Genomic DNA, 57,671 nt, shown 5'->3' with positions numbered 1-57,671 from the left:
CAGAGAGCCGGTCGTGCTGGAAGCCGGCGATACAACTAGATCTGACATCCCCTCGGAGCGAGCTATTAAACGCGTTTTCGCCATTAGATAGCTCCGGGCATAATCGAAGTGCTCGTTATTAATGAATAAATGATTTATGACACGGTATTGAATGGGAATTTTCTCGTATGGGTGCATAAATGCTTACATTTATTCACGAGGTAGCAATTATTTGCTATAAAAAAGGGTGGTACCATGGAAAGTCTTTTTCATCCCTACGTAAGGTAGTTCTTTGCGTGTGGAGAAAAAGGCTTTTTATTATTTTTGACGATGTTAGCAAGAGTCCCTTTTCAAGGAGACATCCAGCTAGTGACACTTCAATGATGCGCATCGCTAATGTGAAATTGAATGATAAGAAGGAGGCAGATTTGATGAGTGCGAATGTTTCTATCAATGAAAAAGAAGAATTAGCAACAACAGCAAAAGTTGAACAAACCTATCAAGCGAAAGATGGTGCGGACGTATTAGTGCAAGCATTGCATGAACAAGGCGTTGAAATTGTTTTTGGTTACCCAGGTGGAGCGGTACTACCAATCTATGATGCAATGTATAAAAATCCGGTTCGCCATATTTTAACTAGACATGAACAAGGTGCAATCCATGCAGCGGAAGGATATGCACGTGTTTCCAATAAACCTGGTGTTGTAATTGCAACGAGTGGTCCGGGGGCAACAAACCTAGTAACTGGTATTGCTGATGCGATGATTGATTCCATCCCATTAGTTATTTTCACAGGCCAAGTAGCAACGTCCGTAATTGGTACAGATGCTTTCCAAGAAGCAGACATTATGGGAATTACAACACCAATCACAAAGCACAACTATCAGGTGCAGGATGTCAATGATATCCCACGTATTGTAAAAGAAGCTTTCCATATTGCAAGCACTGGTCGAAAGGGCCCTGTTGTTGTGGATTTCCCGAAAAACGTTTCCCAAATGTTATTTGATGTGGAGAATCCACCTCAAGCACCTGAAGAAATATATTTACCGGGTTATCAGCCAACATACAAACCCAACTATTTACAAATTCAAAAGGCTATTCAAGCAATTTCATTGGCTAAAAATCCACTAATTTTAGCTGGAGCTGGTGTACTCTTTGCAGATGCACGTGAGGAACTAACAGCATTGGCTGAGAAATATCGTATCCCAGTAACGAACACTTTATTAGGGCTTGGTTCAATTCATGGAGAACATGAATTATTCATCGGAATGGCTGGAATGCATGGAACTGTAACAGCGAATACAGCTATTACAAAATCAGATTTATTGTTGAATATCGGTGCGCGTTTTGATGACCGTTTAACTGGTGATTTAGCAACATTTGCTCCGAATGCAACGATCGTACACATTGATATTGATCCGGCAGAAATTGGAAAAAATGTTCCAACCGATATTCCAATTGTTGCAGATGCCAAAGAAGCATTAAAAGCATTATTGAAAAAAGACTTCAAGGGTCCGGATACAACAGAATGGCTAACATTCTTAAATAATCATGCAAACGAATATCCATTATGGTATAGCAAGAAACCGGGCGATAAAGAAGTTTTACCGCAGGAAGCATTAGAGCTTGTGCATAAAATTACAGAAGGTGACGCGATTGTCACTACAGATGTTGGGCAGCATCAAATGTGGGCTGCACAGTATTATCGCTTAAACAATGATCATGGATGGGTAACGTCTGGTGGACTTGGTACGATGGGCTTCGGTTTCCCAGCTGCAATTGGCGCCCAGTTTGCGAAGCCAGACAAAAAAGTTGTATCCATTGTAGGGGATGCAGGATTCCAAATGACTGCACAAGAACTTTCTCTGCTACAAGAATTCAACTTACCAGTAAAAGTGGTGATTTTAAATAATAGCTGTCTTGGAATGGTACGCCAATGGCAAGAGACGTTCTATGAGGAGCGTTATTCATCATCGCTAATGCCGATTCAACCAGATTTTGTTAAATTAGCTGATGCATATGGCATTAAAGGCTATCGAATTGACACAATCGACGAGGCGGAAAGTATTTTCCGTGAAGCACTACTTTCTGATGAGCCAGTGTTAATTGATTGTCGTGTGAAACAGTTGGAATGTGTTTATCCAATGGTAGCACCAGGCAAAGGCTTACATGAAATGATTGGGGTGAAAAAGAAGTGAAACGAGTAATTACAGTAACAGTGATTAACCAGAGCGGTGTGTTAAACCGTGTAACAGGTTTACTTATGAAGCGTCAATTCAATATTGAATCCATCACAGTTGGTCATACTGAACAGCCAAACTTCTCGAAAATGACTTTTGTTGTACACGTAGAGGATGAGTGTAAAATTGAACAGCTAGTGAAGCAATTATCAAAGCAAATTGATGTGCTGAAGGTCAATGACATTACAGATAAATCAATCGTATTACGCGAGTTAGCACTTGTGAAAGTAATTTCACCACCAAACTTACGACTGGAAATGAATTCAATTGTCGAACCATTCCGTCCACTAATTATTGATACAGCGAAAAACGTTGTCACATATCAAGTAGTAGGACATCCAGATAAGATTGATGCCTTTATTGAACTAATTCGACCTTATGGTATTAAAGAATTAACGCGTACAGGAGCTACTGCATCAGTACGTGAAACACAAAAAATCTCAAATACGCAGCTCTCTATTTTAAAATAGTTGGCATATAAAATGGATCGCTTTAGATGTATAGCACTTTTTGGTACCGTGCATCTAGAGTTGAAAAAAATAAACCCAAATCTAGGAGGAAACAAACTATGGCTACAATGTACTATGATCAAAACATCAACGAGGAAGTATTAAAAGGGAAAAAAATCGCAATCATCGGGTATGGCTCACAAGGTCATGCACATGCATTAAACCTTAAAGAATCAGGATTCGATGTAGTAGTAGGAGTTCGTCCAGGCGGATCTTTTGATGCAGCAAAAGCGGATGGATTAGATGTAAAAACTGTTGCTGAAGCAGCACAAGAAGCAGATGTGATCCAAATTTTACTTCCTGATGAGCGTCAAAAAGCTGTATATGAGGCTGAAATCGCCCCTCATCTTGAAGCAGGTAAAGCACTTATGTTTGCACATGGCTTCAACATTCACTTCGGTCAAATTACACCACCTGCAGATGTTGACGTATTCTTAGTTGCACCGAAAGGTCCAGGACACTTAGTGCGTCGTCAGTTCCAAGAAGGTGCTGGTGTACCAGGCTTATTCGCAATTCACCAAGATGCAACTGGTCAAGCAAAAGATATAGCTCTTGCATACGGTAAAGGAATCGGTGCTGCGCGTGGTGGTTTACTTGAAACAACGTTCAAAGAAGAAACGGAAACTGATCTATTCGGTGAGCAAGCAGTACTTTGTGGTGGTGCTACACAATTAGTAAAAGCAGGTTTCGAAACATTAGTAGAAGCTGGTTACCAACCAGAGTTAGCATACTTTGAAACACTTCACGAATTAAAATTAATCGTTGATCTAATGTTTGAAGGTGGTATGGCAACAATGCGTTACTCAGTATCAGATACAGCTGAGTGGGGTGACTATGTTGCGGGACCACGTATCATCGATGACTCTGTAAAAGCTCGAATGAAAGATGTATTAACAGATATCCAAGATGGTACATTCGCTCGCCGTTGGATTCAAGAAAACGAAAACGGTCGTCCAGAATATACAAAATTCAAAGAAGCGGGTGCAAATCATCAAATCGAAGAAGTTGGTGCAAAATTACGTGCTATGATGCCATTCATCAACGAAGGTAAGGAAAAAGTTGTGAGAGAAGTAGCTACAAGTGTGAAAAATTGATCTTTTCGATACAACACTTCGCGACGGCGAACAATCTGCTGGTATGAACCTAAACACAGCAGAGAAAATTGAGATCGCCAAGCAACTGGGGCGCCAGATGTATTAGACGCATCAGTAAAAGCGTATTTAAATGCTATTAACCGTCATTTAATTCAAGCAAGCCTTCGTGCACAGCCTGAGAGTTAATTGATTAGTAGGCAACTGGTAAATGTCACAGATTTAGATGGAAGTGAATGGTATTAGCGTACTTCACATTCCAGACGCAATTAGGCCGTTGTGTATTTTAAGCATTCCAATTACGCAAAGACGTAGTTGATGACTCTCATCTATAAATATAGGTGAGAGTCTTTACTAAAATAGCGGATTCAACGCTATACAAAGAAAGGTGTTTTGACGATGGAGAAAAAAATTACAGTACTTCCTGGTGACGGAATAGGACCAGAGGTTGTTGCTTCTGCTGTTCGTGTATTACAAGTAATTGGTAAGCGATTCAACCATACATTCCATTTAGGTTATGCAACAATCGGGGGCGCTGCCATCGACCAACACAATAATCCACTGCCAGATGAAACAATCGAGATGTGTGAAAATAGTGACGCTATTTTACTTGGAGCTGTTGGTGGGCCGAAATGGGATCATAACCCACCTGAATTACGTCCAGAAAAAGGATTATTACGTATTCGTAAGCACTTTGACTTATTCGCAAATCTACGTCCAGTAAAGGCGTTCCCGAGTTTACTAGATGCTTCACCATTAAAACGTGAAGTAGCCGAAAACGTCGATTTAATGATTGTACGTGAACTAACAGGCGGCGTGTACTTCGGGGAACCACGTATGCGTACTGAGAATGGCGCGATTGATACAACGGTTTACTCAACTGCAGAAGTTGAGCGTATCGTTGAAAATGCCTTTGAATTAGCACGTTTACGTGGAGGCAAATTATGCTCTGTTGATAAAGCAAATGTACTTGAAACAAGTCGTTTATGGCGCGAAGTTGTAGAAGCGAAGAAAAGAGATTATCCAGATGTACAGGTGGAGCACAATTTAGTAGACTCTGTTGCGATGAAATTAATTACAAACCCTAGCCACTATGATGTGGTAGTTACTGAAAATATGTTTGGGGATATTTTAAGTGATGAAGCATCGGTCATTACAGGTTCTTTAGGTGTATTACCATCTGCATCTATTCGTGGTGATAGTTTTGGTCTATATGAACCAGTACATGGCTCCGCACCAGAAATTGCTGGCCAAGGTGTAGCGAATCCAGCAGCAACCATTCTTTCAGTTGCCATGATGCTACAATATTCATTTGGCTTAAAAGAAGAGGCAGCAGAAATTGAACGTGCTGTCAGTGCAGTATTTGATGATGGCTATTTCACTGCAGATCTTGCGCGTGATGGGGATCGTATACTATCTACAAACGAATGGACAGATAAAGTAATGAATGAGATTGATACTAGCTTTGTTTCGGAAAGCATTATGACAACATACATTTAGGAAATAGGTGAAGATGATGGGTAAAAATATAATTGAAAAGATTTGGGATAAGCATATTGTTTATCAGGAAGAGGGCAAACCGGACCTGTTATATATTGATCTCCATTTAATTCATGAAGTAACTTCTCCGCAAGCTTTTGAAGGTCTAAGGTTAAACGGACGTCAAGTACGTCGCCCAGATTTAAGCTTTGCAACAATGGATCATAACGTACCTACAAAAAATCTACCAACGATTCATGATCCAATTGCACGTAACCAAATTGAAACGTTAGCAAAAAACGCTGAAGAATTTGGCGTTGAGCTTGCAGGGATGGGGCACCCTGACCAAGGAATCGTTCACGTAATTGGACCAGAGCTAGGTTTAACTCAACCTGGTAAAACGATTGTCTGTGGTGACTCCCATACTTCTACACACGGTGCTTTTGGAGCGATTGCCTTCGGTATTGGTACTTCCGAGGTAGAACATGTATTGTCAACGCAAACGTTATGGCAAAACAAGCCGAAAACAATGGAAATTCGTGTAGAAGGTGAGCTTTCTGTAGGGGTAGCTGCAAAAGATATTATTTTAGCGATTATTTCTAAATTCGGTATCGGTGTCGGCACAGGACATATTGTGGAATTCACTGGAGAGGCTATCCACAAGCTTTCTATGGAAGAACGGATGACAATTTGTAACATGTCGATTGAGGCAGGTGCAAAGGCAGGACTAATTTCCCCTGACCAAACGACTGTTGACTATATCCGTGGACGTAAACATGCACCACAAGGAGAAAAGTTTGGGGAAGCAGCAGATTATTGGTTAAGTTTAGCATCCGATGAAGACGCAACATATGATACAGTTCGAATCATTCAAGCAGAAGAAATTGAACCAATCATCACTTGGGGAACGAATCCGTCAATGGGTTCAGGTGTTTCAAGTAATGTTCCAACACAGGCAGATTATGAAGATGAGTCAGATAAAGCCGCTCTTCGTAAAGCACTTGCCTACATGGGCTTAGAGGAAGGTCAACCATTAACTTCCATCGATATCCAACACGTATTTATCGGATCTTGCACAAACTCACGCATCAGTGATTTACGTGCAGCAGCGAATATCATCAAAGGACGTAAGGTGCATGAGAATGTAACAGCTATCGTTGTACCAGGTTCACATTCGACGAAAAAACAAGCAGAAGCAGAAGGATTAGATAAAATCTTTTCAGATGCAGGCTTTGAATGGCGTGAGACAGGTTGCTCCATGTGTCTGGCGATGAATGATGATGTAGTACCAGCTGGTGAACGCTGTGCATCAACATCAAACCGTAACTTTGAAGGCCGCCAAGGAGCTGGTTCTCGTACACACTTAGTATCACCGCCAATGGCAGCAGCGGCAGCAATTGCTGGTCACTTTGTGGATGTTCGTGAATTCGTAAAGGAAACTGTGTAATGGATGTTGATTTACACGGAAAGGATGATTGAAAATGGAACCAATTAATATCGTAAATAGTGTGATAACACCACTTGATCGTAAAAATGTCGATACAGACCAAATTATTTCGAAAGAGTTTTTAAAGCGTATTGAGCGTACAGGTTTTGGTCAGTATTTATTTTACCATTGGCGTTTTGATGCAGATGGTAATGAAATCAAGGACTTTGTGTTAAATAAACCTGAATTTAAAGACTCCAAAATTTTAGTAGCACAAGATAACTTCGGCTGTGGTTCTTCTCGTGAACATGCACCGTGGGCAATCTTAGATTACGGCTACAATGTAGTGATTGCACCATCATTTGCAGATATTTTCCATAATAACTGTTTCAAAAATGGGATATTACCAATTAAGCTAACAGAAGCAGAGTGTGATGAAATATTAGCTAAGGGCTTAGAAAAACCGTACATGGTGGAAGTCAATCTTGAGGCACAAACAGTAACGTGTGAAGATGGGGTAGTGTATCATTTTAGCATCGACCCTTACTATAAAGAAACACTGTTAAATGGTTGGGATGAAATTGCCCTAACCTTTAAATACGAAGAACAAATAGCTGCTTACGAAGCAAAACGTATTGCCTATTAATCGTTGATGCGATTTCCTTTAGACTGAAGACATACTCGATGATGTCTTCAGTCTTTTTATCGTTTTTTTTATTCCCGACAGAAGACTCCTACTTCAAGGGATGTGAAGTGGGATATCGTTCAAAGCACACCCGAACACTGAATGATCAAAGCTCATAAATGCGGAGCCTTCTAATTATTAGGATGGATAAAAATGGTCAATCAACACACCTGCTAACATCGTGTTGGTGTTGCTGTCGCTTCGCTTTCGCACAGAAAAAACATGTTGCTGTCGCTTCGCTTTCGCACAGAAAAAAACGTGTTGCTGCCGCTTCGCTTTCGCACAGAAAAAAACGTGTTGCTGCCGCTACGTTAACACTGCGCTTTCGCACAAAAAACATCTGTTGCCCCAATGCCACCGGACGCAATTATGTCGAGGTATAATTGATAAGTTAATGTTTTGTAAAAATACACAACAAATTAATGCAATATTTTGATAATATATTTATGAGGAAATAAATGGATTGTTTATTAGGGGGCAGTGAAACGATTCGGATGATGATGAGGCTAGTTATTTTGAAAGGGGGAACTATCATGAATATCATTCGAAAATACAGTCTGTTAATTGGGGGCTTAGGTTTTTCCAATTTAGGGAACTGGATTTACCTCGTTGCGCTTAATTTATTTGTATGGCATTTAACACAATCACCTACAGCGATGGCCGGGATCTTTATCGTCGGTCCTATCGCTAGAGTTTTAACCAACTTGGTCGCAGGCTCTTTCATTGATCGTATGAATAAACGCAAGTTGATGATTACAACTGATATGATACGAGGTGTTATCGTTTTTTGTATGCCGTTTATGGAATCTATTTGGCTCATCTATGCGCTGTTGTTTTTAGCAAATATGGCGAGTAGTTACTTTGGACCTAGTAGTACATATTATATTACAAAATTTATTCCCTCAGAAGATAGACAACGATTCAACGCAATACTTGGCACGTTCAATTCAGGTTCGTTTTTAGTAGGTCCAGCACTAGCGGGTCTTCTCATCATGCTTTTTAATACAACAGTTACAATTTGGTTCAATAGCTTTACATTTTTTGTATGTGCGATAATTATTTACTTATTACCTGATGTAGATGATGTGAAGGAAACTTCGAGGCAACGTATTACTTGGCAAATATAAAAAAGTGATTATGTAACTGTAGTGGCTTTCATCCGACAAAATCCATTATTTATTACGATTTATTTATTGTTCCAAAGTGCGTTAATGATTGCATTTGCGCTTGATTCTCAAGAAGCGACATTTATAAAACAAGATTTAGCTTTATCCGATAGCATATATGGAGCTTTTGTGAGTATTGCAGGAGCAGGAGCAATTTTAGGTGGATTGGTTGCTGCTAGCTTTGCGAAAAAATGGTCTACCCGTTCATATATGGCTTTTGGCTTGTTCTTGACAATGCTGTTTTATACAGCCTTTTATGCTTCGACATCAAGTATATTGGCATGTGTAAGTTTTATTTTTCTAGGCTTTTTTATGGCATTTAGTAATACAGGTTATGAAACATTTTATCAGCAAAATGTACCACCAGAAATGATGGGGAGATTCGGTAGTATTTCAAATATATTTCAAAATATTTTACAAATTACCTTTACGTTTCTATTAGGTCTGTTTGCAGAATTATTTACGCTTCAAATGACTGCAATTATTTTAGGTATTATAAGTATTATATTTTCGGTTTCATTATGGTTTGTGCTATATTCCAAAAAAATCCACATAGGTTTAAAGGAGGAAACACTATGATTAGTTATTCGCTTCGTTGTATTTTTTGTAAGGAAACATTTGAAGTGGTAGAAGGATCAAAGAAATATAGACTGTATAAACAAAATATGCAAGGGAAATTTTCCTGTGAAGATTGTGATCGAAGAATTGAATTAGAGGCAAGGAAAGGTTTATTGGGAAAACTATAAATTATGTATTGAAATAATTAACTTCACTTTTATTGTAGACTTTTTTAAAGACAGCTTTAGGTAATACCCATTAAAAAAGCTGGAGAATATCAGATGAGAAGCTAAATACTTCATGCAAAATAATCAAATGTAAATGATCCTGTCTTTCTACTGTTTTCTCGGTTAGAATGGAAAAATAAAAAGAAAGTAGGTCAACAGATGATTACAGTTATAGGTAGCTTAAATATGGATTTAGTTGTACAAATGGAAGCTTTTCCAAAGCAGGGTGAAACAATCCTTGGTAAAGATTTCCAAACAATGCCAGGAGGAAAAGGGGCTAATCAGGCAGTTGCTGCTGCACGTCTAGGAAGTGAAATCGCAATGATAGGGTGTGTGGGCTCTGATAGTTTTGGTGAAACTTTGCGCACTGTTTTACAGCAAGAGCACATTGAAACAGAAGCGATTGCAAGCACGTCAGTACCTACTGGGATAGCTAATATTCTAATCTACAATAATGATAACCGCATCATTGTCGTACCTGGCGCTAATTATGAATTAAAGCCTGACCATATAGAGGCAGTGAAAGAAATCATTCAAAAAAGTCAGATGGTCATTATGCAGCTAGAAATCCCAATGGAAACGACGGCGTATGCAATAAAATTATGTAAAGAAGCGAATGTACCTGTTTTATTAAACCCAGCACCAGCGGCTAATTTTAATATGCAGTGGATGGAAGATATCACTTATATCACACCAAATGAAACAGAGTGTAAGCAATTGTTTGGCGATCATTTTGATCAACTATTGGAAAAATATCCTAATAAGATGATTATTACGTTAGGTAGTGATGGAGCACGCTATTTTGATGGCGAATATCCAATACATGTTCCAGGTTTTATGACAAATGCAGTAGATACGACTGGCGCAGGAGATACGTTTAACGGTGCACTCGCTTATGCATTAGTAGAAGGACAGTCTTTGGATCAGGCCGTGTACTTCGCAAATCTTGCTGCTTCTTTATCTGTAGAGAAATGTGGTGCCCAAAGCGGGATGCCAACACTTGAAGCCGTTTACGCACGTATGGCTGGAGAAGAATAAAGAACAATGACAGCGAATTAATAGTATAAAAGTCACTTTAATAAAACAGAACAGGAGAGTAGGTGCTGAAAGACTAACTCTCCTATTTAATTTATAATAGTTATATATATAATATTTCTTTTAGTCTTAGTGGGGATTAATATTTGAGATTATAGGTTTTATAATATAAGTATGAACTCCTATTTGTGACAACTGAAAGTAAGTAAATTATCCTTTTTTATTATTAATTCTAAGTACTATGTATTAGAGAAGGGATAGTTTCATTTATAATGAATATATATACATACGAAAAGAGGTTATGAGGATGACGAACATTGACAATGTGCCAATTGAAAATACAACCTCAGCGAATAATATTTTGCCACAGTTTGTGGATCATTTACGCCAATTACATGGCATTATTGTACAAAATACATATGTGAAAGATACAGCTAAACACTTAAATCGTATCATTCAAGATGCTAACAACGAAACGATGATTCTTATTGTTGGGAAAGAGCGTGTTGGAAAAACAACACTAGTGAATGGACTGCTAGGACGTCAAGTTTTGTCAGTTAATGATCAGCATTCTACAGGTGTAAATACATTCTTGCGTTACGGTGAAAATGAAGAAATAAAGGCGTATTTTTTAGATGGCGTTGTAGCCATATTCGATATGAGTAAGCTAGAATTATTGACTACTGGCGATACTTTTGCATCTGAAATACTACGCGAGCATTTAGATTACCTAGAAGTATATTTGAAAAATGATTTATTAAAATCAGTTACAATCATAGATTCTGTTTCATTGGAGGCAGGGGGAGGAGAAATGGCCTATTTCCCAGAAGCGTTGATGAACCGCGTTGACGAAATCTTTTGGGTATTACGCTCAGGTTCAATGGCTATTTATCCAGAAATATTATTGATGGAAACCTTAAAAAACAAAGGTGTTGAGCCTCTTTGTGTCATCAATGGTATTGATTCAAATGAAAATACGGAGATGTTTATCAATTCAGAGAGAGAACGATTTGGCCATTTAATAAGTAACTTTGTTGCTATCTCTGCAACAGAAGCACTTGAAGCTAAACAGACTAACAGTGATGAACTTTGGCAAAAAAGCCAGTACGAGCATTTAATTACAGAAATTCAACGAGTTGCAGAAAATAGTGATAAGAAAACGTATGCCATTATAATTCGCTTCTTACAATGGCTTGAACGATTCCGCTTCGAATTAACTGTTATTCCACAAAGAGATCCATTCCAATCTGCTGTTGAGAACATTGAAAAGTACGCAGGCGATACACAATATGAATTTTCACGCTATCAACGTGATTTAACGATTGTGACTGAATATGAGCAAGAATACGAACAGGTTGCCAATGTATTTAAAAATGTTCAAACATTATACCAGCTTTTACAAACCATTTCACAAAATGATTATTTACAAGATGAACTTGTGGAAAGCTTTACAGAAAAGGCTATTTATTATCAACTAAAGGTACGGGAATATCGCAATATGCAGAGCGAATATATGCGTGAATATGATCGATTGGACGCACAACATAAAAAAATTCATGGAAAAGGTCTGATCAAGGCTATTTTTGGTCAGCATACACAAAATGACTTTTTCAAGGAACGTGTCGACAAGTTAAATGAGCAGCAAGAACTATGTATTGCACATTTTGAAAAAGTGCACGAAACGGAGACATTGATTCTTCAGTCCATTCAATCCATACAAAGTCATCTAATGGATTTATCGGGAAAACGTTTGGCACGTATTGAGCAAAAAGTGCAAGAGCTTAACCAACAACGTTCAAGAGAAAAGCACCAATTACAATTATACGCGAACAAATTAAATGAATTTTCTTGTTTGATTGAGGCACAGGGCTATATGAAAGAAAAGATTCAACCATTTTTAATGGACGAGCAAATGCCTCTTAGAGCAAAGGATATTGAAATGCTAAAAGAAACAATAAACAGTATAGTGAGCATTGACTTAACAAATAGTGGTTTACTTGCACGTAGTCAAATGAACAAAAAAATGGAAAGTACTGCAATTCCTTTTGAAGCTCAGCAAAAATATCCGTTACATACGTTAGCTTTAGTAGAAGCAGATGTAAAATCGAACGATATACCAGAAATTCCGAAAAAATTAGATATTCAATATGAAGAATAGACTGTAAAAGAAAATGTCCTAAAAGTAATTTAAACTTTTAGGGCATTTTTTTATGATGAGGGATGAAACAAAATATGGTATTTTTTCGTATAAATAGAAGGAGGGATTAAAATGATTCAAATTAACGGACGTTTTACGGAAGTGAAAATTTATTCTAATACAGCATTACAATCGGCTATCGATCAAATTAAAGAATTGGCAAATCAAGCTTTTATGGAAGGAACAAAAGTACGGATTATGCCAGATTATCATGCAGGGAAGGGCTGTGTTATTGGCACAACGATTCAGCTTCAGAATCGTGTAGTGCCTAACCTTGTAGGCATTGATGTAGGTTGCGGTGTATTTGTAGCTGAGTTAAATGAGACGGGTATAGATTTTTCTAAACTTGATGCTACAATTCGAGCACATATACCAAGCGGACAGGATATCCATCAGGAAGTATCGCCTGCCCGCCATTTTGTAGAATTCGAAGGAAAACAGTTTGTGGCGAGTGGCTTAAAGGATGACTATACGAATTTATCACTAGGTACACTTGGGGGAGGCAATCATTTTATAGAGCTTGCAAAAGATGAAGCAGGCACACATTATTTACTTATCCATACTGGCTCGCGTTATGTCGGAGCTAAGGTAGCAAATTGGCATCAAAAAAGAGCCTGTGAAACATTGCAGCGAGAAGATTTAAAAGAAAAAATAGGCGAACTGAAAAATCAGGGGCGGGAAAAAGAAATTCAAGCGATGATTCAAGCTTATAAAGAGCAAAATCCTATTGTACCAAAAGATTTGGCCTATTTAGAGGGTGAGTATTTCGATGATTATATTCACGATATGAAAATAGCTCAGCAATATGCTCGGATGAATCGCTGGACAATTGCCGAAACAATCGCGCAGCATATGAACTGGCATTTTAACGAAACGTTTGATACGATCCATAACTATATTGATACGGAAACAATGACGTTAAGAAAAGGTGCCGTTCGAGCAAATAAAGGAGAGAAGCTTGTTATTCCTATGAATATGCGAGATGGCTCACTTATTTGTATAGGGAAAGGGAATGCAGAATGGAATTATTCGGCACCACATGGAGCGGGGCGTATGTATTCTCGACGTGCTGCAAAGGAAGCGCTAAACATGGAAGATTTTAAAGAAACGATGCGAGGTATCTGGACAACATCTGTAAACGAAGAAACGTTGGATGAAGCGCCAATGGCTTATAAGCCGATGTCAGAAATTACATCTGTTCTCGAGGAAACGGCTGATATATTAAAAGTGATTACACCCGTTTATAATTTTAAAGCTAGCGAAGCAGCTAAGCCATATGAGCGACGAAAGTAAACTGTGAATGAATAAAAAACTTGTTGATGAAGCATATCCATGTTTTTTGGGATATGTTTTCTTTTTGAGAAGAACATCGCATATTTAGTTGGACCATAGACCTGATGAATACGTAATCGAACAAACAGAAACAAATGACATAAAGGGAGTTGCCAATCCAGACTACATTTATTTCACACATTATGAAAATTTTTTACTCAAACGGTTGATATTCCATTGAAATAGTCAAAAAAAGAATCTGCTCATACGGCAGATTCTTTATTAATTAATTTTAAATTTTATGCTTCAGCATCAGGTGTAAATTTACGACTTGCTAATTCAGCATCAAGCATAAAGATTGCGTTGGAATCACTTTGAATGCGTTCAATTTTACGAATTAACGTATCGAATGTTGATTCTTCTTCTACTTGCTCGTCTATGAACCATTTTAAGAAAGCCATTGTCGCATGCTCACGTTCATCTAAAGCGATATCGGATAAATTGTAAATGCGGCGAGTCACTTCTTTTTCGTGTGAAAGAGCAGATTTAAAAGCATGTAGAATCGAATCAAAATTATTTTCAGGGCTATCATAGCCGTGGATTGTTGCGCGGTAGCCCATATCACTTAGAAAATTATAAAATTTCATAGCATGGAAGCGCTCTTCTTCGGCCTGTACTAAAAAGAAGTTGGCAAAGCCATCATAATCTTGATCTGTACAGTATGCCGCCATTGCCATATAGGCGTGCGCTGAGTAAAATTCAAAATTCATTTGTTCGTTTAGTGCTGTGTGTAGTTTTTCAGATAACATAAAAGTTTTCCTCCCTTAGTAGTAAATACCTGTTGATGTCTTATAGTATACAACGAAGGTAGGGTGTTATACAAATGATATTTATTCTCAATTAAAAAATCCCGCAGTAAGATTCCTACCTCAAAATTAAGGAGTATGATGGGAAGTTAACTGCCTGTAAAAGCCCGATTGGTGAGGGACAACAGGATGTTGGTCACACAAGCATTTTCATAGGAAATGAAGGTTTTAGCTTGTGTCCTTTTATCCAATGGGGGATGAAGCGAACCCCAACCCCACTGAAGAAAGCTTTAATTTTATTCAAATTCCTCTTTTAATCGCCAAATTACTTCTAATAGATTAGTAAATAAATTAATAAAATCTAAGTAAAGATTTAAGGCCATACCAACGACTTCATCATCTGAAACGTGATTATGTCGGATTCGGTTAAAGTCATAAACGGTATAGAGACTAAATAGTAGTACAGTTACTCCTGCTATAATCAGTCCAACCATATTGCTTACAGGGATAAACATGAAAACTAGAGAAAATACGAGTACGACGATTAATACGGTGAATAAATAGCTTCCCCAATTGGAAATGTCTTTATTCATCATCATACCAACAAGTGCTAGCACAATGAAGATGGCTACGGTCGCTACGAAAACAAGTAACACAAGCTGTTGTCCTAGCTCTGCAATGAAAAATTGTGTTGTCCAAAATAGTGTAATTCCCATTAAGAAGGGGATCGTATACATAATGGAATTAGCGAGTTTCAGACTTCGCACAAAGCAGGCAATGATAAGAAGCACAATTGTAATAATGGATATCGGCATGATAATAGCAGGGGGTAAAAATGTTGCGATGTACATACCGATTACTGTTAACACCCACATAAAGGCAAAGTGTTTCAAAATTTTGTTCAAGTTATGATTGCGGTTAGCATATGCCATGTTGAAAAATCCTTTCTTTTGTAAAATAATTTTCTATAATTATACGAAACAGTTTCTAAAAAGATTCAAATTTTTAAAAAAATGGTTCTAAATTAAATGAAGAGTGAAGCATCCACAAAATGCTCCTCCGTTCTGACAATTGATTGCCAAGCTTCTTCGGTTTGTGGGAACAATCATTGCGGATCTAGACTAGCCAGTTTTTTGGCAGAAGTAGATAGGTAATCCCTGAGATATTGTATAAAATCAAAAACTCGCCAAGATGGTATGTCTAGGCGAATTTTTGATTAATTATTTTGCATTTTTCTTTTGGTTTTTCACGCCAACTAAGTATCCACCAAGGGCAATACCAATTAATACAGTCCAGAAAATAAGCTTCCACGTTGTTGAGTGTGGAAAATCATGTGGAATGATAGCTAGTTTTTCGTGTGCTAATGCTAGAACAGCCAGCTTTACACCAACCCAGCCTACGATTAGGAAGGCAGCTGTTTCAAGTGATGGGAATTTATCAAGAACTTGCACGAACCAACGAGCCGCAAAACGCATCATGATAACACCGATAATACCACCTAAGAACATCACTGAGAATTGACCAACATTAATGCCGCCAATATCAAAATTTCCGACATGTGGTAGCGTTACTGCAATAGCGACCGCTGCTAAAATTGAATCTACCGCAAAGGCGATGTCGGCAAGCTCAACTTTCATCACAGTCATCCAGAAGCCAGATTGTTTTTTAGGCTCTTGAATCTCTTCGGGGTTTTGTGCAGCCTTCCGTGAATCATAAATATGCTTCCCAGACATGAATAATAAGTATGCAGCACCAAGAGCTTGAATTTGCCAGAAATTAACGAGCGTTGTAATAAGGAATAGTGCAGCAAAGCGGAAAATAAATGCGCCTATTAAACCATATAATAGTGCTTTTTGCTGTTGTTCCTTAGGTAAATGTTTTACCATAACGGCCATAACAACTGCATTATCAGCAGCTAATAAACCTTCTAGTACAATTAATACGATGAGTACCCATGCGTATTCTAATAAAATTGCCTCCAAATTTGTTTCCTCCTTTATACTTCGAACAGAAATGAATGTACTGCTTTTAACGTATTCTTTGCATTTTAGGCAAAAGAAAAAGACCTCTGCCTAAAAAATAGGCAAAGGTCTTGCTAAGCAATTAACTGTTAGTTGCACAGAAAAATATCTTGTACGACAAAAAAATGCCTTCACACCCGATGGCATATGACCATGTAATGACGAATGTGAAATCAGATGTTTCATTTACATCTGCTAGCTACTCCCCTTTGACATAATTGTCAAAAGCTATTCAATTCTTTATAAATGGATTATAACATGTTTCTAATCCATTGCAAATAAAAATATGAAGCTTTGGTGAAAAAATCCTTTACCGAACAGTTTAAACAAGTGGTACTATTGGAGAGATGCGAAAATTTTAGCAGCATAGAGAGGAGACATACATGTATAGAAAGTTTTTTTCATATTACAAACCACATAAACGATTATTTGTGATCGATTTTTCGAGTGCGATCATTGTAGCAATTTTAGAACTCGCATTTCCTCTAGCTGTTCAGTGGTTTATTGACGAGCTATTACCTACAGGTGACTGGGGCATGATTGTCAAAGTAAGTGTGTTATTATTACTTGTTTATGTAATTAGCACAGTCCTTAACTTTATTGTCAACTATTTAGGACATAAACTAGGTATTAACATCGAGACAGATATGCGACAAGAGTTATTTACACATGTTCAGCGTCAATCATTCCGTTTTTTTGATAATACGAAAACAGGCCATATTATGAGCCGTATTACAAATGATTTATTTGATATCGGCGAGTTTGCCCATCATGGACCGGAGGATTTATTTATTGCGATTATGACATTTGTCGGGGCCTTTGCTATTATGTTTAATGTTAATCCAACATTAGCGTTAATTGCCGCAATAATGGTGCCGTTTTTAACATGGCTTGTTACATTTAGCAATATTAAAATGAACAATGCATGGAAAACAATGTATGGGAAAATCGCTGATGTGAATGGTCGTGTAGAGGATAGTGTATCTGGCGTACGCGTCGTCAAATCCTTTACAAATGAAGCGTTTGAAATTGAACGCTTTAAGGAGCAAAACGGCTTTTTCCGCTCTGCCAAATTGTATGCTTATAAAATTATGGCAGGAACGCACTCCAGTATTTATATGATGACACGTTTGTTAACGTTAGTTGTGCTTGTTGTTGGGTCATGGCTAAGCTTTAGTGGCAAACTATCTTACGGTGAGCTAGTTAGCTTTGTTTTATATACAAATGTTCTAATTAAACCAATCGATAAAATTAGTGCATTGCTAGAGCTTTATCCAAAGGGGATGGCAGGCTTTAAACGCTTCCGTGAATTAATAGAACAGGAACCAGAAATCCAGGATCGTGAAGGTGCAAAGGCAGTTCAACATCTTTACGGAGATATTTCATTTAACAATGTTCATTTTAATTATGACACATCCAAAACGGTGTTAACGGATATTTCCTTTGACGTACTTGCTGGACAAACGATTGCATTTGTTGGTCCATCTGGAGCGGGTAAAACAACGATTTGTTCTTTAATTCCAAGGTTCTATGAAGTAAGTAGCGGTGCCATTACGATTGATGGGATTGATGTGCGAAATATGACACAGTCTTCATTACGTTCACAAATTGGTATCGTACAGCAAGATGTCTTTTTATTTACAGGTACTATTCGAGAAAATATTGCCTATGGAAAATTAGGTGCTAGTGAGGAAGAAATTCGTGAGGCGGCTAAAAAGGCACATTTAGCGGCATTTATCGCAGAGCTTCCAAATGGCTATGAGACTCAAATCGGAGAGCGTGGCTTAAAGCTTTCTGGTGGACAAAAGCAACGAATTGCCATTGCTCGAATGTTCCTAAAAAACCCACCGATTTTAATATTAGACGAAGCAACCTCTGCTTTGGATACAGAAACAGAGATGATTATCCAACAGTCATTAACAGAGCTTGCTGAAAATCGAACAACCCTAGTTATTGCCCATCGACTGGCAACCATCCGCAATGCTGATCGAGTCCTAGTAGTGACACCAAATGGAATTGAAGAAGATGGAACTTATGATGAGCTTGTTGCACAAAATGGCATATTCGCTAAGCTTCATCATATTCAGTTTCGTAAAGGACAAGGGGAGCCGTCCATGCAGGAGTATGTTGAATTAAATTAAAATGGCTCATCACCAAAAGTTGTGGATGACATTTGTTAAAACATATACTATGTAAATAAGTTGATTGGAGTGGAGGCTGGGTGACTCCTTGGGGATTAGTGATAGAGGAACGAAGGCTAAAACCATCACGTCCTGTGATAACGCCTTCGTGACCAACATCCTGTTGCCCCGAGACCCTGGAGCGAGCAACGCGAGTGAAGCGGCTCATCGGACGCCCAGTCGGAACGGAAATCAACCACACGTTTTGGTGAAGAACCCTAAAAATGGCATCATTCAAATTGAAATATCCTCTCAAATAGTTATGCTCATTTGAGGGGATATTTCTTATTGTCTTTTTTTCTTCATTGCTTCTTCTCGTTTTCAGCGGTACGGGTGTAATCCTGAGGTGCAAGTGCTTTATTACGCTCAGTATAACTTTTTGCGGATAAGCGGAAGATCGATTTTTTAATAGTTGACCAATTTAAATCTGTGGCAAGATTCATGTAAGAGTAACCATAGATTCGGATATTACATAAGTAAAGAAGTGTAAGGTAGAGGGATATAAAAAATCCAAATAAACCAAAAAATGCACTGGCAAGAATGAAAGCAATACGCAATATACTGATGGTTGTAACAAGAGATTGGTTAACAAGTGTAAATGATGCAATGGTAGAGATCGCAATAACTACAATCATTTCTGGACTTGTCACACCTGCGCGAATGGCTGCATCACCAATAATTAAACCGCCAACAACGCTTATCGTACCTCCAATAACAGAAGGCAGACGTAAGCCAGCTTCACGAAACAATTCAAACATTAATAGCATTAGTAACATTTCGAGGGAGGAGGGGAGCGGTAGCCCTGTTTTTGCTTGGACAACTGTTGCTAAGAGCTGAAATGGTAGTTGATTTTGGTGATAAGTCGTTAGTGAGAGCCAAAATGCGGGCAACAGTAAACCAATTAAAATCCCTAAAATCCTCAAAAGTCGTTCAATAGAACTGAAAATGACAGGATATTCATTATCCTCTGCAGATTTCAGCAATAAAAATAAATTTACGGGTGTGACGACGGCATATGCTACACCATCAACGAGAATGAGAAAGCGTCCTCTAATTAGAGACTGAATAGCATAATCGGGCCGTCCAGTATAATCAAATTTCGGGAAAAGCTTGGAGTTTTTGTTAATCCGCTCCATTAATATATCCCCGCTAAAGACAATATCTGTATCTACAGATGCCAGTTGTTTTTTTATTCCATGTAAAATATCCATATCGACAATATCATCGAAATAAAGAATAGCCACGGTTGTTTTTGAACGTTTACCTACTTCCATTTTTTCTACACAAAACGAATTCGTTGGTAAACGTTTGCGCAATAGTGCAATGTTGACGCGAATATCTTCAATAAAATTATCTCTAGGTCCCTTAACAAGAACTTCCATTCTCGTCTCTTCCGGATTTCGATTAGGCTTTTTAGCGATATTACTAGCATATAAAAGTTCTTCTTCCTCAAAATAAAGTAATAAGAAACCAGTATATACAAAGGTAATAGCTTCTTCTTTATCTTTGACTTTTTGAAGAGTCGGGATATGAAGTTGATTTGTAATATTTTCTTCAAAGGAAGTATCAGCTAAATGATCATAAAGAAATTGGATGCGCCTAATAATGACTTCATTGAGCAGGTGTTGGTCTATCATTGCATCACAAGTTATGAATTGAACCTTTTGTTGATTAAATGTATATTCCTGAAATTGAATATCTGCTGATTTTTGAAATAGTTTTTTTAAGGTGTTTAGGTCTATAGCCTTCTCCTGCTGAGGCATTATAACTCACCACTTTCCATTTCTTGTTTTTCAGGTTTCCCTTTTTTAGAAGATTTATTTGAAAAGAAAGCTACTAGTACGAAAAAAATGGATAAAAGAAAAAAGAAAATAAAAGTAGCTGTTAATATATAGTTCCCTTTCACTTTCAAAAATATGTTTTCATTTAAAATAATTAACGGCAAACAAAATAGAAAGAAGGGGGGAGCTAGCATTTTCCATATTCGTTTTGGATCCCCAGTCATTTTCAGTAAATCCGCTATTATATATAAAAAGAAGCCAACTCGTATAAATGTTCCAGTAAGCCATTGATAAATAGAGAAAAAGTCAAGATGCTCAATATAACGACCAATCGATACTAATCCCCATTCCTCGTAAGCAGGATATCTTTGCTTTGCCGCTTCAGTTGGACCAAATTCTGTAATTGCACCGATCAGCGGACCTAAAGTAAGCCCCATTAATATGAAAAGCATGATGCCAAAATGATACCAACGAATACGCTCTTTAAATTGATGTTGTAAAAATAAAAGCATTAATAGCTCAATAAATCCTGAAGCGGGATAAATCATCCCTTTCATAACAGGGGTGAATCCGTGCTCAAAAAATGGGCGTAATAAGTCGTATTCTTTTACCTGTAGATTTGTAAATGCGACAAAAAATCCAAAGACTACTACACCGAATAATACAAAGACATTTAAAATAGCAATGGTTTGTAAACTTGTTGTAACGAGTAAAATACAAAGAACTGTATATATGAGTAATAACATAATGACTGGAGTTTGAGGTAAAAACGTTGTGTTTACCCATTGCAGAGTTTCAACCATCGTAAAAGCACTGAGGATGAATAAAAATATAGCGATACTATAAATAATAATTGTTGAGCCTGTTTTTCCGATTTTTTCATCTAACCAGTCCCTAATTGGCTCCTGATTTGTCTTTTTTTGAATATAAACTAAAAGAAATAGCCAAAAGAATATAATAGCTGAGGACATTAGTACAGAGATCCATCCGTCCCTTCCTGCAACATCAAGTAGTGGGGGAATAATTGTCACGTGATTTTTTAAGCCAATGACAGTCATGGATAAAAAAACAACATGTAAAATACTAATTGATCCTACACCTTTCATATGAAAACCCTCTAACGTTAATTGATACACTTTAGCTTTGACAAAAAGTGAGAGGATTATAAGCATGGCAGGCTCCTCTTAAATGAGTGTTTGATACATAAAAAAGCGAGGTATTTGACAATTTATCGTCAAATACCTCGTGTTTTGGAACTATATTTATTTCAAAATGATTAATGAATATACTCAGAACTTACAAGATCCTTTTTCAGGACATCTGTTGGGATTTCAAATTCTACTATACCCATATAGCCAGGTGCTACTTCGTATTTATCGAAGGAGATAACAAGCTTTCCTTTATCAGAAATATAGAATTGTTGATCCGCTTTAATAGCTTTAAATTCGTCAAAAAGCTCTTCGTCAGGAATGCCTCCTCCTTTTACCCAGTACGTTTTATCTGAGTCGGATGCCGCTTGTCCACGCATTTGTTCAATAATGTTTTCACTGATCGTTTTAATATAATGATCATCTTTAAATAGCATCGGCAATGTAATTAATATTTCATTTTGTTTATCAATTGTATCGTACTGCATAACTGTAGAAGATGATCCAACGGTATTGACCGTATAACGACCAATCGATAAGATTTGCTCATTGTCTGTTTTAATTTCATAGCCGCTATCGATTCCTACGTGACCACCTCCCTGTCCTTTTACATAATCAACTTCAGAAACAAAGTCATCATAAAGAGCCTTACCTTCTGAACGGTATTTTTCATTTAAAGTATTGGCAAGATCTTTATTTTCTAAGTTTTCAATAGAAGGGACTTTAATGTCAGCATCAAATGTTTCTTCTTTTACCTCATATTCAGTCCATGTTAAAACTTTTACGATACTACCAACAACAGGAATTTCTGAAAGAGTTCGTGCCATTGCTGGACTAACATTTAAACTAGCTGTAAAAAGGACTGCAGCCGCTGCAGATCCAAGTAACCATTGTGGTGCTCGGTTTTTTCTCTTCTTTTTGCCATGCTTTAGTGCTTTCTCAACTACAAAATCAAGTTCCTTTGGAATAGGTATTTCATTATATTGTTTTTCTAATTGTTTTAATTTCTCATCCATGTGCTGTTTCTCCCTTCACATCTTGCATTTGGATTTTTAACAGTTTTAACGCTTTATAAAGGCGAGATTTAGCTGTGCTCAACTTAATGTTAAGGATATCTGCTACATCAGCGAGCTTTAAATCTTCAAAATAGTGTAAAATGACAACTTCACGATACATTTGAGGTAAATCCTCTAACGCATGCTCTAAGTCAACGTTTTCGTAGACATCCTCTTGTGCAGGTGTTAAATATTGCAATGTATCATCGTCTGTCACCTGTAAGCGTTTATGCTTACGTAAAAAATCAATAGCAGTACGTACGACGATTTTATAAAACCAGCTTTTCATATACTCGACATTTTCTAGTCGATCAAGTGAAAGCATTGCTTTTTGAATACTGTCTTGTACAACATCAAGTGCGTCCTGTTCATTTTTTGTATAGTTATACGCGAGCAAATAAAACCGTTCTTTCTGTTCACGAATAAGCTGGACAAATATTTCTTCATGTTGAAATGCATTTCTTGTTTTCATGTCCAAAGAAGCTCCTTTTTAATTTTCAAATTGTATACAACTACTAGACGTGCAAAAGGGGAGAAAAAGTTGATAGCAATAAAAAAACTTACCTCTACTATGAGATAAGTTTTATCATTCTAAAGTAGTACCATACAAAACAAAAGCGATCATACACAACCATTTAAGTGTTGTGATGAAAATAATTGTATTTCTTTCAGCAGATAATTTTTGTACCGAAAGCGTAGCGACAGGTACAGAAGTCTCCCATCGAACCAATTATGAAAAATAGTCATATGTATTTTTCAATAGTAATAGAATTGTCACTACGATAAATAATTTACGTACATACCCACTACCACGTTTAATGGCAAATTTAGAACCAACAATGGCTCCAGCAATTTGTGCAAGTCCCATTGGTAAACCATAGGCATAATTTATTTGCCCTAAGTATATAAACATAAGAAGGGCGGCAATATTACTTGCGAAATTTAAAAATTTGGCATTGCCTGCTGATTTTAAAAAGTCAAAGCCAACCATTAAAAAGGCGAATAGTAGAAATGAGCCTGCCCCTGGCCCTAAAAAGCCGTCATAGAACCCGATTAAGGTAATGATCACCACAAAAAATGCGTAACGTTTAGGTGTCATTTTTTTATGGGTAGAAATGCTACCCCAGTCTTTTTTGAAAATAGTGTAAATAGCTACGGCTGCTAGCATTACAAGCATTAGTGGTTTGAGAACGCTAGGATCCATTAGATGGACAATCCATGCACCAATCATTGAACCTATAAAAGCAAACGGGAACAATTTATAAACGGATTTAATATCTAATAGTCCAGAGCGATAAAAAGTCAAAGTGCTTGTTAGTGACCCCATTGTACCTGCTAATTTATTGGTTGCCACGGCCGCAGATGGTGGAAGACCAACAAACATAAGCGCTGGTAATGAAATAAGCCCGCCTCCTCCTACAACAGAATCGATAAATGCAGCAAGAAAGCCAAAAAAGATAAGAATGAGTAAAATGTTTACATCTAAATCGAAAGGCACAATAGGTCATCTCTTTTCTATGATAATAATTTGATATTAGCGAAATGAAAAATGACTGTAAATAGCTTAAATAGTATTTCTCTATTATTTTTTTTAATAGAGTAGTAGTAGATTTTTATTTAATATTTCGAAATTCTACAAAAAACAAAAATATTCTATTTTAAGTACATTTTTTAATGTATTATGTAGGTGATAGTGTTTTTTACGTAAAGGGGACGTGATGACATTTGAGTTTAGCAAATCATGTAAGAGTATTTATTTGTGTTGTTCTTATGGGGCTACTTGTCGGATATGTTTATAATGCTAAAAAAGATATTACAGATCATGAGTATATCGATATAGTGAAAGAAGGATATTTGGAAAATTTTTCAGATGTAGCTGTTCGTAATGCATTTAATTATGCATTTTTTGAACCATATTGGCGATATTATCAGGCTAAAACTGGTGAACATGTTGTCGAATTATCAGGTGATATTACATTTCAAGGTGAAAAGGGACATGCGATTTTACAGTTTGTAATAGATGAACAAACTCAGCAATTTACTGTTTATGCAACGAAGTTTAATGATGAAGTATTGAGTGCGGAACAAAGACGATTACTTATTGGCATGGTTTATGAAACATGGCATATGGAGCAGATTGCTTATGAGTAAGGTCTTTTGCTTTGTAAAAAGACCTTCCTATATTAGAGTGAAGAGGAGGACATAGAGACAAAGAGGTGTGTTCAATGAGATTAAGTATTTTAGATCAAATGCCTGTACCAAAAGGCCATACTGCGGAGGAAGCCTTTCAGCGCACAGAACAAATAGCGCTTTTAGGTGAAGAGCTTGGCTATCATCGTATGTGGCTAGCGGAGCATCATAATAGTCATTCATTGGCAAGTTCAGCGCCCGAGGTGACAGCTGCTTTTTTAGCTGCAAAAACAAAGCGTCTTCGCATCGGAACAGGTGGTGTGATGATGATGCACTATTCACCGTATAAACTGGCAGAGGTCTTTAAAACATTATGTGGCTTGGCACCGAATCGAATTGACTTTGGTGTAGGAAGAGCCCCTGGTGGCGACCATGCTTCTATTAATGCACTAGCTGAAGGAAGAAGACAACCATTTACAGAGCAGTATGATAAGCTCGAAATCATTTTAAAATTGATGAATAATCAAAAAACGGGCGAAAATGTTTATGACCAAGTGATAGCGGCACCAGTAAATATTCAATTACCAGAGGCTTGGTTACTTGGTTCTAGTGGTCAAAGCGCTATGCAGGCAGGACGACTAGGTGTGGGTTATTCATATGCGCAGTTTTTCACTGGAAATATGTCAAAGGATATTTTTGATGCGTATAAGGCTTACTTTACACCTTCCTATTACATGGAGAAACCACAAATAATCGTTACCTATGCGGCAACAGTTGCAGATACATTAGAGGAAGCGGAATATTTGGCTAGGCCTGTTGATATTACTCGACTTCAGCTTATGAAGGGACAAATCATTCAGGTAATGTCACCTGAGGAAGCACAGGATTACCCACTTACGGAGTTGGATAAAATGACAATTGCGGATAATCGTAAAGCCAATCTTGTCGGAACTCCTAAAGAAATCGCTGAATTTTTAGTAGCAGAGCAAGAGCGATATGGATTTGACGAAGTGATGCTTAACTGCAATCAATATGCACTAGAAAGTCGCAAGAATTCCTATAAGCTACTTGCTAAGGAATTAATATAAAAATAATGGTGTTACCAATGTAGGTATATCCTTTGGTAGTAGCAGAAATATAAGAAGTGTTATGGAAATTAACGAAAAAGGAGCTATGTTTCAGTAAAATGAACATGGCTTCTTTTGTGTACTAAACGATATCATCTTCTTCGATGGCTCTGTAATTGAGATTAATAGGCCTTTACACATATTTAAGGTTTTGTAAGTAACATAATTCGTTTTTGATGTTTTATAGAGGTCTAATAGTAACCCATGCTATAATGATAGTAATAAAAAAGAGGTGATGCCTGATGAATCGAAAAGCAATACGAAGAATTCCGTTAGATAAGTTTTTTGATTTGAAGGTTGATTTTGCCTTCAAGCAATTGTTCGGTAGTGAAAAGAATAAAAAAATTACGATTGTTTTTTTGAATGCGGTTCTTAAACTTACAGGACGGGACACTATTAAAGAAGTAACATTTATTCAGCATGAATTGGGCGGTGAATATCAGGACGATAAACAATCTCGGCTCGATATTCTTGTGAAAACACAAAATGGTGACTTTATCAATGTGGAAATTCAGCTATCCAATCAGCAAGATATGACAAAGAGAACGCTATATTATTGGGCAAAAATGTATGAAACCCAACTAGTTAGAGGTATGGGATACAGTGAATTACGCCCAACCATTACGATCAATATATGCAATTTTACAATGTTTAAAGACAACAAAGATTATCATAGTACTTATCATCTGTATGAAGACAGAATATTATCAAGGCTAATGCCAGACGAAGATGTGCTGGAAATTCACTTTATAGAGATGAACAAGTTTATTACTCTTTGGCAAGAAGAAAAGTTAAATGCTCTCGATGATATCTTAATTCGATGGTTGTTATTACTTGGTATGGTCGATGGTCGGAAAAAGAAAGTATATGCAGAGATATATCGTGAATTGGAGGAGTTAGCAATGAAAGATGAGAACTTACGTGCAGCATTTGATACGTGGGAGGAAATCAGTCAGGCCCCTGAAACTATTCTTGCTTATCAGTCTCGTTTAAAGTATATCCTAGATGAAGAAGCTCGTTATATAGATGGTATCAATAAGGGGAGAGAACAAGGATTAGAACAAGGGTTAGAACAAGGGTTAGAACAAGGAATAGAGCAGGGAATAGAGCAAGGGCGTAAACAAGCGCAAATAGAGTTAGTGAAAAAATTGCTGAAACGTCATGAAACGGTTGAAGAAATAATGGATTTATTAGGCTTATCGAGAGAAGAAATTGAAAGAATAAAAAGCTTAGATTTACTGTAAGAAACACATATAAAGTATGGATATATTCACTTTTTCATAAAATTTAAAGTGATCTGATGCTTTTTTATTTTCAATGCAACCGAAATATTTATTAAACATATTGTATAAAAAATGTCCAATGCATATAGACTTTTGCATTGGACATTTTTCATTTTTACAAAGTAGCAGAGCCGCTAACAAACTGTGCATCTTTATAATACATATTTTTAACAAGAACGTTAGGGCCTAAGCATTTTACTGCTGGACAATGACAGTTTAGTGATTTCGCTAAATCTGTTGCCATCCATTTATCAAAAATAGCAGGTAGTTCATCGTTCACAATATTTCCAAGTGCAGGTGTGTCGCCAAAGTCTGTCACGATAACATCACCTGTAAAGATATTGATATTTAAGCGTGAGCGACCATCTGGATCATTACGCATTGTAACGTTTTTTGCTTCTCTTAGTCGTTTTAAGAGCTTTTGATCTTCTTCATTCATGCTGCACGGATAGAACGGTAGTGTGCCAAACAGCATCCACGTGTTTTCATCTCGAACATCAAGTAGCTGATGAATAGCTTCACGTGTTTCCTCAAGTGATAAAGACGTAAGGGCGCTTGCAAAATCTGAAGGGTACATTGGATGCACTTCATGGCGTGCACATTTCATGTCGTTAATGATTTGGTTATGGATATGCTCTAAATATGGTAAGGTTTTTTTGTTTAACATTGTTTCCGCCGATACCATTACACCGTGTTCTGCAAGCATTTTTGAGTTATCAATCATGCGTTGGAATAAAGCAGCACGCTGTTCATAAGTTGGTTTTCGCTCCATCATGGCAAAGCCTGTTTCAACAAATTCATCAACCGTGCCCCAGTTATGTGAAATATGTAGCACATCTAAATACGGTGCAATCATTAAATAACGTTCGGGCTCTATTGTTAGATTGGAGTTGATTTGTGTTCGCACGCCTCGTTCATGCGCGTATTTCAATAAAGGTAAAACATAGTTTTGAACGGATTTCTTAGACATCATCGGTTCTCCACCAGTAATCGAGATTGTTTTAAGGTGTGGAATTTCATCTAAACGCTTTGTTAGCAAGTCGATTGGTAATGCTTCAGGATCTTTAGTTTGCAATGTATAGCCAACCGCGCAATGTGCACAGCGCATATTACAAAGTGTTGTCGTTGTAAATTCAATATTAGATAGGGTCATATGCCCATGTTGTTCAACATCTAAATACGCTTCCCATGGATCAAAGACAGGCGTAATTTTTTGTAGGGTCTTCATAATTCGTACATCTTCCTTTCTAGCATTCTATTGTCTCATATTCGCTAAAAATTTCAAATACGAAATTATCGAAAGGGCTATTTTTAGGTTAGATGATCATATTTATTACCCAAATAAGGAAATAATTTTAACGACTTTTTTTAAAAGACATTTCCTAAAATTCTGTAAAAAGAGAGGTCGGGTACATTTCCTGTTATTTTTTTAAAAAAACGTTATGATAGAAGTACCAAGATGGTAATATTGCACCAAAGAAAGTAGGATATGACATGACTAAATATGAAACATTATTGTTTGACGTAGATGACACATTATTAGATTTTGACTTAGCTGAAAATGCAGCCCTTGACCGTTTATTTAAACAGGAAAATATTGCAACTACTCCAACGATGATTGCTCGTTATAAAGAGATTAATGAATCGATGTGGCGTGCTTTTGAACGTGGAGAGGTGTCTAAAGATAAACTACATAACACTCGATTTTCAATTGCGTTAAAGGAATTCGGCCTAGATGTAGATGGGGAATACTTTGAAGCAATCTTCCAAAAATATTTGAAAGAGGCACATCATTATGTAGACGGTGCCTATGAAGTAATCGCACAGCTTGCAGATAGCTATGAATTATATGTCGTTTCAAATGGGAAGACAATGACTCAAAATAAACGATTAGAGGATGCTAATTTAGCGCAATTTTTCAAAGGTATCTTTATCTCGGAGCAAACAGGCTATCAAAAACCAATGCCAGCATTCTTCGATTATGTTTTTGAACGTATCGATGATCTAAATAAAGATAAAACCCTAATTATTGGGGATTCTTTAACTTCGGATGTTAAAGGCGGATTACAGGCAGGAATTGATACATGTTGGTTTAATATACGTAATATAGAAAATACAAGCGATATTCAACCACATTTTGAAATTAAAAAGCTTCATGAGTTACATGTATTATTAGATAATAAAATAGCAATTCTGTAAGTGCATGTTTGAGCTACGATTCAATTGTTCAGAAGTCTAAACAATTGAAACGTAGTTTTTAAATGGAACTAAAGTGTTGGTGAATGTGCTAAAAATACTATATTTTTACATTGAGAAATCCAGTATGATAGTTCTAGATGAAAAGAAGGAGGAGTAATATGAAGGGGAAAATTCCAAAGGTAGTGTTAATAGGAATGTTAGGTTTATCACTTGCTACCCCCATACAAGCATATGCCTATCAAGAGCCAACGAATTATGTACATATGAAAACGCCAAATATGACAGTTTACTCTGCATATGGTGCTACTATTAATGCATCTGAAAAAGGTGATATTTTTAGCATTAAAGCAGATATTGTCAATAACCGTCAGCCGCTTGAAGTGGAAATCTTCAAAAATGGTCAGGATGGTGTATTAAAGCAAGTTGCTAAAAAAGGCGTAATGGAGCCAGTTGCTTATCGAGATTTAGGGGACCGAGTGATTGTAACGCTTCATAATAATGCAGAATTAAAATTTGTGAATCCACAGCCCAATTATTTTCGTGATACAGGTCATTCAGCATACAGTACGTATATTAGTACTTTAGCGAAGCGGGGAATTGTTCAAGGAAGAACCGCTAATAATTTTGGCATTAATGATTCCTTAACACGTGCTCAATTTAGTGCATTACTAGCTCGTGCATTCAGCTTTCAGCAAGTACAACCAACACAATTCAAAGACATTGATGCCAAAAAATCTTGGTATGGTGGATATGTTGGTGCCTTACATTCTCTAGGGATTATTAAAGGAAAAACGCAAGAATTATTTGATCCAAATGGAAAAATAACACGCCAGCAGGCAATTTTAATGCTAGGGCGGACATTAGATGCTGTAGATTTTGTACAAGAAGAATATGCCGTTTTACCTTATCGAGATACTTACGATCTTCAGGGGGAAACATTACGTCATACGGAGACATTGTATGCCATCGGTGCTCTTGACTACAATGAAAATTTATCGCCAAATCAATATATTACACGTGGAGAGTTTGCCAAAATGCTAGTGGTGACATTGGAGGCTGCTGGCAAAATATAATAGACTCTGTATAAGTAAGTCGAGGACATTGTGTCTCTCGACTTTTTTGTCGTTTGTTATGAATAAATGAATTCATCACTTAGTCTTGGCCACCATATAAAAATTAATTTGTTTATATTAGCAAGGGGAATTGCATATATTGAACTTTAATCCCAATGCGTAGGAGTGACGAAAGTGAAGGAGCCAGGGCTATTCTTAGAGAGATTACATTACTTTGTTGAAAAGTTCGAGTTTTTTATTGATAAAAATAATCGAGATCAAATGGTAGATTTTTATTCAGATCTAGAAGTAGCAATTGATGATTTTTCATCTTTTATTACTGACAATGATCATGCAAGACTATGGCATGATTTAGAACAAACGATTGAAATAGCACCGTTAGTCGAGAACTTAAGAAAAATGTCTTCCCAATGTGTAAAAATAATAGAAAAATATTGGGCTTTGAAATTATTAAATGAAAAAGAAGAGATAACAGCTTATGTTCGCAATATAGAAGGCTGTATTGAAAAAGAATTTGGTAGCTTTGCAATTACTAATCAGTCGAAGGTGTTGTTAGTAGGGGCAGGGTCTTTTCCTATGACATTATTATCGATTGCTAAACGAACAGGCGCAGAAGTTTTAGGAATTGATATTGACGATGAAGCGATTCAGTTGGGAAGGCAAGTAGCTGCCAAACTTGGACATTCTTTAACGATTCACATTGAAAATCATTCAGTGGATCAGCTCCAATCTATACAACAGATTAGTCATGTTATTTTTAGCTCAACAGTCAACTGCAAATATGACATATTAGAGCAATTACATGATTTAACAAATAAAGACGTGATTATTGCGATGCGTTATGGGAATGCATTAAAGTCTCTCTTTAATTACCCAATGCAAACGGTAGATGCAACAAAATGGCGTGTAGTGGAGCATATTGAACACCCTCAAGGTATTTTTGATGTCGCTTTATATCAAAAAGCATCATTACTATGGTAGTGAGGAGAATGTTATGACTTATTTTAAACGGGTTTTAATGTTAGGGACAGGGCCAACAGCTATTCAATTAGCTGTGAATTTTAGAAATTATTTAAATAGTAAAGTGGGTATTGCTGGTCGAGAATCTTTACGCTCAAACTTTTTCTACGAATCTACAATCAAACATCAACTTACACTCAAAGTACATATACAAAATACACAACATCAAACTGTAGCGGGGGAATGTGTAATCGATTGTCTTTTTAAAGGCTATCATACAGTAACAGGAGATTGGGATACCATTGTTCTGACTGTAACCACGGATGCATATACAGCCGTATTATCACAAATTGATAGCCAAGTATTGAAGCAAGTCAAATGCTTTATTTTGATTTCACCTACATTTGGCTCTAGTCATTTATTGACTAACTATTTAAAACAGATTTCGTCCTGTGCAGAGGTCTTTAGTTTTTCTACATATTATGGGGATACGAGATGGTTACAGGATGTGCCGTCGAATGAAGTGTTAACAACCGGGGTAAAGAAAAAAGTTTACATTGGCTCCACCCAAGCAAAAACGAAGCGACTGGCTAAGCTAAGTGAGTTATTTTGTCAGCTAGGAATTCAACTAGACATATTAGCGTCGCCATTAGAAGCGGAAACAAGAAATATTTCTTTATATGTACATCCAGCATTTTTTATGAATGATTTTTCATTACAGGCAATATTTGAAGAGCAAATAACTAAAAAATATGTTTATAAGCTTTATCCTGAGGGACCTATTACGTACACAATGATTCGTTATTTACTGAATCATTGGAAAGAAACGATGGAAATATTGAAACGAGTCAATATTCAGTCGTTAAATCTTTTGAAATTTATGGTAGATGATAACTATCCATTACAGCCAGCAAGTATTGCACGACAAGATATAGAGAATTTTGAACAGCTGGAGTCCATTCATCAGGAGTATCTGTTATATATTCGTTATGCTTCATTATTGATTGATCCTTTTTCTAATCCAGATCAAGAGGGAAGATATTTTGATTTTTCAGCAGTTCCGATAAGAAAGATATTTTTGAATCATGAAGGCACATGGGATATTCCAAGATTGCCAAAAGAGGATTACTATCGTCTAAAAATTATTCAAGGGGTAGCTAGAGCATTAAAAATTGAATGTCCAACAATTGAACAATTTATACAAACGTATGAACAAAAGCTAAAACAAGTTGTAGCGTCATCTAAGAGCGGGTTATTCTCAGACGCCTTTCAAGTAAAATCTTTTTCAAAAGATATTGAGATGATATGTAAGGAATTGGTATAAAAAGTTTGAATGAAAAAACAAAGAGATGAGTCCGAAAAAAATGAGCTAGTTTATTCGAGATGAATCTTCACTTGAAATACCGAAGCGGGCATTCAATGGGACAAAATATGTACGTATCATCAGCTATTGACAAGAGAAAGGTACACATGATTTTTACCGATCCACCTCATGTTTGTAGAAAATCTTTATTGACCACTAAATTCTAAAGGGTATAAAAATCATTAGAACGGGCAAAACCTTTTATGAGACTAGTTTCCATGAAAGGGGAAAATGACGATGAGTACTGTTTTAACTGCAAATAAACGTGAAAAAGGGCGTCAATCATCATTAACTCAGCTTAGGCAGAAAGGTGCTATTCCAGGTGTTGTTTATGGCTATCAAATGGAGCCAACAGCGATATCGCTGGATGCTAGAGTATTTGCAAAAATGTTAGCGACATTCGGAAATAAAAGTGTGTTTCAATTAGATGTTGACGGTAATCGGATCAACGCAGTACTAACAGAAGTGCAACGTTGTGCATTAAAAGGCAATGTTAAGCATGTAGATTTCAAGTCCATTAATATGGCAGAGGAACTAGAGGTTGATATTCCAGTAACGGTTACCGGTAATGCCATTGGAGTTGCAGATGGTGGATTCCTATTACAGCCTAATCGTGAAGTTCGAATAAAAGTAAATCCAGCTAAAATCCCTGAAACAATAGAGGTTGATGTGACTGATGTAGCTATCGGAACATCACTTTATGTAGGAGATATCCGTCAAAAATTTTCCTTTGAAATATTACAAGAAGATGACTATACATTAGTGACAATTACACCGCCTGCAGCTGAAAATGTGCAGGAAGACGACACAGTGGATGGTACCCCAGAAGTAATCGAGGCTACTGGAAAAAATCCATCTGCATCAGAAGAATAGAAACAAAAAAGGAGCCATCTTACACGTGCGGTAAGTGGTTCCTTGCTGTTTTATAGTCCAACTGTATACAAAAAAAGACAATGCATTTTAAATTGCATTGTCCTTAAAGTGTATCCTGTAAAAGCTAATAATCAGTGGGGGAGAAGAAACCGCCACTGATTAAACTTTCACTTTATATAACAGCGTTCTTCACGCCTGTCCATTTTGTAAATAATTTCTCGTTGTATGTTAAAGCCAATTGTACAATTGGCCCAAGTCCAAAGGCCATTAGAGCTGTTCCAACCCCAATAGGTCCGCCAAGTAAAAAACCAAGTATAGCTACTGTAACTTCCATCGTTGTACGAGCGCGCGTGACACTCCAGCCGAATTTATGGACCATAAGAAGCATTAATGAATCACGAGGACCAATGCCTAAATTCGCCACCATATACATACCGCAGCCCCAACCAAGTAATACTAAGCCACATACATAAGCTAGCAGTTGCATCCAAAAGCCATTTATATCAGGAAGCCAATAGTTAAAAATATCAATAAAAATACCTGCTAAAAACATATCTATAAATGTGCCTGGCAGTGGAAACTTCTTCGTTACGACCATATCAATTGCTAGAATAGCTAGTCCAATTATAATTGACCAAGTACCAATTGTTAACCCGAACGTTTTCGTTAGTCCAATATGTAAAACGTCCCACGAACCAACACCAAAAATTTGCCCTTTAATCGTTAACGTTATACCAAAAGATAAAACCAAAATGCCTGTAAGAAAGAACAGACAGCGTGTGAAAAAAGCTTGCTTCATCATTAAATACCCTCATTCTGAAAATTCTTGTGTCCAAAAAAATATTATAACAATAGATTGAGAATAACTCCGAAGATTGACATTTCGTATTTTTCTAAAAATTGCGGTTAGCTTAGCTAAATAAGGACAAAATATAAGGGGATAAGAAAGGATGGGATCACATGAGCTCTGTACGTGACGAAATATTAGAAGTTTTAAATCGAGAAAAAATAGGAACGATGGCAACTGTGAGAAATGGTAAACCCTTTTCACGCTATATGACGTTCGAAAATGAAAATTTTGTGTTATATACAGTAACGAATAAACATTCAGAAAAAATGGAAGAGCTTCACAATAATCCATATACACATATTTTATTTGGGTACGAAAATGGAGGCTTTGGTGATTCGTATGTTGAAATTGAAGGTAAGCTAACAGAAATTCATGAGGAAGGACTAAAAAATAAGTTAGCTGAGTTTTTTACAAGTATTTTCGTTGGTAATGATGATGAAATGATTACCTTAAAAATTGAACCGATTCGTATGCGCTTGATGAATAAAAAAGGGGAGCCACCTAAAGAACTTGAATTTACAAACGACCAATAATAGCTGGTCGTTTTTTCAATGACGAAATAAAAAATCTTTACTTGAATTTGGACGAGTGTTCATGCATGATAGGTCAAAAAGAAAAAAGGAGTGCAAAAGAATGGCAAACAAACTTCAACAGCTTGCACAAAATATTTTAACGTCGCAAGGGAAAATCGAGGCAGATTTCATTTTACGAAATGCGCAAATTGCTGATGTTTTTTCATTGACGTGGAAAAAAGCAGATATCGTCGTTAACAATGGACAAATCGTGGCGCTTGATACAATGAATAAATTTATTGCTAAAAAAGAAGAGGATGCAGCAGGGAAGTATGTTGTACCTGGACTGATTGATGGACATATACATATTGAGTCGTCAATGTTAACACCTGCAGAGTTTAGCCGTGTACTGATTCCGCATGGTATTACAACTGTCATTACAGATCCACATGAAATTGCCAATGTTGCGGGTGCTGAAGGCATACAGTTTATGCTTGAAGATGCCAAAAAAGCTGATATGGATATTTTTGTCATGCTGCCATCTAGTGTGCCGGGCACTCATTTTGAAAATGCAGGAGCAACGCTTACAACTGCAGATTTAGAGCCATTTTTAAAACATGAAGATGTCCGTGGATTAGCAGAGGTCATGGATTTTCCTGCTGTTTTAAATGGCGAAGAATGCATGCTTGAAAAGATTATCCTTTCACAACAGGCGAATTTAGTTATAGATGGGCATTGCGCAGGCTTAAATAGTCATCAAATTACGGGCTATCGTGCTGCGGGCATCCATACAGATCATGAATGTGTAACGGCACAGGAGGCTACTGATCGTGTAGAGCAAGGGATGTATGTACTCATTCGTGAAGGCTCAGCCGCGAAAAATTTGCGTGATTTATTGCCCGCTGTTAATGCAACAAATGCTCGTCGTTTTGGCTTTTGTACCGATGATAAATACGTTGACGAACTAATGGATGAAGGTAGCATAAACTTCGACGTGGCAATGGCCATTGAGGAAGGGATGGAGCCGTTACAAGCCATTCAACTTGCAACTGTTAATACGGCTGAATGTTATCGTTTATATGATCGAGGCGTTTTAGCACCGGGCTATAAGGCAGATTTTGTGTTAATTGAAAATATCGATAATATGCGTGCGAAGGCTGTTTGGAAAAATGGCATCAAGGTTGCCGAAAACGGTGCGATGCTAACCAATCGTTCTGAGCCAGATGTACCTGCACACATTCATCGCTCTGTGCATTTACCGCATGTGACGAGGGACAAGCTTAACATTCCATTCCTTAAGGGCACGAAGGCGAATGTAATGGAAATTATACCAAATCAACTGATTACGAATCATTTAGTGATCGATGTACCTGTGAAAGAGGGTGTATTTGTACCGTCAGTTGAGCAGGATTTATTAAAGCTAGCAGTCATTGAACGTCATCACAATTTGCATACGATGGGTCTTGGCATTGTGAAAGGCTTTGGTTTACAAAAGGGAGCTGTAGCCACTACTGTAGCCCATGACTCGCATAATGCATTAGTAGTTGGTACGAATGATGAAGATATGTTACTTGCCCTGTCACGCATTCAAGAAATTCAAGGTGGTTTTGTCATCGTAGCTGATGGGGAGATTTTAGCGGAAATGCCTTTAACAATTGGAGGTTTAATGACTGACGCACCAGCTGATGAGGCTAAGAAGCAATTAGCAAGTCTGCATAGCGCCTTACACGAGCTTAATCCAACATTAGATTTCCATTTTTTATTGACGTTTTCTTTTGTCGCATTACCTGTTATTCCTGCCTTAAAGCTAACAGATACAGGGTTATTTGATGTCACAACATTCCAACATATTCCGGTAGAAGCAGAAGTGTAACCATTAAAAAAACGACCTAAAAGCATCCCGGCTTTCAGGTCGTTTTCTCATATTGTATTAAAACGAGCTTTTAATTGCTTATTTAATATGGCTGCCTGTGCTAGTGCCTGTTCATCATGACGAATCTCACCAGGTGTGTTTGCTTCTCCAATAATATACGAGGAAAACTGCATCTTTAAGAAATCAAAGATATATTGGAATTGTTGAATCATTGGTAGACCCTTTATATATGGGTCATCACCTCCGACAGCAAGAACGATGGCCTCAGTATTCTGTAGTTTTTCTTTTAGTTGTGGAAAGCGCTCATCACGAATAGCATGACTCAGTCGATCCACCATGTTTTTCATAATTCCTGACATGCTGTACCAATAAATCGGTGTTGCAAAAATAACGAGATCACTTGTTAAAAATGCATGAATAATTTGATCATAATCATCCTCTACAAACTGAAAGCCGTTATCATCATGGCGCAAATCGTGAATAGGCTCAATCGTTAAATTTTTAAGGTCTATTTTTTCATGTCTAATACCCTCTAATACATAGTCAGCTAGTTGCTCACTATTACTATCGGCTCTAGAGCTTCCAATAAAAGCGGTAATGTTCATTTGAATCCTCCTCTGTTTTTTAGGTTATAACTAGTGTAAACTTATGTTTATTATCGATAAAGCTGAATGTTTCGATGGAATGTATCGAAAAAGGCGATTTAGAGGTGAAAGAGATGGATATTAAACAGCTACAAACGTTTTTAACAGCATCAGAAACATTAAGCTTTACGCAGACAGCACAGCTACTGGATTATGCACAGTCGACTATTACCGCACAAATTAAATCACTTGAAGAGGAGCTTGGAGTTGTTCTTTTTGAGAGGCTAGGAAAACGTATTACTCTGACGTTAGAGGGCAAGCGATTACAACAGTATGCCCAAAAAATGCTCGACTTAGATATGGAAATGAAAAAAGCAATGTTAAACGAGCAGGAACAAGCAGTGTTAAAAATAGGTGCACAGGAAAGTCAGTGTGTATATCGTCTTCCAAGTATTTTACAACAATTTCAAAAATCTCATCCCCAAGTAAAAATTATTTTTAAGCCCGTACACACAACCGAAATTGCCAAAGATTTATTACAGTCAGGCAATCTCGATGTAGCGTTTATTACAGATATTTATAGAGAGACGCCTATGTTACATAGGGAGCGACTTTTACAAGAGCAATTAGTATTTGTCACAGCACCTACCGATGATAACTTTGGGAAAGGTGAGTTTTCTTCACAACAATTAATAAATGAAACGCTGCTATTGACCGAAAGTGGTTGTTCCTACCGTAATCAATTGGAAATACAGTTACAGCAGGAAGGTGCACTACCATACCAAATGATTGAATTTGCTAGTATTGAAGCCATTAAGCAATGTGTGATGGCTGGCTTAGGCATCTCATGCTTACCGAAAATGGTGGTGGAGAAGGAGTTAGAAAACCATCGTTTAAAAGAATTGACGACAACCATGAATTTAGCAGATATTTTTACGGATATTGCTTGGCATAAAGATAAACACATATCTCCGTATCTCGCGGATTTTATAGAAATTGCCATGAAGAGTTATAAGAAGTTTTAAGAGCATCCAACTGACGACTGACTAGCAAAAAGGTGGTGGCTATTGAATCGGCAACACCGTAAAAGTCGATTTAACATAAGGGTCATACTGTTTATAAAAGAGAAACCACATTTCACTGAATTAATTATCGCCACAGGCTACAGTCAATTAAAATGGGAAGATATTAGCAAAATAGCAACAAAAAAATCCTTTTATCGCTCAATAATAAGCCTGTTTTTATAAAGATTGTATCAGTGATAAAAGTGCTAGTTGGGTAATTAAAAAAGTGCGAATGAATTCTATAATTCATTTCGCACTTTTTAGTTCATCGGTACAATTGTGACTTATAAAAGTACCTCAATGGTGTAGTAATTCAACATTGTGATGTTCATTATAAGTTTAGAGATTACGAGTCGGACACATAACCTATTGTTTTTTCAAAGTCCCAGAAAAATTGGTTCCTTCATCATGCTCTGTACGACAATCAACCTCGGTAATTTTTAGTGCATTTTGAAGGCGCTCAAATTCTAGTACACAGCGATTGCCGTTTGAAGCGTTGTTCATCACGGCCTTCGTACTGGAAGTAATTGTTGCAGTCCCATCAATACTACCGGCAGCTGTTCCATCATTGGCAGTAATGAAAATGTTGAAATTTTTATTTGTTGCGTTGGAAATGATGGCGTCACGGCGATTAAAATCAGTCGCACCGTTACCCCATTTATAATAATACGAATAGGTACCTTCCCAAGCACTTTTTGATGGTGTTGTGAGCTGCATTGTTTTATCTAGCTGATTTTGGCCATTTTTTGCTCGTGTATTTAAAGAAGCATTGCTAGCATTTTCATGAATGGCTTGCGCGTCCTCTGAAATTTCATAAAAATTTCTTTCATCCATACGATGGAGCATTGTAACGACTTGAGCACGTGTCATATTGTTTGTAACGCCGAAAAACTTCTGCAAATTACGATTTTCATACTGAGGATTTTGACCAGTAGAAATGTAGTAGTCGAGTAAAAATTGAATCGATTGATCTAATCCACTTTTGCCATTCGTTAAATGTGATATTGCCTGTGCCACAACACCACGCTTTACAGTAGCTGCTCGAATATAGTTATCAAAATATCCATTTAATGGCACACCATAGCTTGCAAGACGATTGTAATATTCATCAGACCAGTTTGCAGCAGGGGTCTGTTTTTTTAATTCATCATACGGCGATTCAAGCTCATAAAAATTGGCAAGTAGTTTCGCAAATTGTTGCTCTGTAATTGTTGCATTAGGTTTAAATGTACCATCTGCATAGCCGTTAACGATTTCATATTCCTCGGCCCACATAATGGCTTCATACGCATAGTGATCTTCTGGTACATCTTTAAAGCCAGCAGCTTGTACTGTGTAACCACTTGCCACAACAAGTATAGAAAGCATTAAAGCGCATACTAATTTTTTCATTAGTCTCAGTCATCCTTTCTAGCTAGGTATGTTAATAGTTTGCAGTATATGGATAAAAACTGCAAATTTTTCTAGTGAAGGACGAGGGAGGAAACGATTGAAGGAGATGATTCTTTTAAGAAAGCAGGAAAATTGAAAATCTGTATTTTTAGCTTCGTCAAAAGTAAATTGATATTTTTCGGAAGTGCTGAAAAATCCTAACCATTTATTATTTAAGTGCATGTTTGGATGCCCGTTGAAAAAAGATTATACTGGTATTCATCTCAACAATTATAGAGGGGGAATCTTCTACTGCATGAAGATAGAAAAATTTAATAGATTATTGTTGACGTTTTAATTGATAATGGTTATCATTTTCATATAAAGATTATTTCCTCATTTACAAAACAGTGTAGAGAGGATGAACTTTAGCTACTTTTCTCCAGAAGTTTGCTAGTTCATGATTACGCTCCTAAAACCCCCCTTATTTTTTGGGAACGTGAAAATCTCAGACGATTCATTCTAAGATAGGATGGAGTCGTCTTTTTTTATGTTTCTGGAGCAATTAAAAAACACCCCATAGAACCGACTGTTATGAAGAAGTAGATGATTAAACAGCACATATCGATAGCAAAATGCCAAGCATTAAACTACTAAACGAAATAGATTGTGATTAATGTATTTGTATCAGGAGAATACCAACTAATATGACGCATGAAATATGAGGAGAAATTTGGCGTACTGTTCCATAGACAAGCCAGCCTGGTGCAAATGCTGCTGCAGGTGCATAGAATAGACAAATCGAACAAAGCCCAAAGTAGCAATGCTATAGACTGTGCTTTCATTTTCCTAGATAGGTGTGAAAAGCCTAATCGATAAAACACGATGATTAATTGTAGAAGGAGTTAGTGAAGTGGAACTGTTATAAAAATAGAAAAATCCATGAGGGTTTGACACAAGCTATTCATTTTAGTGCCGTGTTTTATGGTGATGAATCGAGTAATTAAAAAGAGTATATTGATGCAAATAATTGAGTAAACACCAGTATTTTTTTACGAAAAATGTTGGTGTTTTTTGTGCTAGGCGAAAGTAATAAGAAAAAAATTTTTAAAAGAAAATTTCATAAAATGGTTGAATTTTTTTCACATTAAGCATATATCTTTCCTAAAGGAAACAAAATATCGTCCGAGAAAGAAGAGTGAGTGAATGAAAGAGTTAGATGATGTGAAGCTAACAATTCTTCCGTTAAGTATTTTGATAATTCTTACACTTTTGTGGAAACTAACAGAGTCTGTTGGAGCGGGAATGATGGTTATTGTTTTCTGGATAAGCTGGCGCCAGCTTATAAAGAAATTATTATAAATTAAGGGGGATAGAAGGACATTGCTTTCGATTACAATGCCAAAGGCTGTATGGATGTTACTCCTTGTCCTGATAATTAATATTACGTTCTTGCTATTATACTTTAAAGAAATCAAGTTAACGACCTTTGACCCAGTCTATGCGGCCTCCATTGGCATTCCAGTTGTTTTTCTATATGATGGTTTTATGACAACAATTTCCTTTACTACCGTGATATTATTTAGCGAAGCTTGGGGATACGTCCATTGCAGGGATGATGGCAAAAACTGTGGGAGTATTTTTCGTCGTTACATTAGTAAGTCAAAAAATCTTCGAGTACCTTAGAAAATCGCTCGTTCGTAAATTAAAAGTTCTATTATGTGAAAGCATCGTTTGATCATGTATTCAAACGATGCTTTTTTGTCATTTTATTATGTCTATTTCAAACTTTTGCATGATACTTATTTTCTGTAAAAACAGTATACTTTTGAAAGTAAATGGAAAAGGGGAAACAACTTGATTGTCAGATGCTTTATAAAAATGGTGGATGAGCAAGAATTAGTAACAAAATACATATGCATGTAAGTAGAAAATATCTTCTGGAAACACAAATATTACAAAGGATGTAATTTTTGAGGATCATCACCGAAAGTTGTGGATGGCATTTGTTAAGACGTATGTTTTGTATATAAGTTGATCTTCGTTCCGACTGGGCGCACAGTCGGAACGGAAATCAACCACACGTTATGGTGGTGAGCCAGATTTATATGTACGAATATTTGTAATTTTGTTACTATTGATGTAATTAATTGAAAGTGAATCAACAAGGAGATGCAGCATGTGGCATAATCGGAATGTATGGATAATTTTATTAGGTGAATTTGTCGTAGGTCTTGGCTTGTGGGCTGGGATTATAGGGAATCTAGCTTTTATGCAAGAGGTCGTTCCCTCTGACTTTCACAAATCATTAATTATTGCTTGCGGTATACTAGCAGGTTTAGTTGTAGGTCCGTTGGCAGGTCGTATTATTGACCAGTCGAAGAAAAAAACAGTGGTGCAGCAGGCAAGTATAGGACGAATTATAAGTGTGTTATTTATGTTTATGGCACTTTATACAAATTCGGTTATTTGGATGATTCTTTTTTTAATAACATTGCAAATAGCAGCTGCCTTTTATATGCCGGCGCTACAATCTATCATTCCAATGATTGTCAAGGATAAGGATTTAATTACTTTAAATGCTTGGCAAATGAATGCTCGAACGATATCTAGAATTATTGGAACTGCTGCGGCAGGATTTATGTTAAGTTTCTTTGAGCTTAAATGGTTGTATATCATTTCATTAATCGTCTATATGATGATGTTTGTTATTACGAGCTTCCTACAATTAGAGGAAACGTCTAATGAGTCGAAAACAAATAAGGAAAAGGGTAGTTTTAAAGAGGTATTACCAATGGTCAAGGAGCACCCTATTGTATTGATGACACTTGTTCTAATGTTAATTCCAACATTATTTTTAGGGTCTTTTAATTTAGTTATTATGAAAATTTCTGAAATCCATCAGTCAACGACGATATCAGGATTATTGTATACGGTTGAAGGTATCGGTTTTATGCTAGGTGCAGCAAGTTTAAAATTGATTACTGAACGGGTGAAAATAGGAACACTGCTCTTTTCATTAGCATTCATCATTGGTTCGATGGAGCTAATGCTACTATTATCGGATATTCAATTCTTTGCGCTCATGACATTTGGCATTTTTGGTTTTTCCGTAGGCTGTTTTTTCCCAACGACCATGGTGATTTTTCAAAAGCAAGTACCAAAAGATTTTCACGGACGATTTTTCTCATTCCGCAATATGATCGACTCCGTCATCTTTCAAGTCGTTTTATTGTCGACAGGCATGATGTTAGATTTAATTGGTCTAAGTGGTATGGGGCTAGTTTTCGGCGTCATTAGTTTAAGTTTAACAATATCTTTTTTACTATATTCAAAGAAAAAGAATGTTGTCATGCATGCGCATTTAGTGAGTAAAAATTAATATTTCTCTATTAGGAACTGTCAATTTTTTTAGTGCTTTTGACAGTTCTTTTTTATTTTCATTATATTGGAAGAGGTAGGTATTCAGCTATCGGGCACCTTATTTGAATGAAGAGAACAATCTTTTTGAATCGGGTCAATTAATGGAATATGGCTTATTGAGTTAACTTGGCTTTGGTTTTATTTTAGAGAAATTGGACAAACTGAAATGTATTCATCAAAGTAATGATGTATACTTAATTTATGTAAAAACTTGCTTTAAATTATTAATTATTTTATTGGAGGAAATATGAAACTTGGTGCATTCTCTGTAAGTTTAAGTGTAAAAGACATTCACAAATCAAAAACATTTTACGAAAATCTTGGATTTCAAGTATTCGGGGGGGATATTACTCAAAATTGGCTCATTATGAAGAATGAAAGCTGTATAATTGGTCTATTCCAAGGAATGTTCGAAAAGAATATTCTAACTTTTAATCCAGGATGGAATGAAAATGCCGAAAATCTAAATTCGTTTACAGACATTCGAGACATTCAGAAAGATCTTAAAGCAAAAGGAATTAAAATATTATCGGAAGCAGATGAAACAAGCGAAGGCCCTGCAAGTCTTACAATTGAAGATCCTGATGGTAATCCTATTCTTTTAGATCAACACAGATGAGAACAAAATAATATTTCTTGAATGATTAAAGAATCTAATCAAAATAAAGTGTACCCTTTGCAAAGGTCATTTTAAAAAGCTCTAGGCAACTTGAAGAAGATGATGTCTGCATTGTGCAGTTGTCATCTTTTTTTAAGTTCCACTACCTCGATCATGATTGTAATAGGTCATAAAACTTTTGATTTCTTCTCTAGTGTCTCACATGTTTTAAAACCCCCATTCCACCTGCTGTAAGTATATATTGTAAAAAAAATCCTATAAAAAAGTTCGTTTTTATTAATAGATTAACATAATAGAGAAATATTTCTAATTCGAGGCCGTTTTTTTCTAAAAAATGTACCAAAACTCTTTTCATCTATTACATAAAGCATATATAATACTTATGTTTTTTCGATAATGGGGAAATATTAAAACATGGGAGAAATCACTTTTGAAAATACATTGGGGTAAAGGAGCATTTACATCATGAAAGAAGAAAAAAGTGCAGTAAAATGGGTTCCTTTCTTAATTACCCTTGCTGTTGGTGTGGCTATCTGGTTTTGTCCAGCACCTTCAGGAGTAGAGGAAAAGGCATGGCATCTATTTGCTATTTTTGTTGCGACAATTATAGGATTTATTACTAAACCTTTGCCAATGGGAGCTGTATCCATTATTGCTATGGCTGTGATTGCCATAACAAATACATTAACCATTGAAGAGACATTAAGCGGTTTTGGCAATTCAACAATTTGGCTAATTGTCATTGCCTTCTTTATTTCACGTGGATTTATTAAAACGGGATTAGGAGAACGCATTGCCTATCTATTTGTTCGCCTTTTTGGGAAAAAAACCTTGAGTTTGTCTTACTCATTACTAGCGAGTGATTTAATATTAGCGCCAGCTATTCCTAGTAATACAGCTCGTGCTGGTGGTGTTATATTTCCGATCATCCAATCTTTATCTCATACCTTCGGATCTAAACCAGAAGACGGGACAGAGCGTAAGATGGGGGCCTTTCTTTTGACGGTAGGCTTTCAAGGGAATTTAATAACATCTGCTATGTTTATGACAGCCATGGCAGCGAATCCTTTAATTGTAAAGCTGGCAAGTGATACAGCTGGAGTAACGATTACTTGGTTTGGCTGGGCGGTGGCTATGATTGTCCCTGGGCTAACAGCTTTAATCGTTGTTCCTTATATTATTTATAAAATCTATCCGCCTGAAATCAAGCAGACACCAGAAGCAGCAGCTATCGCTAAAAAGAAACTGGATGAATTTGGTCCACTAAAAAGTTCTGAAAAGCGAATGATTGTAGTATTTATTGTTGTGTTATCGTTATGGATTGGCGGAGACTCTTTAGGAATTAGTGCCACTACATCAGCTCTAATCGGTCTCTCCTTGCTTTTATTGTTAAATGTATTAACATGGGCAGATATTAAAAAGGAAGAAGGGGCATGGGATACGCTTGTCTGGTTTGCAACATTATTTATGATGGCATCTTTTATGAACAAACTAGGACTAATTCCATGGTTTAGTAATGAAGTTGGTGGACTTGTATCTGGGTATAGTTGGGTATGGGCTGTTGTAATATTAGCATTAGTGTATTTCTACTCCCATTATTTCTTTGCAAGTTCCACTGCTCATATTAGTGCGATGTATGCAGCCTTTTTATCTGTTATGTTGCAAGCAGGGGCACCAGCTATGCTAGCAGCTATATTATTAGCAGCATTTAGTAATTTATTTGGCGCCACAACCCATTATGGTTCTGGTCCAGCACCGGTCTTTTTTGGTGCAGGTTATATTGAACAGAAAAAGTGGTGGACAGTTGGATTTGTCGTTTCCGTAGTTACCATTCTGATCTTTACTTTAGTCGGAGGATTCTGGTGGAAGCTTCTTGGTTATTGGTAATATAATTAGCTTCTGTATCCGGATAGAATTAAGTTTCTATCCGGATATTTTTATTGTTAAAGGTGTGAATAACTAAGGGCTAGTTGTCGCCTGGGCCAAAGCGCTACATCCCTGAGCCTATTGTATTGACAATAGTAAAATTTAGAAGTATTATTCAACTATTCAATAAATTAATTGAATAGTTTAAAGGTGGTTATCTGTATTGAATGAACGAAATTTAAAGGATTTGTTATATCAAGAGTTCGCAAGGATTGGAAAAAGTTTATCAAGTCCTAAACGATTGGAAATTCTTGATATATTATCACAAGGTCCAAAGTCTGTAGATGCTTTAGCCAAAAGTACGGATATGTCAGTTGCCAATGTGTCTCAACATTTAAAAACACTTTTTAATTCGAGATTGGTTAAATTTAAGAAGGAAGGAAATTTTGTCATTTATGAACTAGCAGATGAAGTTATTTCTGATTTTTTAATTACATTGCATGCTTTATCAGAAAAGCAGCTTATCCAAGTTCAACAAATTAAAGAAGAATTCTTAAATGCTCAACTTGGCTTAGAAGGAATAACACTTTCAGAGCTTATTCCTCGTATGGAAAAAGGTGAGGTTTTACTATTGGATGTAAGACCGAAAGAAGAATTTGAGGAGGCGCATATTCCAGGTGCTATTTCGATTCCTATTGAAGAATTGGAGGATACACTTTCGTCTTTACCAGTAAATTGTGATGTTGTTGCTTATTGCAGAGGATCTTATTGTTTAATGTCTGCAAATGCAGTGAAGATTCTCAAAGCAAACGGAATTAAGGCATTTCGAATGGAACAGGGCGTTAAAGAATGGCTACAATTAGTGAAATAATTAAATTAGAGTTGAAGTTGTCGAATAGGCTAATAAAATGGGGATAATTTTAATCATTTATATAAGTAAGAAAGAAGGTGTATATAAGTGTTTGGTCAATCACAAGATTCTATTGAGAGTTATATAGATTCACCTGAAAAGCTAAAAAATTTATACAGGCGCGTGTTGATTGTTGTTAGTATTTCCCAAATATTTGGTGGGGCAGGGCTTGCAGCGGGCATTACGGTTGGTGCTCTTTTAGCTCAACAAATGCTTGGAACGGATGCCTATGCAGGTGTGCCATCAGCTTTATTTACTTTAGGGTCAGCAGGAGCAGCTTTTATCGTAGGAAAACTTTCTCAACGGTATGGACGTCGTATAGGGTTATCGACAGGTTTTATTGTAGGGGGACTGGGGGCAATTGGTGTTGTAATTGCTGCCATGATGAATAGTGTCATTTTATTATTTGCTTCTCTACTAATCTATGGTGCAGGGACTGCGACAAATTTACAAGCTCGCTATGCAGGGACAGATTTAGCAAATAGTAAACAACGAGCAACTGCTATCAGTACGACAATGGTTATGACAACCTTTGGGGCTGTGGCAGGTCCAAATTTAGTAGAAATTATGGGCAAATTTGCTGTTTCTATTGGTGTGCCGTCTCTTGCAGGTCCATTTATTTTATCAGCAACAGCATTTATTTTAGCAGGTCTTGTCCTTTTTATTATGTTACGACCTGATCCATTAGAGATTGCAAAAAGGATAGAAGCACATAAACAAGTAAATAAGACGGAATCCTTGAATAAAGCAAACAATAAAAGAGGTCTAACAGTTGGCGCAACGGTTATGGTACTTACTCAGATTGTAATGGTTGCTATAATGACGATGACACCAGTACATATGAAACATCATGGTCATGGTTTATCGGAAGTAGGGATTGTTATAGGATTTCATGTAGGTGCCATGTATCTTCCCTCGCTTGTAACAGGTATTCTTGTTGATAAAGTCGGACGAACAGCCATGAGTATTGCTTCAGGAGTAACTTTGTTATTTGCTGGTTTAATAGCGGCATTCGCACCGAGCGATTCTATGGTTCTATTAATAGTTGCTCTTTCTTTACTTGGATTAGGTTGGAACTTTGGCTTAATAAGTGGTACCGCACAAATAGTAGATTCGACAGAGCCTTCTACACGAGCAAAAACACAAGGGAAAATTGATGTTTTAGTTGCACTAGCAGGAGCTTCTGGTGGTGTTCTCTCCGGTATGGTAGTGGCTAATGCAAGTTATGCGATACTATCTTTAGCTGGAGGTCTTTTATCCTTATTACTTATTCCTGTTGTCATTTGGTCTAGAAAAGCTTGAGATTCCTCTAAACCATAATGAGAAAAGAGATGTTGTAGATGTTTTTAATACTCAAAAGTTTAAGTGTTCAAAACTAATAAAATATAAATGGGAAGCTTCTTTCGTTTAGCTTACAAGATGGAGATGTAATCTTCTATCATGGCGATTAAAGCAGTAATAATAATTTTGCGCCAAGTATAACGCATTGAGTTTAACCACTTTGCGGCTTGAACTGTAGTATTGAAAAAAAGATTGATACTCGTTAAAAAAGTTCGTTACTTGAAAAAAAAGATTATTACCGCAGTAGCTTTGTAAGAAAGATGGATTAAAATCATTTCTCCTCTATAGATTTATTAGAGGAGAGATTTTTTTATTGAATATCTATGTTAATGTTACTTTAAAGTGTAGTTTTGTAAAAAAGATTGATTAAAAGACCATTTAATTGAATATGTCTTATTGAGCTAAAAATGAGATGTTGAATATTAAAAAAGAACTTCAATAAAAGGACTAATTGTTCTTATTACCATTAAACAATCCACTAACAGTGGCTTTACTTCAACGGGAGTAATGCCTTTTTCTTCTTCAAGTAACGAAGCAGGTTAGTTGAACATGCAGAGATTGATTTTTGGATAATTTACTTAAAATTGGAACCTCTTTTAGTTTCAAACGTATTAAAGTAAACGAACAGGGCTGATTGAACCAAAAGGGGCAGGATTATATTGAAAAAAAACAGTCATTCATCGGTTATTTTGGTAGTTCTGATTAATATTATTTTCATTTGTATAGCTCAAGGCTTCTATACTTTGATGTTATTAGAGATAAAGGATGTGACCATTTCTCTTCTTTTCTTTATACCTTTAATTATTGTTTTCGTTAATTTAATTCTTTGGTTAAGTAAATTTAGAATCAAATTCTCTTGGCATTTGATTTCGGCATATATCGGTTACTTTTGTTCCGTTTTTGTCTTCTACTTTATTCATTTTATTAACATAGACAAATCATCTTATGATGATTTCCCTCCTGGTGAAGCATATTGGGATTTATTTTTGTATGTATGCATTAATACAGCTTTACAGTTGACAATTTTGTTTTCCCTGACTGTTGTTATATTTTTACTATACAAAGGAACCTCTTATGTGATTAATGGAAAATATGGTGATACAAAAAAACAATAGTCGATTAAATAAGTGACTATCCTACTAGCAAGTTGTTTAGTGAGGAACATTATTCAATGAGTTGAATGAAACTGCGATCTTCAAGAATGTTGTCTGAACCTCTTCTTCCGAATAGCCTGGATTGCAAGGTTTTGTCGGCGGGTTTCCCAACTAACCTATTAATTGAACGAACAGGTGCTTTACTTGAAGAACATTGGGTTGCCTAGGCAGCTCTTTTTTTCTTTATTGAACTAACGATGCAGGTTAATTGAATAAAAAGTAACAAGATACTAAGAATAAGGAGTAAACACAAATCAGAGGTGAATCTTGATGGTTAAGCAATACTTAATCTTATTAGGATTTCTATTTATTATTCTTACTTCTACACAAGTTGTTAAATCAGAAACTGTTCCAAAAATTGAAGAAATGTATGTCACAACAGAAGACATTATTTCAGACATAATATTCCCAACTGTTGATAAAAGAGTATTAAAAGAGTATGGGCAGAATACACTTTTTGACTGGCAATGGAAAAGGATTTTAAATATTACTTACAATGATAATCATTCCTATGACGTTACTGTAAAAATTGAATTCCCTTCGAAAAATTTTGATGATGCTAAAGAAGATATAGTTAAAGTAAGGATATCCCCATCCTGTGATAGTGACAAAATTAATAAACAGAAATGTAATCACGGTTTCAAAATTGAAGTATTAGATTACAAACATTTATCTCAATAAGAATTATTACCTTTAATTCAACTAATGAAGGTTTTACTTCAATAAGGGGTAGAGCCTTTTTCTACTTAAACTAACGGTGCTGGCTTGGTTAATATTGCTGTTTTATCTTTTCGCAAAGAAACGGGAAAAGTCGGTATAAGTATTTAATTATTCTGGTGGATATTTATACGTCTCTAGGTGAGTGTGATTTATCAATTTAACCTCAGATCCAGCAGATATTTCATAAGTCATTCGATCCTTCCCTAATGAAATATTATGATCGCCATCAGTTGGTTCAATTTCAAAAGTAATTTGCAAATCAAAGCCTCTGAAATGATTTCTTTTAGTTTCAATCAATTCAATTTTCCACGGAGTTACATGAGGTGAAACAACCTTAAAAATCTTCGGGTAATAATAGTTAGTCAAATCTTTTTCGATATAAGGAGTAAGCATTAGCATAAGCATATCCTGTAATCTAAGTTCTTCAGAATCTTGAGTTGGTTTAGCTGAGGAAACGAAAAACTAGATTTCTATGTTAATATAAATATTATATTATAAAAAATACTAAATCTGGGTAATGGTGGGGGATAATAAGATGATTTATTTGAAGAAAGCAATGACACTTCTGACTTTCATTTTTATTGGTATTTTTATGATAGGCTCTTTTCCTTCGATTACAAGTGCTTGTTCGTGTGCATATTTACCAAGTGTAGAATAAGAATTTGAACGTTCAAAAGCCGTATTTAGTGGGAAAGTTGTTGATATAAAAGAGAGACTAAGATTAAAAGGATATACAACTAAATCAGTTCTTTTTGAGGTAACAAACACTTGGAAGGGTGGTGAACAATCACAGATTATCTTAACTACTGGTCAAGGTGGTGGAGATTGTGGATATAATTTTATAAAGGGAGAAGAAAGGGAGGACAAAAGAAATGGGAATTGAAATGGTAATCGGCCTAGTTATCGGTGTATTTTTAATTTGGGCTGGCTATATTGTTCGAACAAAACAGGCATTTGCATTTCTTGCAGGTTTCAGGTAAACGTGAGAACCGGTTAATAAAGAAAGACTGGGGAACAGAGTCGGTATTCTCTTAATTTTTATAGGTGTTATAGCTATTTTTACCATATGGTTTGGGGCTACAGTTGGAAAAATCTCTGGGGTCTTGGCTATTATTGATGTGATTATGATTATGATTATGATTATTATAGTAATCGGATTAGATCAAATAGGATATTGAAAGGAGTGTACATGTGGGAAAATGGAGAATAAAACTAGTCCTGTTATTTACGATATTAAATACAATAGGAATATTCGCTATAATTCCATATGAGATAACTTTAATGGGCGATCAATCTGTACCGGGAGATATACCAACTTCATTAATAGTTATTATAAATTCAACTTTTCAAGTTTTATATATGTTTGTATTGATATTGGTTGGTTTAAGACTTCAAAATCGTACAGGGTTAAACGCTCCACTATTAAATGGAATTGTTTATCCTAAGTCACGAGTACATATCTCAAAAAAGTGGTTAATCAATAGTATTGTTGGAGCATTAATTGGAAGCGTTATTATAATTCTTCTTGATTTATTCGTATTTAGCCCATTGATAGGAGCACCAATGGATCAACTCCCCTCACCGAATTGGTGGCAAGGTTTACTTGCTTCATTATACGGAGGATTTACAGAAGAAATAATGCTTCGATTGTTTGGCATGACGTTCATTGTATGGTTATTGGCCTGGATAACAAAAAAAGAAAAGGATAACATTCCTAATAGTTTTTACTATGTTGCAATTTTTCTTGTAGCAATAATATTTGGATTAAGGCATTTGCCAGCGACAATACAAGTATTCGGCGATCTATCTACAATTATTGTAATACGGGCATTGGTGTTAAATGGGCTCTTAGGCTTGTGGTTTGGTTACTTGTACTGGAGGAAGGGCTTAGAATATGCAATGATTGCACATATGTCAGCAGATATCTTTCTTCACGTTCTATTTGCGTCAATACTCTATTAAGCAATCGGGCGCTATTCTTGAAAAAAATTGTGCCTTCTTTAGTTAAAAGAGCCATTTAATTGAATAAGACCCACAAAAATCCGCTTTCCTTTACTTAAGGAAAGCGAATTTTTAGATTGATTTTTCTGCTTATTTATTCGCCAGTAAGAAATGAGCGAACTATAACGTAAAAATCAGCCCTTCTTTCAGCAAAGAAGAAGGTGCTTTTTGCTGAATTCCTTTTTAATAAATGAACAATAAAATAGACGTTTTTAAAAAATTAGGTGGCTCTTTATTATTGAATTTAATATTAACAGCCGAATTTGGCTATGGCGGGTAATATCATTTGAAATGGGCAAACTACCTTAACTATTAAAATTAGGTGGCAAAAAACATGAAAAACAAGCCAATTAACTTTATTTTAACTTTATACGTTTTGATATTTGTTTTATTTCCAACAGGGATACTGTTTACCGATACAAGTGCAGCTGGTCGTGAAGTGGTCGTTTCAGATGGTGAAGCTACGCTAAAAGAAGCGATTGACATTGGATTGCAGAGAGCCAAAGAATGGAATGTAAACGCAACACTTTCAAGAGTAAACAGTGTGGACGAAACGATGGGAGGTTCTAGAGGAGAAACAGGCAAACGCTTTAATTGGTTTATGTTCTTTGTGGTTCCAGGTACAGATGATTATGTACTAGTTGGTATCTCAGAAAAGAAAGTCACCTTGTTTAGACCGAGTAAACAATCTCAGGATCCAACAATACCCTACGATGAGATTAAGTTAGATAGCTCTGATGTTCTTCAACTAGCGAAGGATAAATACGGACTAAAACAAGGAAAAGATTGGGCAACAGGATATCATTTTACACTTGATAGTATCGATGGAAAACCCATTCTAACAGTGGTTGGAAATGATCGAGATAACCGTTTTACTCGAATTTCATTCAATGCTAAAAATGGAGATATAGTCAGTGCCGTTCATAAATTGCCATACGGCGGAGGATTAATATCCAAACGTATTGGTACCGATACCGTAACAAAAAAGGGAATGGCGATTATGGGGGTTGTCGCTAGAAATAACAATTTAGTGGTATGGGGAGACAAAAAGCCAACACAATTTAGTACAACCAAGCAACCTTTTATTGAATTGAGTCATAACAATGGAGAATCATGGACAGAACTCCAAGTTAATAATTATGTAACACATGCTTGGTTTAATAAGAATGATCAATTATACGTAGCAACCGAAAAAGAATTATGGGCAGGCATTACATCAAAAAGTAAAGGGAAAAAAATTCTTTCATTAGACCACAAGATTGAACACATTGATTATTCAATCAACAACCATATAGCCGTGATATCAAATGGGAAGATTTACTACACGAACAATCAAGGGGAGAATTGGGAACAAGCCATTATACCTCAGCCATTTTTTGTGGTTCAAATCTCGAATAATGGTGATTTGGTAGGATTAACAGAAGAAAGGAAGGTTTTGCAAAAGACAAATGATGGTTGGAAAGAGATAACTATGCCGAATCGTAATGATGAACCTAGTGATATGATAGTGATTAATAATAGGCTATTTATAACAACACAAAGTGGAATTTGGACCCGAGATCTTCAAGAGGGAAATTGGAGAAAAAATAAAGTTGATGTAGAGGTAGTTAAATTCATTAAAAAAGGAGAGAAATTATTCGGATACACACATAGAGGTGAATCTATTTATTCCATCAACACGAAAGACGAAAGAAAACCTGAAAAAGTGTTTGATGCGGTTGATTTAGTCGTTATGGATGTGGATATCATGGGAGATACGTTTTGGATTGCAACTATACCAGGTTATTCATGGGAAGAAATGACGACTCCACTGAGACGATAAAAGTTTGAAGTTAACAATCGGGCGCAATTCTTGAAAAGGAATTGGGCCTCTTTAGCTAAAGGGCCATTTTTCGATTTAGGAATAGCATAAAAAATTCTTTTTTTATGCAGCTAACTAGTTTTTTTCAGGGGCAGATATACATTTTAAAAAGAGGTAAATAATATACATATAGCCCTACGAATGATAATCGTACAGGAGGTAATATGATCAATCATCTACGAGTTATTATTTACATGTGTGTATTAGGAATTTTGATATATCCTCAAATATCATTTGCAGTAGATGAAGTACCATTTTTGATTAACAATGGGAAATGTCCTAACTCGCAAAATTTGGAGCCTGTGAGTTCAGATAAAGGGCTTATAAATGCATTGAACACAATTATTCCTGAGGTTTATAAAAATTCAAATTACAAAGGTTGGAAAGTTGAAACCATAGCACATCTTCCAAAGTCACCTCATCCAGAAGCTTATTATGCAATGGCTAAAAATTATTGCGGAGAAGAAATAGCGAATAATTCTTGGTTTGTAGAAGTACTCTTTCCACAATATTTGCCGGCATATGATGCATCACATAGACAAATTTTTGTTACTAAAAACAAACAGGGGCAATGGTTTGCTTGGTTTAGATTTCATTAATGCCTTTTCAACAATCGGGCGTGATAGTTGAATAAGCGTCGCTGTTCTTATTCAACTAACGGGTGGCGTTAATTAAAGATCATTGAGTTGCTAAAGTGTACCCTTTGTAAAGGACATTTTGAAAAAAGCTAGGCAACCTTTTGGAGCTGCTGTCTGTATTTTGCAGGCGGCGGCTTTTTCAAGTTCCATTGCCCTCGAAATAACTTTTCACTTCTCGTTTTACTTCTTCTAATGTTTCGCACGCTTTCATATTGGTTTCATCTTTAAAATGATCGAAGAGGGATTCTTGGGGGGCGTTATCCCAACAGTTTCCTTGGCGTGACATCGATTGCCCTAGTCCCATTTTTTCTTCACAAGTTTCTGGAATTGTGGATTCGTATAATGGAACCCTTGATCTGAATGAATAAATGCATCTTCTTGATATTTTGGAGTACAAAGGTGACGAAGACACTCAATAAAAACAGACAACAAATTTATTTAACCTCTTTGGTTTTTCGATCCAAGCAAAGTAAAAGGCATTAACAATAAGGATTTATCTATTCTCGTTAATGCCTTTTTCTAATGTTATGTTCTATTTGATGGATACCTCTACGAAATCAAAAGTGTTGTCCGTAAAAATGATTCTATGATTATTTTAAAAAAATAAAAAATTCCTGTAACGAATAACGTATTAAAGCTATATATAAGTGTCGCAATAAAAAAATGGTGAGAAGGAGGGAGGTAGGTGGAGGATTTAAGTGAACTCTACGAATCGTATGCAGATGAAGTAAAGTATTTTCTTATTTGTTTAACTTCAAATGTAGATTTAGCGGAAGAGCTGACGCAAGAGACCTTTTATCAAGCAGTAAAGTCTATCGATCGATATAACGGCAAATGTAAAATGTCTGTCTGGTTATGTCAGATTGCAAAACATACATATTATAACTTCTTAAAGAAGGAGAAACGTAATACTCATATGAGTGTAGATAATATGATGCAAATGGGAGTGGATATCCCATCTAATGCTGATCTGCCAGACGTTGAAATTGTTAAACGCAATACACTTATTTCAATACACAAAGAAATACATTTATTAAATGAGCCTTATCGTGAAATGTTTTTACTGAGAACATCTATTAATCTTAGTTTTAAAGAGATTGGTGAGATATTTGACAAAAGTGAAAACTGGGCGAGGGTAACGTTTTATCGTGCCAAACTAAAACTAGCAGAAAGGATTGATCTAGATGAATTGTAATATTATTAAAGATTTACTACCATCGTATGTTGATGGTATTTGTAGTGAAGATACTGTAAAAGCGATTGAAGAACATATACAGCATTGCGAAGAATGTAAACAGACGTTAAAAAGGATGCAGCAGCAAACAGATGATGTTCAAGCGATACCAGAAGAAGTGAAAAAAGCAATTACACCCTTTAAAAAAATTAATAAAAAGCGACGTATCCAAGTCATTGGGGCCATTGTTATGACCTTTATAATAACGATTATAGGTGCGTGGGTGATTCAAGATGTAGGGGCTGTGAATCAAATCTTTTTCCCTATGAGAATCGCCGTTGTCGTTGTAGATTCAGCAGATGGTATGGAAGAATGGGAAAGAATAATTTTTAGCGACAAAGAGCATCGGAGATATGACAAAGATTATCTGATATATAATAGCGTTTTTTGGAATAAAGAGATTACTAATCACGCTAATAATGAAAGTGACATATTACTAAGGGTAAAAGATAAAAATGGAGATGTAGTAGTAGATGAATTGTTGGTATCACCTGGAACAAGTGTACAATTGGATAACTTAAAAAATAATGAAAAATATTACTTTGAAATTAAAACTACACAAGGAAGATTCCATATTACTGCCACATGAGAAATAAAGAGGCCTAGATAATTATCGAGTTTTCTGTTTTATGTAGCTGTTAATACAAAAATACAGATTTGGTTAATACCGGAATTCGGATACAGGATATTGCAAAAAAACAGAAACAATGGAGGTATGAAATTTGAAGATCCAAAGAATAGATCATGTGGGTGTAATCGTAAATAATCTCGCCGCCGCTAAAGAGTTTTTTCTCGATTTTGGACTTGAGGTGAAAGGGGAATGGGAAATGGAAGGAGATTTAATGGGATATGCAGTTGGGCTTAATGACGTTAAAGTAGCGTGTGTAGGATTGGGAACGACAGACGGTCAGACATGGATCGAGCTAATCAAATTTTATACACCGTCAGATGAAAAAGATAGTCAGCAACCCTTTGCAAATACATTGGGTATCCGACATATTGCATTTACTGTTGAAGATATTGAAGCTGTTGTTGCCAAATTGAAAAAGAAGGATACGGAAATCTTTAGCGAGATACAGCAATATGAAGAAAGTTATAAATTATGCTACGTTCGTGGTCCAGAAGGAATTATTTTGGAGTTGGCTGAGGAAATCAAATAAGTAATGTTAATTTGAAAAGAAAGTACGACTCTTTGTTACTTTCTTATTTTTTTGGCTCTGTTAAAGGTTAATGTAGCTTGTATGGGGCGTGTTGTGAAAACGAAAGTTGACGGTATGATAGGCTCTAAATTAACATCTAATAATGTACTTGTAACAGACGCTTGGAGAGCCCATAAAATGTATGCAAATGAAAAAGGGATAGAACACTACCGCATTAAATCAGACGAGTACCTTGCTTGGTTTTTATTTGTAGATAGTTATAGTAAGAAAGCACAAAACATAATATCAAAGAATTTCTTTTGACATCCTTTGTTTTTGAAATGACAAAAATTATCGAAGTTTACGGTTATCGAAATTCAACGTGTAATGCTTATTTAACTATTAGAGATTTTACGGAAAATAGTGTCATTTACGGTGACTTTCCGTCAGATTTATGCGGATTTACAACGTCAAAGATAGAAAAGTACACAAATACGATTTTGGGAACGGGATTGGACTGTTTTAACTGGAATGAAAGTTACCAAACGAGGGTTGAAGTGACCCCTAAAAGTTAGACACGGTTATTTCATTTAGGCAGCTTGGGTAAATTGCGTTCGGTATTGCACCGGGCTCAATTTTAATTTTGCC

At 36.3% G+C, this 57,671-nt stretch carries 53 protein-coding genes and 4 pseudogenes; 42 read left to right on the top strand and 15 right to left on the bottom strand.

Features of this window, described 5'->3' with window-relative positions:
* The first annotated feature begins 410 nt into the window (after window positions 1-410).
* The 7 genes and pseudogenes from ilvB (at window position 411) to leuD (ending at window position 7,370) form a co-directional block, all read left to right on the top strand.
* Window positions 411-2,177 (top strand): biosynthetic-type acetolactate synthase large subunit, encoded by a 1,767-nt coding sequence (ilvB, locus tag ACVWXS_RS15620; RefSeq protein WP_456958934.1) that lies wholly within the window; start codon window positions 411-413, stop codon window positions 2,175-2,177.
* Complete coding sequence (ilvN, locus tag ACVWXS_RS15615) at window positions 2,174-2,689, top strand: acetolactate synthase small subunit (protein ID WP_456958933.1); 516 nt, start codon at window positions 2,174-2,176, stop codon at window positions 2,687-2,689. The genes ilvB and ilvN overlap by 4 nt, the downstream gene beginning before the upstream one ends.
* Before the next feature lie 98 nt (window positions 2,690-2,787).
* Entirely contained in the window at window positions 2,788-3,822 is a 1,035-nt protein-coding gene (gene ilvC, locus ACVWXS_RS15610; RefSeq protein WP_368636778.1) for a ketol-acid reductoisomerase, read from the top strand.
* A pseudogene (locus tag ACVWXS_RS15605) lies at window positions 3,818-3,916 on the top strand (hypothetical protein); the annotation flags it as partial. The gene ilvC and the pseudogene ACVWXS_RS15605, both read left to right, overlap by 5 nt.
* 302 nt (window positions 3,917-4,218) lie before the next feature.
* On the top strand, window positions 4,219-5,319 hold the full coding sequence (gene leuB, locus ACVWXS_RS15600; RefSeq protein WP_374966297.1) for a 3-isopropylmalate dehydrogenase: 1,101 nt from the start codon (window positions 4,219-4,221) through the stop codon (window positions 5,317-5,319).
* A 16-nt stretch (window positions 5,320-5,335) separates the two neighbouring features.
* Complete coding sequence (gene leuC / locus ACVWXS_RS15595; RefSeq protein WP_456958932.1) at window positions 5,336-6,745, top strand: 3-isopropylmalate dehydratase large subunit; 1,410 nt, start codon at window positions 5,336-5,338, stop codon at window positions 6,743-6,745.
* Between the two features lie 34 nt (window positions 6,746-6,779).
* Window positions 6,780-7,370, top strand: coding sequence for a 3-isopropylmalate dehydratase small subunit (leuD, locus tag ACVWXS_RS15590; protein WP_427520550.1), 591 nt, complete (start codon window positions 6,780-6,782; stop codon window positions 7,368-7,370).
* A 196-nt stretch (window positions 7,371-7,566) separates the two neighbouring features.
* On the opposite strand, the gene ACVWXS_RS15585 is transcribed toward leuD, so the two are convergent.
* Window positions 7,567-7,767: a hypothetical protein gene (locus ACVWXS_RS15585; protein WP_456958931.1), complete on the bottom strand. Its 201-nt coding sequence runs from the start codon at window positions 7,765-7,767 to the stop codon at window positions 7,567-7,569.
* 175 nt (window positions 7,768-7,942) lie between these two features.
* Between ACVWXS_RS15585 and ACVWXS_RS15580 the strand changes: the two genes are divergently transcribed.
* The 6 genes from ACVWXS_RS15580 (at window position 7,943) to ACVWXS_RS15555 (ending at window position 13,885) form a co-directional block, all read left to right on the top strand.
* Window positions 7,943-8,536, top strand: coding sequence for an MFS transporter (locus tag ACVWXS_RS15580; protein ID WP_456958929.1), 594 nt, complete (start codon window positions 7,943-7,945; stop codon window positions 8,534-8,536).
* A gap of 21 nt (window positions 8,537-8,557) precedes the next feature.
* Window positions 8,558-9,154 carry an MFS transporter gene (locus tag ACVWXS_RS15575; RefSeq protein WP_402986470.1) on the top strand — a complete coding sequence of 199 codons (597 nt, stop codon included), beginning with the start codon at window positions 8,558-8,560 and terminating at the stop codon, window positions 9,152-9,154.
* A complete protein-coding gene (locus ACVWXS_RS15570; RefSeq protein WP_368636783.1) occupies window positions 9,151-9,321 on the top strand; it encodes a DUF2197 domain-containing protein in 171 nt (56 codons plus the stop codon). The genes ACVWXS_RS15575 and ACVWXS_RS15570 overlap by 4 nt, the downstream gene beginning before the upstream one ends.
* Before the next feature lie 198 nt (window positions 9,322-9,519).
* Window positions 9,520-10,398 carry a ribokinase gene (gene rbsK, locus ACVWXS_RS15565; RefSeq protein WP_456958928.1) on the top strand — a complete coding sequence of 293 codons (879 nt, stop codon included), beginning with the start codon at window positions 9,520-9,522 and terminating at the stop codon, window positions 10,396-10,398.
* Window positions 10,399-10,702: 304 nt separating this feature from the next.
* The gene (locus ACVWXS_RS15560; protein WP_456958927.1) at window positions 10,703-12,553 is read left to right on the top strand and encodes a dynamin family protein; all 1,851 of its coding nucleotides are present in this window, start codon (window positions 10,703-10,705) and stop codon (window positions 12,551-12,553) included.
* A gap of 111 nt (window positions 12,554-12,664) precedes the next feature.
* Complete coding sequence (locus ACVWXS_RS15555) at window positions 12,665-13,885, top strand: RtcB family protein (protein ID WP_456958926.1); 1,221 nt, start codon at window positions 12,665-12,667, stop codon at window positions 13,883-13,885.
* Window positions 13,886-14,163: 278 nt separating this feature from the next.
* On the opposite strand, the gene ACVWXS_RS15550 is transcribed toward ACVWXS_RS15555, so the two are convergent.
* From ACVWXS_RS15550 to ACVWXS_RS15540, 3 genes are all read right to left on the bottom strand, one after another.
* Window positions 14,164-14,673: a ferritin gene (locus ACVWXS_RS15550; RefSeq protein ID WP_374966305.1), complete on the bottom strand. Its 510-nt coding sequence runs from the start codon at window positions 14,671-14,673 to the stop codon at window positions 14,164-14,166.
* Window positions 14,674-14,966: 293 nt separating this feature from the next.
* Window positions 14,967-15,575: a Bax inhibitor-1/YccA family protein gene (locus tag ACVWXS_RS15545; RefSeq protein WP_456958924.1), complete on the bottom strand. Its 609-nt coding sequence runs from the start codon at window positions 15,573-15,575 to the stop codon at window positions 14,967-14,969.
* A 315-nt stretch (window positions 15,576-15,890) separates the two neighbouring features.
* The gene (locus tag ACVWXS_RS15540; RefSeq protein ID WP_427497210.1) at window positions 15,891-16,652 is read right to left on the bottom strand and encodes a TerC family protein; all 762 of its coding nucleotides are present in this window, start codon (window positions 16,650-16,652) and stop codon (window positions 15,891-15,893) included.
* A 422-nt stretch (window positions 16,653-17,074) separates the two neighbouring features.
* On the opposite strand from ACVWXS_RS15540, the gene ACVWXS_RS15535 reads away from it, so the two are divergent.
* Both ACVWXS_RS15535 and ACVWXS_RS15530 read left to right on the top strand, forming a co-directional pair.
* A complete protein-coding gene (locus ACVWXS_RS15535) occupies window positions 17,075-18,832 on the top strand; it encodes an ABC transporter ATP-binding protein (RefSeq protein WP_456958922.1) in 1,758 nt (585 codons plus the stop codon).
* A 64-nt stretch (window positions 18,833-18,896) separates the two neighbouring features.
* Window positions 18,897-19,145: a hypothetical protein gene (locus ACVWXS_RS15530; protein WP_456958921.1), complete on the top strand. Its 249-nt coding sequence runs from the start codon at window positions 18,897-18,899 to the stop codon at window positions 19,143-19,145.
* Window positions 19,146-19,173: 28 nt separating this feature from the next.
* On the opposite strand, the gene ACVWXS_RS15525 is transcribed toward ACVWXS_RS15530, so the two are convergent.
* The 5 genes from ACVWXS_RS15525 to ACVWXS_RS15505 form a co-directional block, all read right to left on the bottom strand.
* A complete protein-coding gene (locus ACVWXS_RS15525) occupies window positions 19,174-20,634 on the bottom strand; it encodes a spore germination protein (protein ID WP_456958919.1) in 1,461 nt (486 codons plus the stop codon).
* On the bottom strand, window positions 20,634-21,824 hold the full coding sequence (locus ACVWXS_RS15520; protein WP_456958918.1) for an endospore germination permease: 1,191 nt from the start codon (window positions 21,822-21,824) through the stop codon (window positions 20,634-20,636). The genes ACVWXS_RS15525 and ACVWXS_RS15520 overlap by 1 nt, the downstream gene beginning before the upstream one ends.
* 104 nt (window positions 21,825-21,928) lie before the next feature.
* Window positions 21,929-22,816, bottom strand: coding sequence for a DUF3298 domain-containing protein (locus ACVWXS_RS15515; RefSeq protein WP_456958916.1), 888 nt, complete (start codon window positions 22,814-22,816; stop codon window positions 21,929-21,931).
* The gene (locus ACVWXS_RS15510) at window positions 22,809-23,327 is read right to left on the bottom strand and encodes a sigma-70 family RNA polymerase sigma factor (RefSeq protein ID WP_068984625.1); all 519 of its coding nucleotides are present in this window, start codon (window positions 23,325-23,327) and stop codon (window positions 22,809-22,811) included. The genes ACVWXS_RS15515 and ACVWXS_RS15510 overlap by 8 nt, the downstream gene beginning before the upstream one ends.
* A gap of 258 nt (window positions 23,328-23,585) precedes the next feature.
* The gene (locus tag ACVWXS_RS15505; RefSeq protein ID WP_368635153.1) at window positions 23,586-24,353 is read right to left on the bottom strand and encodes a TSUP family transporter; all 768 of its coding nucleotides are present in this window, start codon (window positions 24,351-24,353) and stop codon (window positions 23,586-23,588) included.
* Window positions 24,354-24,580: 227 nt separating this feature from the next.
* Here ACVWXS_RS15505 and ACVWXS_RS15500 point away from each other — a divergent pair, with 227 nt between their 5' ends.
* The 3 genes from ACVWXS_RS15500 to ACVWXS_RS15490 all read left to right on the top strand — a co-directional run bounded on the left by ACVWXS_RS15500 (window position 24,581) and on the right by ACVWXS_RS15490 (window position 27,356).
* Window positions 24,581-25,006: a hypothetical protein gene (locus tag ACVWXS_RS15500; protein ID WP_427421644.1), complete on the top strand. Its 426-nt coding sequence runs from the start codon at window positions 24,581-24,583 to the stop codon at window positions 25,004-25,006.
* A gap of 74 nt (window positions 25,007-25,080) precedes the next feature.
* Complete coding sequence (locus tag ACVWXS_RS15495) at window positions 25,081-26,073, top strand: LLM class flavin-dependent oxidoreductase (protein WP_456958913.1); 993 nt, start codon at window positions 25,081-25,083, stop codon at window positions 26,071-26,073.
* Between the two features lie 281 nt (window positions 26,074-26,354).
* On the top strand, window positions 26,355-27,356 hold the full coding sequence (locus ACVWXS_RS15490) for an Rpn family recombination-promoting nuclease/putative transposase (RefSeq protein WP_456958911.1): 1,002 nt from the start codon (window positions 26,355-26,357) through the stop codon (window positions 27,354-27,356).
* Window positions 27,357-27,510: 154 nt separating this feature from the next.
* Here the strand turns inward: ACVWXS_RS15490 and yfkAB are convergent, their stop codons facing one another.
* Complete coding sequence (gene yfkAB / locus ACVWXS_RS15485) at window positions 27,511-28,623, bottom strand: radical SAM/CxCxxxxC motif protein YfkAB (RefSeq protein WP_456958910.1); 1,113 nt, start codon at window positions 28,621-28,623, stop codon at window positions 27,511-27,513.
* A 266-nt stretch (window positions 28,624-28,889) separates the two neighbouring features.
* Between yfkAB and ACVWXS_RS15480 the strand changes: the two genes are divergently transcribed.
* The 5 genes from ACVWXS_RS15480 (at window position 28,890) to ACVWXS_RS15460 (ending at window position 33,863) form a co-directional block, all read left to right on the top strand.
* Complete coding sequence (locus tag ACVWXS_RS15480) at window positions 28,890-29,594, top strand: YjjG family noncanonical pyrimidine nucleotidase (RefSeq protein WP_368635148.1); 705 nt, start codon at window positions 28,890-28,892, stop codon at window positions 29,592-29,594.
* Window positions 29,595-29,752: 158 nt separating this feature from the next.
* Window positions 29,753-30,667 carry an S-layer homology domain-containing protein gene (locus ACVWXS_RS15475; protein ID WP_456958908.1) on the top strand — a complete coding sequence of 305 codons (915 nt, stop codon included), beginning with the start codon at window positions 29,753-29,755 and terminating at the stop codon, window positions 30,665-30,667.
* Window positions 30,668-30,841: 174 nt separating this feature from the next.
* A complete protein-coding gene (locus ACVWXS_RS15470; protein WP_456958906.1) occupies window positions 30,842-31,648 on the top strand; it encodes a methyltransferase domain-containing protein in 807 nt (268 codons plus the stop codon).
* A gap of 13 nt (window positions 31,649-31,661) precedes the next feature.
* Entirely contained in the window at window positions 31,662-32,951 is a 1,290-nt protein-coding gene (locus tag ACVWXS_RS15465; RefSeq protein WP_456958905.1) for an opine metallophore biosynthesis dehydrogenase, read from the top strand.
* Between the two features lie 276 nt (window positions 32,952-33,227).
* Window positions 33,228-33,863, top strand: coding sequence for a 50S ribosomal protein L25/general stress protein Ctc (locus ACVWXS_RS15460; RefSeq protein WP_456958903.1), 636 nt, complete (start codon window positions 33,228-33,230; stop codon window positions 33,861-33,863).
* Between the two features lie 172 nt (window positions 33,864-34,035).
* Here the strand turns inward: ACVWXS_RS15460 and ACVWXS_RS15455 are convergent, their stop codons facing one another.
* Window positions 34,036-34,662, bottom strand: coding sequence for a YczE/YyaS/YitT family protein (locus ACVWXS_RS15455; protein WP_374967538.1), 627 nt, complete (start codon window positions 34,660-34,662; stop codon window positions 34,036-34,038).
* 161 nt (window positions 34,663-34,823) lie between these two features.
* On the opposite strand from ACVWXS_RS15455, the gene ACVWXS_RS15450 reads away from it, so the two are divergent.
* Window positions 34,824-35,246 (top strand): pyridoxamine 5'-phosphate oxidase family protein, encoded by a 423-nt coding sequence (locus tag ACVWXS_RS15450; protein ID WP_368635143.1) that lies wholly within the window; start codon window positions 34,824-34,826, stop codon window positions 35,244-35,246.
* 100 nt (window positions 35,247-35,346) lie between these two features.
* Window positions 35,347-37,098 carry an adenine deaminase gene (gene ade / locus ACVWXS_RS15445; protein WP_456958901.1) on the top strand — a complete coding sequence of 584 codons (1,752 nt, stop codon included), beginning with the start codon at window positions 35,347-35,349 and terminating at the stop codon, window positions 37,096-37,098.
* Window positions 37,099-37,145: 47 nt separating this feature from the next.
* On the opposite strand, the gene ACVWXS_RS15440 is transcribed toward ade, so the two are convergent.
* Window positions 37,146-37,703 (bottom strand): flavodoxin family protein, encoded by a 558-nt coding sequence (locus ACVWXS_RS15440; protein WP_456958899.1) that lies wholly within the window; start codon window positions 37,701-37,703, stop codon window positions 37,146-37,148.
* A gap of 113 nt (window positions 37,704-37,816) precedes the next feature.
* Here ACVWXS_RS15440 and ACVWXS_RS15435 point away from each other — a divergent pair, with 113 nt between their 5' ends.
* Window positions 37,817-38,707 (top strand): LysR family transcriptional regulator, encoded by an 891-nt coding sequence (locus tag ACVWXS_RS15435; RefSeq protein WP_456958947.1) that lies wholly within the window; start codon window positions 37,817-37,819, stop codon window positions 38,705-38,707.
* 405 nt (window positions 38,708-39,112) lie between these two features.
* Here the strand turns inward: ACVWXS_RS15435 and ACVWXS_RS15430 are convergent, their stop codons facing one another.
* Window positions 39,113-40,138 (bottom strand): S-layer homology domain-containing protein, encoded by a 1,026-nt coding sequence (locus ACVWXS_RS15430; RefSeq protein WP_402986535.1) that lies wholly within the window; start codon window positions 40,136-40,138, stop codon window positions 39,113-39,115.
* Window positions 40,139-41,323: 1,185 nt separating this feature from the next.
* Between ACVWXS_RS15430 and ACVWXS_RS15425 the strand changes: the two genes are divergently transcribed.
* From ACVWXS_RS15425 to ACVWXS_RS15385, 9 genes are all read left to right on the top strand, one after another.
* On the top strand, window positions 41,324-41,479 hold the full coding sequence (locus tag ACVWXS_RS15425) for a hypothetical protein (RefSeq protein WP_368635138.1): 156 nt from the start codon (window positions 41,324-41,326) through the stop codon (window positions 41,477-41,479).
* 36 nt (window positions 41,480-41,515) lie between these two features.
* On the top strand, window positions 41,516-41,803 hold the full coding sequence (locus ACVWXS_RS15420) for a metal ABC transporter permease (RefSeq protein ID WP_456958946.1): 288 nt from the start codon (window positions 41,516-41,518) through the stop codon (window positions 41,801-41,803).
* A 493-nt stretch (window positions 41,804-42,296) separates the two neighbouring features.
* Window positions 42,297-43,499 (top strand): MFS transporter, encoded by a 1,203-nt coding sequence (locus ACVWXS_RS15415; RefSeq protein ID WP_456958897.1) that lies wholly within the window; start codon window positions 42,297-42,299, stop codon window positions 43,497-43,499.
* A 288-nt stretch (window positions 43,500-43,787) separates the two neighbouring features.
* Window positions 43,788-44,159 (top strand): VOC family protein, encoded by a 372-nt coding sequence (locus ACVWXS_RS15410; RefSeq protein ID WP_368635135.1) that lies wholly within the window; start codon window positions 43,788-43,790, stop codon window positions 44,157-44,159.
* A 465-nt stretch (window positions 44,160-44,624) separates the two neighbouring features.
* On the top strand, window positions 44,625-46,046 hold the full coding sequence (locus tag ACVWXS_RS15405) for an anion permease (RefSeq protein WP_456958896.1): 1,422 nt from the start codon (window positions 44,625-44,627) through the stop codon (window positions 46,044-46,046).
* Between the two features lie 202 nt (window positions 46,047-46,248).
* Window positions 46,249-46,896: an ArsR/SmtB family transcription factor gene (locus tag ACVWXS_RS15400; RefSeq protein WP_456958895.1), complete on the top strand. Its 648-nt coding sequence runs from the start codon at window positions 46,249-46,251 to the stop codon at window positions 46,894-46,896.
* An 87-nt stretch (window positions 46,897-46,983) separates the two neighbouring features.
* On the top strand, window positions 46,984-48,237 hold the full coding sequence (locus tag ACVWXS_RS15395; RefSeq protein ID WP_456958894.1) for an MFS transporter: 1,254 nt from the start codon (window positions 46,984-46,986) through the stop codon (window positions 48,235-48,237).
* A gap of 698 nt (window positions 48,238-48,935) precedes the next feature.
* Window positions 48,936-49,391 (top strand): hypothetical protein, encoded by a 456-nt coding sequence (locus ACVWXS_RS15390; RefSeq protein WP_456958893.1) that lies wholly within the window; start codon window positions 48,936-48,938, stop codon window positions 49,389-49,391.
* Between the two features lie 309 nt (window positions 49,392-49,700).
* Complete coding sequence (locus ACVWXS_RS15385; protein WP_456958892.1) at window positions 49,701-50,111, top strand: DUF3888 domain-containing protein; 411 nt, start codon at window positions 49,701-49,703, stop codon at window positions 50,109-50,111.
* A gap of 147 nt (window positions 50,112-50,258) precedes the next feature.
* Here ACVWXS_RS15385 and ACVWXS_RS15380 read toward each other — a convergent pair.
* Window positions 50,259-50,603, bottom strand: a pseudogene (locus ACVWXS_RS15380) (DUF3888 domain-containing protein); the annotation flags it as partial.
* A 738-nt stretch (window positions 50,604-51,341) separates the two neighbouring features.
* Here ACVWXS_RS15380 and ACVWXS_RS15375 point away from each other — a divergent pair.
* From ACVWXS_RS15375 to ACVWXS_RS15365, 3 genes are all read left to right on the top strand, one after another.
* Window positions 51,342-52,112 (top strand): CPBP family intramembrane glutamic endopeptidase, encoded by a 771-nt coding sequence (locus tag ACVWXS_RS15375; RefSeq protein WP_456958891.1) that lies wholly within the window; start codon window positions 51,342-51,344, stop codon window positions 52,110-52,112.
* A gap of 373 nt (window positions 52,113-52,485) precedes the next feature.
* Window positions 52,486-53,973, top strand: a complete 1,488-nt coding sequence (locus ACVWXS_RS15370; RefSeq protein ID WP_456958890.1) for a WD40/YVTN/BNR-like repeat-containing protein — start codon at window positions 52,486-52,488, stop codon at window positions 53,971-53,973.
* A 203-nt stretch (window positions 53,974-54,176) separates the two neighbouring features.
* Window positions 54,177-54,611, top strand: coding sequence for a hypothetical protein (locus tag ACVWXS_RS15365; protein WP_456958889.1), 435 nt, complete (start codon window positions 54,177-54,179; stop codon window positions 54,609-54,611).
* Between the two features lie 128 nt (window positions 54,612-54,739).
* Here the strand turns inward: ACVWXS_RS15365 and ACVWXS_RS15360 are convergent.
* Window positions 54,740-55,028: pseudogene (locus tag ACVWXS_RS15360) on the bottom strand (IS3 family transposase); the annotation flags it as partial.
* Between the two features lie 307 nt (window positions 55,029-55,335).
* On the opposite strand from ACVWXS_RS15360, the gene ACVWXS_RS15355 reads away from it, so the two are divergent.
* The 4 genes and pseudogenes from ACVWXS_RS15355 to ACVWXS_RS15340 form a co-directional block, all read left to right on the top strand.
* Window positions 55,336-55,845 carry an RNA polymerase sigma factor gene (locus tag ACVWXS_RS15355; RefSeq protein WP_456958887.1) on the top strand — a complete coding sequence of 170 codons (510 nt, stop codon included), beginning with the start codon at window positions 55,336-55,338 and terminating at the stop codon, window positions 55,843-55,845.
* Window positions 55,835-56,473, top strand: a complete 639-nt coding sequence (locus tag ACVWXS_RS15350) for an anti-sigma factor family protein (RefSeq protein WP_456958886.1) — start codon at window positions 55,835-55,837, stop codon at window positions 56,471-56,473. Before ACVWXS_RS15355 ends, ACVWXS_RS15350 begins: the two co-directional genes overlap by 11 nt.
* 133 nt (window positions 56,474-56,606) lie before the next feature.
* A complete protein-coding gene (locus ACVWXS_RS15345) occupies window positions 56,607-57,044 on the top strand; it encodes a VOC family protein (RefSeq protein ID WP_456958884.1) in 438 nt (145 codons plus the stop codon).
* Between the two features lie 72 nt (window positions 57,045-57,116).
* Window positions 57,117-57,411 (top strand): annotated as a pseudogene (locus tag ACVWXS_RS15340) (IS1595 family transposase); the annotation flags it as partial.
* Between the last annotated feature and the right edge of the window lie 260 nt (window positions 57,412-57,671).

The organism is Lysinibacillus sp. TE18511 (genome assembly GCF_054062295.1).
The sequence above is the reverse complement of the archived record's forward strand: the minus strand, read 5'-3'. Positions and strand labels throughout refer to the sequence as shown.

Bases quoted from the DNA above. Each gene is read 5' to 3' on its own strand.
- ilvB (WP_456958934.1), top strand. From the start codon at position 411: ATGAGTGCGAATGTTTCTATCAATGAAAAAGAAGAATTAGCAACAACA.
- ilvC (WP_368636778.1), top strand. From the start codon at position 2,788: ATGGCTACAATGTACTATGATCAAAACATCAACGAGGAAGTATTAAAA.
- leuB (WP_374966297.1), top strand. From the start codon at position 4,219: ATGGAGAAAAAAATTACAGTACTTCCTGGTGACGGAATAGGACCAGAG.
- leuC (WP_456958932.1), top strand. From the start codon at position 5,336: ATGGGTAAAAATATAATTGAAAAGATTTGGGATAAGCATATTGTTTAT.
- leuD (WP_427520550.1), top strand. From the start codon at position 6,780: ATGGAACCAATTAATATCGTAAATAGTGTGATAACACCACTTGATCGT.
- ACVWXS_RS15580 (WP_456958929.1), top strand. From the start codon at position 7,943: ATGAATATCATTCGAAAATACAGTCTGTTAATTGGGGGCTTAGGTTTT.
- ACVWXS_RS15570 (WP_368636783.1), top strand. From the start codon at position 9,151: ATGATTAGTTATTCGCTTCGTTGTATTTTTTGTAAGGAAACATTTGAA.
- rbsK (WP_456958928.1), top strand. From the start codon at position 9,520: ATGATTACAGTTATAGGTAGCTTAAATATGGATTTAGTTGTACAAATG.
- ACVWXS_RS15560 (WP_456958927.1), top strand. From the start codon at position 10,703: ATGACGAACATTGACAATGTGCCAATTGAAAATACAACCTCAGCGAAT.
- ACVWXS_RS15555 (WP_456958926.1), top strand. From the start codon at position 12,665: ATGATTCAAATTAACGGACGTTTTACGGAAGTGAAAATTTATTCTAAT.
- ACVWXS_RS15550 (WP_374966305.1), bottom strand. From the start codon at position 14,673: ATGTTATCTGAAAAACTACACACAGCACTAAACGAACAAATGAATTTT.
- ACVWXS_RS15535 (WP_456958922.1), top strand. From the start codon at position 17,075: ATGTATAGAAAGTTTTTTTCATATTACAAACCACATAAACGATTATTT.
- ACVWXS_RS15525 (WP_456958919.1), bottom strand. From the start codon at position 20,634: ATGCCTCAGCAGGAGAAGGCTATAGACCTAAACACCTTAAAAAAACTA.
- ACVWXS_RS15520 (WP_456958918.1), bottom strand. From the start codon at position 21,824: ATGCTTATAATCCTCTCACTTTTTGTCAAAGCTAAAGTGTATCAATTA.
- ACVWXS_RS15515 (WP_456958916.1), bottom strand. From the start codon at position 22,816: ATGGATGAGAAATTAAAACAATTAGAAAAACAATATAATGAAATACCT.
- ACVWXS_RS15510 (WP_068984625.1), bottom strand. From the start codon at position 23,327: ATGAAAACAAGAAATGCATTTCAACATGAAGAAATATTTGTCCAGCTT.
- ACVWXS_RS15495 (WP_456958913.1), top strand. From the start codon at position 25,081: ATGAGATTAAGTATTTTAGATCAAATGCCTGTACCAAAAGGCCATACT.
- ACVWXS_RS15490 (WP_456958911.1), top strand. From the start codon at position 26,355: ATGAATCGAAAAGCAATACGAAGAATTCCGTTAGATAAGTTTTTTGAT.
- yfkAB (WP_456958910.1), bottom strand. From the start codon at position 28,623: ATGAAGACCCTACAAAAAATTACGCCTGTCTTTGATCCATGGGAAGCG.
- ACVWXS_RS15480 (WP_368635148.1), top strand. From the start codon at position 28,890: ATGACTAAATATGAAACATTATTGTTTGACGTAGATGACACATTATTA.
- ACVWXS_RS15475 (WP_456958908.1), top strand. From the start codon at position 29,753: ATGAAGGGGAAAATTCCAAAGGTAGTGTTAATAGGAATGTTAGGTTTA.
- ACVWXS_RS15465 (WP_456958905.1), top strand. From the start codon at position 31,662: ATGACTTATTTTAAACGGGTTTTAATGTTAGGGACAGGGCCAACAGCT.
- ACVWXS_RS15460 (WP_456958903.1), top strand. From the start codon at position 33,228: ATGAGTACTGTTTTAACTGCAAATAAACGTGAAAAAGGGCGTCAATCA.
- ACVWXS_RS15455 (WP_374967538.1), bottom strand. From the start codon at position 34,662: ATGAAGCAAGCTTTTTTCACACGCTGTCTGTTCTTTCTTACAGGCATT.
- ACVWXS_RS15450 (WP_368635143.1), top strand. From the start codon at position 34,824: ATGAGCTCTGTACGTGACGAAATATTAGAAGTTTTAAATCGAGAAAAA.
- ade (WP_456958901.1), top strand. From the start codon at position 35,347: ATGGCAAACAAACTTCAACAGCTTGCACAAAATATTTTAACGTCGCAA.
- ACVWXS_RS15440 (WP_456958899.1), bottom strand. From the start codon at position 37,703: ATGAACATTACCGCTTTTATTGGAAGCTCTAGAGCCGATAGTAATAGT.
- ACVWXS_RS15435 (WP_456958947.1), top strand. From the start codon at position 37,817: ATGGATATTAAACAGCTACAAACGTTTTTAACAGCATCAGAAACATTA.
- ACVWXS_RS15430 (WP_402986535.1), bottom strand. From the start codon at position 40,138: ATGAAAAAATTAGTATGCGCTTTAATGCTTTCTATACTTGTTGTGGCA.
- ACVWXS_RS15425 (WP_368635138.1), top strand. From the start codon at position 41,324: ATGAAAGAGTTAGATGATGTGAAGCTAACAATTCTTCCGTTAAGTATT.
- ACVWXS_RS15420 (WP_456958946.1), top strand. From the start codon at position 41,516: ATGCCAAAGGCTGTATGGATGTTACTCCTTGTCCTGATAATTAATATT.
- ACVWXS_RS15415 (WP_456958897.1), top strand. From the start codon at position 42,297: ATGTGGCATAATCGGAATGTATGGATAATTTTATTAGGTGAATTTGTC.
- ACVWXS_RS15410 (WP_368635135.1), top strand. From the start codon at position 43,788: ATGAAACTTGGTGCATTCTCTGTAAGTTTAAGTGTAAAAGACATTCAC.
- ACVWXS_RS15405 (WP_456958896.1), top strand. From the start codon at position 44,625: ATGAAAGAAGAAAAAAGTGCAGTAAAATGGGTTCCTTTCTTAATTACC.
- ACVWXS_RS15385 (WP_456958892.1), top strand. From the start codon at position 49,701: ATGGTTAAGCAATACTTAATCTTATTAGGATTTCTATTTATTATTCTT.
- ACVWXS_RS15370 (WP_456958890.1), top strand. From the start codon at position 52,486: ATGAAAAACAAGCCAATTAACTTTATTTTAACTTTATACGTTTTGATA.
- ACVWXS_RS15365 (WP_456958889.1), top strand. From the start codon at position 54,177: ATGATCAATCATCTACGAGTTATTATTTACATGTGTGTATTAGGAATT.
- ACVWXS_RS15350 (WP_456958886.1), top strand. From the start codon at position 55,835: ATGAATTGTAATATTATTAAAGATTTACTACCATCGTATGTTGATGGT.